The organism is Roseateles sp. GW821-FHT09B06 (assembly GCF_059418245.1).
In genome coordinates, this window is record NZ_JBWKPM010000003.1 from 56,615 (window position 1) to 110,872 (window position 54,258).

The following is a 54,258-nucleotide window of genomic DNA, read 5'->3' on the forward strand; positions in this document are numbered from 1 at the left end:
TCAAGCACATGACCTATGTCGAGGCGGTGCGCTCGATCGGCGCCAACGACTGGACCATCATCGTGCGCCACATCCTGCCGGGCACGATCTCGTCGATCGTCGTCTATTTCACGATGCGCCTGGGCACCTCGATCATCACGGCGGCCAGCCTGTCCTTCCTCGGCATGGGCGCGCAGCCGCCGACGCCCGAATGGGGCGCGATGCTCAACGAGGCGCGCGCCGACATGGTCAACGCGCCGCACGTCGCGCTGTTCCCCAGCCTGGCGATCTTCCTGACCGTGCTGGCCTTCAACCTGCTGGGCGACGGCCTGCGGGATGCGCTCGACCCGAAGATAGATCGCAAGTGATATGAGCCAAGCGCCGCGCATCGGCACGCTGCCCAGCGGCCCGCTCGACCTGATCGGCGACGTGGCCGGCGTCACGGTCGGCCACTGCACCCTGGCCGAGGGGCCGCTGCAGACCGGCGTGACGGTCGTCCGGCCCCATGCCGGCGACCCGTATCTCGACCGGGTGCCCGCGGCGGCCGTGGTGCTGAACGGCTTTGGCAAGAGCATCGGCCTGGTGCAGGTCGAGGAACTGGGCGTGCTGGAGACGCCGATCGCACTGACCAACACCTTCGCCGTGGGCGCCGTCGCGCAGGCGCAGATCCGCGCCTGCGTGGCCGCCAATCCGCAGAGCGGCCGCCGGCTGGCGACCGTGAATCCGCTGGTGTTCGAGTGCAACGACGGTTACCTGAACGATATCCAGGCCATGGCCGTCGGCGAGGCCCATTACCGCGCGGCGCTGGACGCCGCGGCGCCCGAATTCGCGCAGGGCGCGGTGGGCGCCGGCCGCGGCATGTCCAGCTTCGGCCTGAAGGGCGGCATCGGCTCGGCCTCGCGCCGGGCGGGCGAACGTGATGACGATTACATGGTCGGCGCCCTGGTGCTGTCCAACTACGGCCGGCCCGAGCAGTTCACGCTGGCCGGCCGGCCGCTGGGCGCGGCGCTGGCCGCCAAGCTGGCCGAGGCGATGGCGGAGCCCGAGAAGGGCTCGATCATCATGCTGCTGGCCACCGATGCACCGCTGGACGCTCGCCAGCTGCGCCGCCTGGCGCTGCGAGCCGGCGCCGGCCTGGCCCGCACCGGCTCGGTGTTCGGCCATGGCAGCGGCGATATCGCGCTGGCCTTCTCGACCGCCTACACCCTGCCGCAGGATCCCGCGCGGCCCATGCCCGCCGTCGCGCTGCTGCACGACGCGAAACTTGACCCGCTGTTCCAGGCCGCGGCCGATGCCACCGAGCAGGCCATCGTCAACGCGCTGTGGCACGCGACCAGCGTCAGCGGCCGCGACGGCCATGCGCGCCAGGCCCTGACCGAATTGCTGAGCAACGAGCTGTCCCGATGAAAATCCTGATCTCCACCGACATCGAGGGCGTCGCCGGCGTCTACCACCCCGAGCAGACGCGCGCCGGCAACGGCGAATACGAGCGCGCCCGCCGCCTGATGACCGAGGAGGCCAATGCGGCGATCGCCGGCGCCTTCGAGGCCGGTGCCACCGAGGTGCTGGTCAACGACTCGCATGGCGGCTTCCGCAATCTGCTGCCGGACCTGCTGGATGCGCGCGCGCTGGTGGTGCAGGGCAAGCCGCGCTACCTGAGCATGGTGGCCGGCGTCGACGAGCCGGGCGTGGCCGCCGTCTGCATGATCGGCTACCACTCGCGCGCCCAGGGCCGCGGCATCCTGGCGCACACGATCAACAGCTTCGCCTTCGCCCGCGTGTTTCTCAACGGCCAGGAGCTAGGCGAGATGGGCATCTACGGCGCGCTGGCCGGCGAATACGGCGTGCCGGTGGCGCTGGCCAGCGGCGACGATGTGTTCATCGACGAGCACCGCCCGCTGTTCCCGCAGACCCGCTTCGTGCCGACCAAGCGCGCCACCGGCCACACCGCCGGCATCAGCCTGGCGCCTCAGTCCGCCTGCGCGGCGATCCGCGCCGGCGTTGCCGAGGCCTTGCGCGCACCGCTGCCGCCGGCCTTCGTGCTGAGCGGCAGGATCGCCGTGCGCATCCAGACCCAGACCGCCGCGCTGGCCGACCTGTTCTGCCAATGGCCGATGCTGGAGCGTCCGGCCGGCGACGAGATCGCCTTCGAGGCGCCGACGGTCGAGGCCGCGGTGCGCATGATCAACAGCCTGTCGGCGATGTCCTCGATGCTGAGGTGAAACCACCCCCTGCGCGCCTTGCGCGCCCCCTGCGAGGGGGCGCGCCCGCAGGCCCGGCAAAGCCGGGCCCTCGGGCTCCGCTGGGTTCGGTCGGCGTCATGTAGCGAGCCTGCGGGCATGCCGGAACGGAGAACTGAGATGAAGGAGACCCGGCCGGTCGGCATCCTCGGCGGCATGGGGCCGGCCGCCGGCGCCGATTTCGTGCGCCTGTTCGTCGAGGCTTGCACCGAACAGATGCGGCGCAGCGGCCGGCCGGTCAATGACCAGGCCTTCCCCGAGCATTGGCTGGCCCAGCTGCCGGTGCCGGATCGCAGCGAGGCGCTGCGCGAGGGCCGCGACGAACCGCTGGGCGCGATGGCCGAGGCGATCATCCGGCTGCGCGGCTGCGGCGCCCGCGCGGTGGCGGTGGCCTGCAATACCGCCCATGCCGGGCATGCGCGGCTGCAGGCGCGCTTCCCGGACAGCGAGCTGCTGCATGTGGCCCAGGCCCTGGCGAACCGGGCCTACGCCGCGGCCTGAGCCGCCGCGGGCTCAGTCAGAGCTCGGCAACGCTCTTGACCCGCTCGGCGGGCCTGCCGACGACCTGCACCGGCGTCTCGACCGCGCGGCCGTGGAAGCGGTCCAGCAGGTCCCGCCACTGCGCGCGCACCGTCACCACATTGGCCAGCTTCACATGGCCGTAGCCGCGGATGCTCTCCGGCAGCCGCGCCAGCTTGACGGCCAGCTCCAGCCTTGCGTTCGCATTCTGGGCCGAGAGATGCGCCAGCAGCTCGTCCACCAGGGCCTCGTAATCCTTGACCAGCTGGCGCTCCATGCGGCGCTCCTCGGTCTTGCCGAAGACGTCCAGCGGCGTGCCGCGCAGGCCCTTGAACCGGGCCATCGCCTTCAGGGCCTTGAAGGTCCAGCCGCCCAGCTCGAGCTTCTTCGCCCGGCCGTCCGGGCCGGGCTTGGACAGCAGCGGCGGCGCCATGTGGAAGGACAGGCGTTCCCAGTCGTCGAACTGGGCGCGCATGCTGGCCTCGAAGCTGCCGTCGGTGTAGAGGCGCGCGACCTCCCATTCGTCCTTGATGGCCAGCAGCTTGGCGTAGTAGCGGGCCACGGCCTTCGTCAGGCGCTCGGCCTTGCCGGCCTCGCCCAGCAGGCCTTCGGCCGCGCGCACCTTCTCGACCAGGGCCAGGTAGCGCCGCGCATAGGCGGCGTCCTGGTAGGCCGTCAGATGCTTGATCCGGCGTGCGATCAGGCCGTCGGGCCCGTCCAGCCTGTCCTGGCCCAGCAGCAGCTGCACCGGCTGGGCGCGCTCGCCGCCCAGGCGCTTGATCGCATCCGGCGCGGCGATGGCCAGGCGGCCCAGCGCGAAGGCGGTCTTGTTGCCCTCGACCGCGACGCCGTTCAGCTCGATCGCGCGCATCAGCGCCGCCTCGCTCAGCGGGATCAGGCCGCGCTGCCAGCAGGCGCCCAGCATGATGATGTTGCTGGGCATGGTGTCGCCCATCAGCTGCTGCGCGATGGCCTGCGCGTCGACGGTGGACAGCAGGCCGTCTTCGGCCACCGCATGCCGCATCTTGGCCAGCAGCGACTCGCCCTGCAGGCTGGCATCGGGGTTGCGCACAAAGGCCGCGGTGGGCAGCTCATGGGTGTTGGCCAGGATCACGGTGCGTCCGGGCTTGACCGTGCCCAGCGCGTCGGGCGAGGCGCCGACCACCATGTCGCAGGCCAAGAGCACATCGGCCTGCTGGGTGTCGATGCGGACCTGGTTCAAGAGGTCCTGGGTCGGCGCCAGGCGCACGAAGGAGAGGACCGAGCCGCCCTTCTGCGCGAAGCCCATGAAGTCCAGCACCGAGGCCTGCTTGCCCTCCAGATGCGCGGCCATCGAGACCAGCGCGCCGACCGTGACGACGCCGGTGCCGCCGACGCCGGTGACCAGCAGGTCGAAGGGGCCGGTCCAGTGCCAGGCCGCGGGCGCGCCGATCGTGGCGATTTCCCGCGCCAGGTCATCGGCCGTGTAGCCGGCCCCGACCTTCTTCTTCAGCTGCGCGCCATGCACCGAGACGAAGCTGGGGCAGAAGCCGTTGACGCAGCTGAAGTCCTTGTTGCAGCTCGACTGCTCGATCGCGCGCTTGCGGCCGAAGTCGGTCTCGACCGGCACGACCGACAGGCAGTTCGAGGCCTGGCCGCAATCGCCGCAGCCCTCGCAGACCTGTTCGTTGATGAAGATGCGCTTGGGCGGATCGGGGAATTCCTTCTTCTTCCTGCGGCGGCGTTTTTCCGCCGCGCAGGTCTGGTCGTAGATCAGGACCGTGACGCCCTCGATCTCGCGCAGCTCGCGCTGCACCTTGTCCAGCTCGCTACGGTCGTGGAAGGTGGTGGCCGGCGGGAACTGGTTCTCGTGGCCCTTGTACTTGGCGATCTCGTCGGACACGACCACCAGGCGCTTGACGCCCTCGGCCTCGACCTGGCGCGCGATCTGCGGCACGCTGGTCTGGCCGTCCACCGGCTGGCCGCCGGTCATCGCGACCGCGTCGTTGTAGAGGATCTTGTAGGTGATGTTCGTTTTTGCGGCGATCGCCTGGCGGATCGCCAGATAGCCGCTGTGGTAGTAGGTGCCGTCGCCGAGGTTCTGGAACACATGCTTCTCGGTCGTGAAGCGCGAGGCTGCCGCCCAGTCGACGCCCTCGGCGCCCATCTGGATCAGGCCGGAGGTGCCGCGCTCCATCCAGCTGGCCATGAAGTGGCAGCCGATGCCGGCAAGAGCCCTGGAGCCATCGGGCAGGCGGGTAGAAGTGTTGTGCGGGCAGCCGGAGCAGAAGTAGGGCTGGCGGCGCACGCCATCGGCGGCATTGCTGAGCAGGCAGGGCGTCAGGAAATCGACCACCAGATGGCGGCGGTCCAGCGCGGGGTTCAGGCGCGCCAGCCATTCGGCGACGGTCGACATGATGCGCGAGGGCCGCAGCTCGCCCAAGGACGAGAGCACCGCGGCGCCCTGTTCATCGGTCTTGCCGATCACATGCGGGCGCTGCGCATCGGGCAGGTGGTAGAGCAGCTCCTTGATCTGGCGCTCGACCACCGGGGCCTTTTCCTCGATCACCAGCATGTCGGTCAGGCCCTGGGCGAACTCGGCCATGCGCGTGGTCTCGAGCGGATAGACCAGGCCGACCTTGTAGACCCGCACGCCGGCCGCGGCCAGGGCGTTCGGGTCCAGATCGAGACGGCGCAGCACCTCCATGAAGTCGTAATGCGCCTTGCCGACCGTGACGATGCCTAAAGTGGCGCTGGGGCTGGCGACGATGTGCTTGTCGATCGAGTTCAGCTTGCTGAAGGCGCGCACCGCGGCCAGCTTGTGCTCCAGGCGCGACTCCAGCTCCAGCGACGGCAGGTCGACGCTGCGGATGTGCAGATCGGTGGCGGGCCGGTGGTCGACGGGCAGCTCGAAGTCCAGCGGCACGCTGTCCAGATCGACCGTCATGCCGGACTCGACCACCTCGGAGATGGCCTTGAAGCCGACCCAGGCGCCGGAGAAGCGGCTCAGCGCCCAGCCATAGAGGCCGAACTCCAGGTACTCGGCCACATTGGCCGGGTGCACCAGCGGCATGCTCCAGGCCTGCAGCGCCAGATCGCTCTGGTGCGGGGTGCTGGACGAAACGCAGCCATGGTCGTCGCCGCAAACCACCAGCACGCCGCCCTGGCTCGAGCTGCCGTAGACATTGCCATGCTTCAGCGCGTCGCCGGAGCGGTCGACGCCGGGGCCCTTGCCGTACCACATCGCGAACACGCCATCGACGGTGCGCTTCGGGTCCAGCGCGACTCTCTGCACGCCCAGGCAGGCGGTGGCGGCCAGGTCCTCGTTGATCGCGGGCAGGAAATTGATCTGGGCGGCGTCGAGGAACTTCTGGGCCTTCCAGAGCTGCTGGTCCACCATGCCCAGCGGGCTGCCGCGGTAGCCGGAGACGAAGCCCGCGGTCTTCAGCCCGGCGCGCTCGTCCAGCGCCTTCTGTGCCAGCAGCAGGCGCACCAGTGCCTGGGTGCCGGTCATGAAGACCTGGCCGGTGGGGGCGGCGAGATTGTCTGAGAGTTTGTAGTCGCGCAGGGCAGGGCTGGACATCGGGGTCTCCGCGGGGATTCTGGCGCAAGATTTTTTGCCATAAAGTCCGGTTGTTGTTTGCTCGATCGCTATTGATTTCGGCTAAATTGAGAATATAAAACTCTCCGAAGGCAATAAAAGAGATGGAAAATTTCGACAAGGCCACGCGCCAGATCCTCGCGGCCCTGCAGGCCGACAGCCGCCAGAGCACCCAGGCCCTGGCCGAGCAGGTGGGGCTGTCGACCACGCCGGTCTGGCGGCGCATCAAGGAGCTGGAGGAAAGCGGCGTGATCCGTCGCCATGTGGCCCTGGTCGACCGCGAGAAGCTGGGTCTGTCGATCTGCGTGCTGGCCAATGTCAGCCTGGTGCGGCACAGCGAGGGCGCGGTCGAGGCCTTCGAGGCGATGGTCACCACCAGCCCCGAGATCATCGAATGCCAGGCCATCACCGGCGAGGCCGACTATGTGGTCAAGGTGGTCGCGCCCGACATGAAGGCCTACGACCAGTTCCTGCAGCAGAAGATCTTCAAGGTGCCAGGTGTTGCCAGCGTGCGCAGCAATGTGGTGCTGCGCGAGGTGAAGTACGAGACCGCGCTGCCGGTGAGCTGAGCGGCGGCCGTCGCCGCCTGGCGGACAAGGCCCCCGGCGTTCGCCGCTTCCGCACCGGAGGATGCGCCGGGGCCGGGTGTTGCCATCGGGCCGGATGTTTGTGCATGCAACCCCGCTTGCGAGGGGCAACGCACAGGTATATAACGAGGGCATTCCGGCATGGCGCCTTCGCCACGATGCCCGCTCGGCACGCCGAGCCCACGCGTCGCGCAGCGGTAGCAACACCTGGCCCTCAGAGATTCCAGTTCGTCACAGCTCCCTTGGAGGTGGTCATGGAACTTCAGGTGCAAAGTCATCGATGGGAAAGCCGCATGCCCGACTGGCCGGCGGCGGTGGTCGCGGGTCTGGTCGCCGGGGCGCTGGCGATGGTGATCGACCTGCTGTGGACCACCCTGATGCTGGGCAGCAGCCCCTGGCACACCTCGCACCAGGTGGCCGCCATGCTGATGGGCCCCGGCCTGCTGCAGGGGCCGACCCATGCCTTCAATCTCGGCGTGGTGCTCACCGCCCTGGTGATTCACTACGGCCTGGGCGTGCTGTTCGGTTGCCTGGTGGCCTTCATCGTCACCGGCTTCCACTACGAGGGCGACCTGCCGATGCTGGAGATCATCGGCGGCCTGTTCGGCATCGCGCTGTACTTCGTCAATTTCTACGGCTTCGCGCGCGTCTTCCCCTGGGTGGCGGAGATGCGCAGCGGTGCCTATCTGGTCGAACACCTGGTGTTCGGCATGGCGGCGGCCCTGGTCTACTGGAAGCTGGCCCGCCCCGGCTCGGTGGCCACGGCTTGACGGGCCTTAGCGGCGGCGCCCCAGGGCGCCGCTTCTGATTCGGGATCGGACAAGAACAGGAGGAGACCGGCATGCTCATTGCCATCGCCCTGGTCGTCATCGTTCTGGCGTCGCTGCTGTTCCATTACATCAACCCCTGGCATCCGCCGCCGCTGGCCTCCAACTGGCAGCAGATGGACGACACGCTGACGATCACCTTCGTGATTACCGGCATCTTCTTCGTCCTCCTCAATCTTTTCCTGGTCTATGTGATCTGGCGCTTCCGGCGCCGCGGCGCCCGCGCGACCGAGCAGGCGGCCTACCAGCCGGTCAACCACAAGGTGGAACGCTGGCTGACCCTGGTCACGACGGTCGGCATCGTCGCGCTGCTGGCGCCGGGGCTGCAGGTCTATGCCGACTATGTGCGGCCGCCGCATGACGCGCTGGAGGTGGAGGTGCTGGGCTCGCAATGGCAATGGCGCTACCGCTTCCCGGGCACCGACGGCAAGCTGGGCGGCACCGATCCGCGCTTCGTGACGGCCGCCAACCCCTTCGGCCTGGACCCCGCGGATGCGGCGGGCCAGGACGATGCGCTGGTCGAGGCGAACGAGCTGCATCTGCCGCTGAACCGGCCGATCAAGATCCTGCTGCGCGCGCACGACGTGCTGCATGACTTCTATGTGCCGCCCTTCCGTGCCCGCATGAATATGGTGCCGGGGCTGGTGACGACCTTCTGGTTCAAGCCCACCCAGGCCGGGCGCTTCGAGGCCATGTGCGCCCAGCTCTGCGGCGTCGGACACGCGAATATGCGCGGGCTGGTAGTGGTCGAGGAGGAACGGGATTTCCGCGCCTGGCTCCAGCAGAAGCCCAGCTTCGCGTCGGCCGGCAAGCCGGCGCCGGAGGCGGTGGCCGGCTCCGGAGCGGCCGATCCGGCCGCGCAGGGCCTGGCGGTGGCCAAGGCCAAGGCCTGCGTGGCCTGCCATTCGGCCGACGGCAGCGCCAGCGTCGGGCCCAGCTGGAAGGGGCTCTATGGCAAGACCGAGGCCTTTGCCGATGGCTCGAAGGAGAAGATGGACGACAGCGCGCTGGCGCGCGAGATCCGTGATCCCACGGCCAAGGTGGTGCAGGGCTTCGCGCCCATCATGCCCAAGTCGGAGCTGAGCGAGGCCGAGCTGGCGGCGTTGGTGGCCTATATCCGCTCGCTGAAATCATGAACCACGCCCCACGCGTTTCGCGCGCGCCCTCCAGGGGGCAGGTCCGCAGACCCGGCCGAGCCGGATCCTCGGGCGTCGCTTGACCCGACCCTCGCATCGAAGGACTTGCCCATGCATGACGACGATCACGACGAACAGCACCACGAACCGCAGAGCTTCCTGACCAAGTATGTCTGGAGCCAGGACCACAAGGTGATCGCGCTGCAGTACGGCGGCACGGCCATCGTCGTCGGCCTGGTCGGCCTCTTGCTGTCCAACCTGATGCGGCTGCAGATCGGCTTTCCCGGCGCCTTCGAGTTCATCAATGCCGAGCGCTACTACCAGTTCGTCACGATGCACGGGATGATCATGGTGATCTATCTGCTGACCGCGCTCTTCCTGGGCGGCTTCGGCAACTACCTGATCCCGCTGATGGTGGGCGCGCGGGACATGGTGTTCCCCTACCTGAACATGCTCAGCTACTGGGTCTACCTGGTCTCGGTGCTGGTGCTGCTGGCCAGCTTCTTTGTGCCCGGCGGCGCCACCGGTGCGGGCTGGACGCTCTACCCGCCGCAGGCCATCCTGCCCGGCACGCCGGGGCACGACTGGGGCATCATCCTGATGCTGGTGTCGCTCTTGATCTTCATCGTCGCGGCGACCATGGGCGGCCTCAACTATGTGTCGACCGTGCTGCAGGCGCGTTGCCGCGGCATGACCTTGCTGCGCATGCCACTAACGGTGTGGGGCATCTTCACCGCCACCATCCTCGCGCTGCTGGCCTTCCCGGCGCTGTTCGTCAGCGGCGTGATGATGCTCTTGGACAAGACCATCGGCACCAGCTTCTTCATGCCGGCCCTGGTCTCGCTGGGGCAGGTGACGGCGCACAAGGGCGGATCGCCGCTGCTGTTCCAGCATCTGTTCTGGTTCTTCGGCCACCCCGAGGTCTATATCGTCGCGCTGCCGGCCTTCGGCATCGTCTCCGACCTGATCAGCGTGCATGCGCGCAAATGCATCTTCGGCTATCGCCAGATGGTCTGGGCCATCCTGGCGATCGCGGTGCTGAGCTTCGTCGTCTGGGCCCACCATATGTTCGTCAGCGGGATGAATCCCTACTTCGGCTTCTTCTTCGCCACCAGCACCCTGGTGATCGCGGTGCCCACCGCCATCAAGGTCTACAACTGGCTGCTGACCCTGTGGCGCGGCGACATACACCTGTCGGTGCCGATGCTGTTCGCGCTGGCCTTCATCTCGACCTTCATCGTCGGCGGGCTGACCGGGCTGTTCCTCGGCAATGTGTCGGTCGACATTCCGCTGTCGGGCAGCTACTTCGTCGTCGCGCATTTCCATATGGTGATGGGCGTGGCGCCGCTCTTGGTGGTGTTCGGCGCGATCTACCACTGGTACCCGAAGATCAGCGGGCGCATGCTGGACGACCGCCTGGGCCATTTCCACTTCTGGGTCACCTTCCTCGGCACCTACGCGATCTATTTCCCGATGCATTACCTGGGTCTGCTGGGCATGCCGCGGCGCTATTACAACTACGAGCCCTACAGCTCCTTCCCGGCCTCGGCCCACCAGCTCAACGCCTTCATCACCGTGGTGGCCATCATCGTCGGCGTGGTGCAGCTGGTGTTCGTCTGGAACCTGATCTACAGCGCCTTCCGCGGCCGCAAGGCCGAGCCCAACCCCTGGCGCGCCGCCTCGCTGGAATGGCAGACACCCGACACCCCGCCGCGCCATGGCAACTGGGGCGCGGCGCTGCCGGTGGTGCAGCGTTGGGCCTATGCCTACAGCGTGCCCGGCGCCCGCGAGGACTTCATCGCGCAGAATGCACCGGCGGAGCAGGGCGGGGTGGAGGATGCGGCCCATACCGGCGCGATCCACGGCAGCAAGGGAGCCGCGGCATGAGCGCCGTCCTGTCGTCCCTCGGGGCCGATGACGGCGTCGACCGCCCGCAGGCCGCCAGCATCGCCCTGTGGTTCTTCATCGGCGTGGCCTGCATGCTGTTCGGCCTGTTCTTCGCCGCCTATGTGATGCGGCTTGAGAGCGCCGAGGGCTATCCGCTGGCGCTGCCCTGGCAGTTCGGGCTCGGCACCGCGCTGCTGCTGGCCGGCAGCCTGGTGCTGGAACTGGCGTTGCGCGCGCCGCAAGCCGCAGGGCGGCTGCTGGCGGGCGGCGCCTGCGCGCTGGCCTTCGTGCTGGTGCAGCTGTGGGGCTGGTCCGCGCTGCTGGACGCCAAGGTGGTGCCGGCCGGCAACCCGGCCGCCAGCTTCCTCTACCTGCTGACCGCGATGCATGGCCTGCATGTGCTGGGCGGTCTGGGCGGCTGGTGGCTGGCCTGGCGCCATCACCGCGAGGGCGGCGCGCGCTGGCGCATCGCGCTGTGCGCGCGCTACTGGCATTTCCTCTTGCTGCTCTGGCTGGGCCTGTACGCCACGCTGGGGCTGCTGACGCCGGATCTGGTGCGGGCCATCTGCGGCACGCGATAGTGGAGGAAAGCGCGATGAGCGATCACAGCATTCCGAACGATCTGCGCGGCCTGGTCGCCGACTGGTCGGCCGACCGCCAGGCCCTGGGCGTGTCCTGGGGCAAGGCCATGATGTGGATCTTCCTGCTCAGCGACACCTTTGTGTTCGGCAGCTTCCTGACCGGCTATATGACGGTGCGCATGTCCACCACCGTGCCCTGGCCCAATCCCAGCGAGGTGTTCGCGCTGCATGTCGGCGGCGCCAACGTGCCGCTGCTGCTGATCGCCATCATGACCTTCGTGCTGATCAGCAGCAGCGGCACGATGGCGATGGCGGTGATGCGCGGCTATGCGCGCGACCGCAAGAACACCGCGCTGCTGATGTTCGCCACCGCTGCGCTTGGCGCCACCTTCGTCGGCATGCAGGCCTTCGAATGGAGCAAGCTGATCGCGGAAGGGGTCAGGCCCTGGGCGAACCCGATGGGCGCGGCCCAGTTCGGCGCCTGCTTCTTCATGATCACGGGCTTCCACGGCCTGCATGTGTCGATCGGCGTGATCTACCTGATCGTCGTCGCGCTGAAGGTGCGGCGCGGCGACTACGAGAAACGCGGCGACTACCAGATCGTCGAGATCGCCGGCCTGTACTGGCACTTCGTGGACCTGGTCTGGGTCTTCATCTTCGCCTTCTTCTACCTATGGTGACCGCCCCCTACGCGCTTCGCGCGCCCCCTCGAGGGGGCGGCGCCGGCCGCCCGGCAAAGCCGGATCGGCGCCGCCCGCTCGGGAAAACGTCGGTTTGACGCGACCAACCAGGCCCTAATGCTGGAGACGGCCATGAGTACCAAACAACACCCGATAGGCCTCTATCTGAAGATCTGGCTGCTGCTCTTCGTGCTCAGCGCCATGTCCTATATGGTGGACTACCTGCATGTGCAGGGCCTGCTGCGCTGGGGCCTGATCATCACCTTCATGCTGCTGAAGGCGGGGCTGATCGTCGCGGTCTTCATGCACATGGCCTGGGAGCGCCTGGCCCTGATCTACGCGATCCTGGTGCCGCCGCTGTGCCTGCTGGTGCTGGTGGGCCTGATGGCGGCCGAGGCGCATTACACCTGGTTCACCCGCCTGCTGTTCTTCCGCTGATGTCCACACCCTCGCAACAGCTCGCCCTGCTGGGCCGGGCGGCCGCACCGGCCCGGCGCGCGCTGTGGCGCGAGTATCTGGTGCTGACCAAGCCGCGGGTCGTCGCGCTGATGCTGTTCACCGTGCTGGTGGGCATGCTGCTGGCGCCGCATGCCGCGCCGCTGCCCTGGTGGCTGTGGCTCGGCGCGCCGCTGGGCATCGGGCTGGTGGCGGGGGCGGCCGCGGCGCTGAACCACCTGGTGGACCGGCGCATCGACGCCTTGATGGCGCGCACCCGCGCCCGCCCCTTGCCGCGCGGCCGGCTCGGCGCGCTGCAGGTGCTGCTGTTCGCGCTGCTGCTGGGCCTGGCCGGCATGGCCCTGCTGCTGCTGACCACCAATGCCCTGTGCGCCGTGCTGACCCTGGCCTCGCTGCTGGGCTATGCGCTGGTCTACAGCCTGTATCTGAAGCATGCGACGCCGCAGAACATCGTGATCGGCGGCGCGGCCGGCGCGGCGCCGCCGCTCTTGGGCTGGGTGGCGGTGACCGGCTCGGCCGACCCCGGCGCGCTGACCCTGTTCCTGATCATCTTCATCTGGACCCCGCCGCATTTCTGGGCCCTGGCCATCCACCGCCGCGAGGACTATGCGCGTGCCGCGGTGCCGATGCTGCCGGTGATCTTCGGCGTGGCCCATACCGCGCGCCGGGTGTTTGCCTACACGCTGGCCCTGCTGGGCTTCAGCCTGCTGCCGGTGCTGATCGGCATGAGCGGCCGGCTCTACCTGGCCGGCGCCCTGCTGCTGGGCGCGCGCTTCGCGCAGCTGGCCTGGCGGCTGCGCGCCGACGAACGCCTGGCCATGCCGACCTTCCGCTATTCCATCGTCTATCTGTTCGGCCTGTTCGGCCTGCTGCTGGCGGATCGCTTCATGCGCTGAAGCGATCCGGGCCGCTGCCGCGTCGCCGCGGCGTTCAACGGCTGTCGCTCTCCAGCTGCTGGCGCAGGGCGCGCAGCGACGCGGTGGAGCGCCCGAAGCGGATGTCCGGCAGCTTGTCGGCCTTGGCATTCAGGATGCGCGCGAAGGTGGACTTCACGGTCGCGGCGTCGTCGTCGAAATCCCCATGGTGTTGGGCCCGGCTCAGCGGCTCGGCACCGCCGGCCTGGTCAGGTGCCAGCACCAAGCGGGCCTTCTTCGAAGCGAACAGCTTGGCCAGCTGCGCATCGGCCTGGATGCAGCGCTGCAGCCCCAGGATGGGCGTGCCGTCCTGCACCCCCGGCACGCGCTGGCGCACCTCGAAGGCGTTGGACACCAGATAGAGCAGGGACTTGTTGTAGAGCCGCGCGCAGTGGTCGTCCTGCTCGGTCTGGTCGTCCAGCGCATAGACCGCGAAGTCCTGGATCACCGAGGCGCTGATGGCCGGCAGGTAGCTGCTCTTGAACAGCTCCACCGTGCAGGCCGGCGCCCACAGCGTGCAGCTGCTGATCTTCAGGCCGGCCTGACCCAGCAGGCCCACCAGCGGCGCCAGCAGGATGGCGCCGGCGCTGTGCGCTACCAGATGGATCTCCAGCGCCGGCTCTTCCTTGGCCAGCGCCGTCAGGTGCTTGAGCACCAGGCGTGCCGCGCCGCCCGGCCGGCTGGCGGCCAGCGCGTTCTCCTTCATCTCGTCCCAGGCGGCCTTGCCGGTCAGGCCGCGCGCCACCGGCTCCAGCAGGTCGTCCAGGCGGTCGAGCAGGAAGTCCTTGGCGGCATCGAAGGCGCCCTCGGGACGACGCCGGCGCACGGCGTCCTGCAGGATGTTGGTCACGGTGCTCCAGTAGTCGCTCTTCCAGATGAAGGCGAGCGGATAGACCCCGCCGGACAGCAGGGCCGGCTGGTACTCGGCCAGGCGCTGCAGCGCCGCGCCCTCGCTGACCAGACCGCCATGCGCGTACAGCAGCACGCGCTTCTTGGGCCAGGGGGCGATGGTCTGGCGCAGGTCCTGCCTGAAAACCGCGGCAAGCTCGGCCTCGGTCATGCCGTACTCGCCGCCGGGGCGCAGCAGGCCCTCGTTGCCGACGCTCACCACATGCGGGCGCAGGCCGGCATGGCTGAGCTTGGTGGCGCCCGACGGATCGCCGAGCTTGACCGCGGCGCCGCCGCCCGCCGGCGCCAGCCGGATCGGCGCGCCCAGCCGCGCCACCCACACATCGGTGGCATGGCGCAGCCAGTCGTCGTAGGCGATGCGGGCGAAGCCCTTGCGACCCCAGTCCGGTCCCCAGGAGTTCTGGATCCAGAAACCCTCGGCGTCATAGGCCACGATGGCGAAGGCATGACCACCCGCGGGCGTCTCGCGCGGGCCGATCAGGCCGTCGGCGCCCACCTCGTCCCAGCCGGCATGCACCATCGAGGTGGCGTAGAGGATGCCCACCTCGCTGAGCGCCGCATGCATGGCCACCAGGTCCTTGTGGTTGACGCGGAAATAGGCGCCCAGCGGGCGCAGCAGCGCGTCGTCGACGCGTGCCTGGTTCAGGCCGCCGGTCGTGCCGCGCTTGAGCTTGTAGGGCCATTGGGTCTCGGCGCAGACGCCATGCTTGTGCCAGCCCTTCATCGCGCCACGGGCGCTGGAGCCGGAATAGTTCTCGCCGGGCCATTCGTCATAGCGCCGCGCCATGTCGTAGAGCATGCGCGGGCTCACCTGCGTGGTGTCGGGCAGCACGCGACGGCGGCGCAGCAGGTAGTTGGCCACGGTGGCCAGGCCGAAGCCGGTGCAGGCGCCTTCCTGGCCCTGGTCCAGGATCGGCACCTGGTGGTCCCAGTAGCTCTCCAGCGGGATATGGCTGGGCACCTCGACCAGGGTCGAGACATACATGCGGTCGCGGAAGTCCAGGGTGTCGCGGCGCGCGTCCAGCGTGCGCTTGGGCGTGCTGCTGCTGTTCCTCTTGGTCGCCATGGCTTGCTCCTCTCGTTGTGCGGCAGGCGCGAGGCTGCCATGGGCGGCGGATGCTGCACATCCCGAACAATGCGGAGCCGCCTTGGTGGAAGATCGGTGGAAGATCAGTAAAAGAGGCCGTCCAGGTCCAGCGTCGAGCGCCGCCCCAGCGCCTCGCGATGCATCAGCAGCCAGGCCTGCGCCCGCTCGCGCCCCAGCGCCTTGAGCCGTTCAAGAAAGCGCAGATTGGCGGCCATCTTGCTGTCGGCGCGCAGCTCGCCCAGCACATCGGCCGCCTCGATCAGATGGAAACGGGCGCGCCGCAGGCGTCGCTCCAGGCCGCCCAGTCCCAGGCCCAGCCAATGGCGTGGCAGGTGCTGGCGCAGATGGGCGAACATGCGCATCTCGCGCATGAAGCTGGCGCTGAAGGCGATTTCGAGACTGCGGGCGCGAATCTCGGCCGCGCTCTGCGGGCGGCTGCGGTGCGCCAGCGGCGTCAGCAGCACCAGCATGATGTCGGCGCTGCGGGCCTCGAAGAACAGCGGGAACACCGCCGGATTGGCCGCGTAGCCGCCGTCCCAGTAGGGCTCGCCGTCGATCTCCACCGCGCGGTGCAGCTGCGGCAGACAGGTCGAGGCCAGCGCGGCCTCCAGGCTCAGCTCGGCATTGCGGAACAGGCGCAGCTTGCCGCTCATCGCATGGGTGGCGGCGATGAAGAGCTTGACCGGGCTGTGCGCGCGCAGCCGTTCGAAGTCCAGCCGCGCGGCCAGCAGCTCGCGCAGCGGGTTGAGGTCGAAGGGGTTGATCTGCTCGGGGGCCAGGTAATGGCCCCAGTGCAGCATCAGCTGCATGAAGGGGCTCAGCCCGGCGTCGCTGCCGTCCTGCGCGGCGCTGGTGAAATGCGCCGGCACGCTGTCGGCCAGCGCATGCCAGAAGCCCTGCAGCGCGGCGCGCGCGCCCTCCGGCCCGCCGTCGGCCAAGCCCTGGGCCAGCAGCAGCGCATTCAGCGCGCCGGCGCTGGTGCCGCTGACGCCGTCGAAAGCGATGTAGCCGTCTTCCAGCAGCGCATCCAGCACGCCCCAGGTGAAGGCGCCATGGGCACCTCCGCCCTGCAGGGCCAGGCTGAGGGTGACGGTGCGGTGGGGGCGGTCGAACAGCGGCGGCATCGACGACCCCGGTGGCGCTACTCGTCCGCCTTGGGCGGCTCTTCCGACGAGGGCGTCACCGCGTCGATGGTTTTCTCGACGACCTTGCCGCCGACCTTGACCGTGGTGCTGACCACCGCGCCGGTCACCGAGATCGCGGCGCCGGCCGCGGCGCCCGCCACGCTGACCACGGCGCAGCCTTGCAGCGGCCCCAGCAGGGCCAGCAGCGGGATGAGGAACAGCAGGGGTCGCTTCATGGAGGGACGCGTGGGAGTGAGAACCGCATTGTGCCCAAAGCCGGGCCTGTGCCATGCTCGCCCCATGTTTGTCGTCTACGGACTGCAGGGCAAGCTGCTCAACGTGCCGCTGGACCGGCCGGGCGCGGTGCGGGCCGTTGCGCGGCTGCGCGCCCCGGCGGCGGTCGAGCGCGAGGACCAGCCGGGGCCGGCGGCCGTGCTGGCCGGACGCGACGAGGCCGACGGTGGCGTCGGCGGTTCGGGCGGCGGCCGGGCTGCCGGCGAGGGCCGGCAGGCGGCCGAGGCCTATACGGCATATACCCAGACCGCGGCGCCGCCGCGCCAGCCGCTGACCCTGGTGCAGCAGCTGATGAGCCGCGATCCGGTCAGCGTACCGCTGGCCAGCACCGTGGGCGAGGCCTGGGCCCTGCTGGCGCGGGCCGACGTCGGCCAGGCGCCGGTGCTCAACGCGGCCGGCACCCTGGTGGGCCTGGTCAGCCGCGCCGATCTGCTGCGCGGGCAGCAGCTGCCGCAGGACCTGGCCCAGCCGGTGGCCACCGTGATGTGGAGCCCGGTGCCCAGCGCCCAGCCCGACACCGGCGTGCGCGAGGCCGCCCAGCTGCTGCTGGAGCTGCGCCTGCCGGGCCTGCCGGTGCTCGATGAACAGGGGCGGCTGCAAGGGTTTCTGTCACGCGGCGACCTGCTGCGCGCACTGTGCCACGAGCCGCCACTGGATCTCTGGAGCTGACGGTCGGCGGCGGGAAATAAATGCGGCCCGGGCGTGAAATAGCTGGCTGCCGGAATGCGTGGCGGCGCGGCGGCACGGCTAGCATTTCGCCTCAGCAGCGGTGCGTGCAGCCCGGCTGCACAAATCAGGGAAGCAGCAAGCCATGACCAGCACCGCCATCGACGCCCCCGCGTTGCAGCAGCTCGCCCACGAGCTGCCGGACGCCTGCGAACGCCTGGCCTATGTGAAGCAGATGACCGCCCAGGCCGCCAACAAGGTGCTGGGCCTGGTCGAGGGGGCGCGGGACGATGCCGAGCAGGTGCGCCGCCAGGGCGCCGACCTGTCCGAATCGCTGGCGCGCATGGCCACCTCGCCCGAGCTGAGCCTGGAGCGCGCGCGTTCGATGATGAAGCTGTGCGCCGCCTATGCGGCGACCGCGGCCAGCTTTGCCGCCCGCGAGAAGGGTCTGCACGGCGAGATCATGATGGCGCAGGACTTCCAGGACCTGTCCGGCCAGGTGATCAACAAGGTCCTCAAGATGCTGGAGCGGGCCGAGGCGCCGCTGAATAAGCTGGTGGGCGAGGTCGTGGCACCGGCCGCCGCCGAGCAGTTGCAGGGCGTGCAGACGCCGGACAAGGCGCTGAAGCAGGACGACGTCGACGATCTGCTGGCTTCCCTGGGCTTTTGAGCGTCGCTCCTCCGCCCGCCCGGCCGATGCCAGAATCGGCCACCATCATGTCCATTTCCCACCGCGGCGCACGGCGCCTGCTGCTGACGGCCGGCCTGGCGATCGCCTTGCTGGGCCTGCTGCTGATCCTGAGGCTGGACCTGGCGCGCCAGCGCGAGGCCTTCGAGGTCGATGCCCGCATCGCCCATCGCCTGCTGAGCCAGCAGTTGGTCCAGCATGACGCGATCCTGGCGAGCCTGGCGCTGCTGCAGCCCGCCGGTCCCGAACAGCGCCTGCCGACGCTCTATCCGCAGGTCCTGCAGCTGCTGCGCAGCGACGCGGCCTGGCCGCGGCCCGCGTGGCGCGCCGCCGATGCCGCGTCCGAGCAGGCCCGGCAGGCGGTTCTGGTCGAGCTGGACCCGGCCGGCGGACGCTATCTGCTGCTGCGCCACGGCCGCCCGGCCAGCTATGCGGTATGGATCGACATCGAGCGGATGATGCCCTGGAGCGAATGGCCGATGGCGCGCGACGGCCCGGTGCGCCTGCTGCTGCGCCACGATGGACGGGAGCTGCTGCTGCAGCCCGGGCGCGCGGGGCGGCCCCTGTTCGAGCTGCGCAAGACGCTGGCCTCGCCGAGCCAGCGCTTCGAACTGCTCGCGCAGCGGCCGCTCGGCTGGGGCGAGCTGCCCTGGGCGCAACTGGGGCTCTGGCTGAGCGCCTGGCTGGCGGCGCTGGCGATGCTGCACGCCTGGCTCGGCCAGCGCGACGCGCGCCGGCGCGCCGAACAGCGGCTGCGCCTGGACCAGGTCGGCCGGCTCAATGCGCTGGGCGAACTGGCCGCCGGCATGGCGCATGAGCTGAACCAGCCGCTGACCGCGATGCTGGCCAGCAGCCAGGCCGCGCGCCGCATGCTGGCCGAGCAGCAGTCCGGGGCCGCGCTGGGCGCGCTGGACCAGGCGGTGCAGCAGGCCAAGCGCGCCAGCGAGGTGCTGGCCCGGCTGCGACGCGCGGTGCAGCGGCCCGAGCTCGCGACCGAGCCGCGGCCCACCGATCTCGCCGCGGCGGCGCGCCAGGTGCTCGAGCTGCTGCGGCCCGAGGCCGAGCGGCTCGGCGTGCAGCCGCAGCTCGAAGGGCCGTCGCCGACCGTGCTGGCCGATCCGGTGGCGCTCGAGCAGATCCTGCACAACCTGGTGCTGAACGCGCTGCAGGCGCTCGAGCAGGTGCCGCGCGCCGAGCGCCAGCTGCGGCTGTTCCTGGAGGACGCCGCGCCGGTGCGCCTGCTGGTGCAGGACAGTGGGCCGGGCCTGTCCGACGAGGCGTTGCGCCACGCCTTCGAACCATTCTTCAGCACCCGCAAGGACGGCCTGGGCCTGGGGCTGAGCCTGGTCGAGAGCCTCGCGCTGGCGATGGGCGGCAGCCTGTCCTGCGCGAACCGCCACCCGCGCGGCGCCGAGTTCAGCCTGCTGCTGCCGGCTGCGAGATGATGATGACGATGACGATGATGCAGACCAGCGCGCTGATCCATCTGGTCGACGACGACGAGGCGGTGCGCGCCAGCCTGGCGCTGCTGATCGGCACGATCGGGCTGCGCGTGCAGACCTGGGCCGAGCCGCAGTGCTTCCTGCAGGAGTTCGACCGCGACGCGATCGGCGCGATCCTGCTCGACATCCGCATGCCCGGCATCGGCGGGCTGAGCCTGCTCGAGCGCCTGGTGGACGAGGGCGTCGACCAGCCGATCATCATGCTCAGCGGCCATGGCACGGTGGCGCTGTGCCGGCGCGCGTTCAAGGCGGGGGCGGCCGAGTTCCTCGAGAAGCCGGTCGACGACGAGCTGCTGCTCGAGACCCTGCAGGCGTCGGTGCGCCGCCATGTGCAGGTGCGCCAGCGCGGCGCGGTCGAGCGCGAGGCCCGCGAGCGCTACGAACGGCTGTCGGCGCGCGAGCGCGAGGTGCTGGGCCTGATCGTCGCGGGCCTCAGCAACAAGGAGATGGGGCGGGCGCTGGGGCTGAGCCCGCGCACCGTCGAGGCGCACCGCGCCCATCTGTTCGAGAAGCTGCAGGCCGCGTCGCTGGCCCAGTTGATCCGGCAGTACGCCGGCCTGATCGAGCCGCCGCCATCCGCGTAGAACTACGCGGTGGAGCGCGTAGCGCAACGCCTGTTCGCCGCACCGCGCCGCACCTACAGTGGAAGCACGACGGCCCGAGGGGCCGCTTCGACATCGTAGGAGCATTGCATGACGACAACGAACAAGCGCTATTTCCTGATCGGCCTGCTGGCTGCGGCCACCGTCGCCCAGGCCCAGGCGGTGCGCAGCGAGAGGAATATTTCGCTGGCGCTGGCCAACGAGATCGCCGGCCAGACCGTCGCGGCCTGCTTGGCGCAGGGCCACAACGTCAGCGCTGCGGTGGTCGACCGCGCCGGCGTGCTGCGCGCGCTTCAGCGCGCCGACCTGGCAGGCCCACATACCCTGGGCGCCGGCCAGGCCAAGGCCTTCACCGCGGTCTCGGCCAAGAACAATACCTTGGCGATGCAGGAGGCGGCGCAGAAGAACCCGGCCGCCGCGAACCTGGTCCATATCCCGGGCTTCCTGCTGCTGGGCGGCGGCGTGCCGATCCGCAGCGGCGGCGAGGTGATCGGCGCGGTCGGCGTCGGCGGCGCGCCGGGCGGCCATCTCGACGAGCAATGCGCGCTGGCCGCGCTCGACAAGGTCAAGGACCAGCTGAAGTAGCGAGGGGCCGGCAGCCCTCGCCGGGCCGCGGTCTGTCAGGTCTTCGCCAGCTCCAGCAGGCGCCGCGCGCGCAGCACCACCGGCAGGTCCACCATGCGGCCGTCCAGCTGCACCGCTGCGCCCTGCGCCGCCGCGTCGGCCGCCACGACGCGGCGCGCCCAGTCCAGTTCCTCTTCGCCCGGCCGGAAGGCCGCATGCACGCCGGACACCTGGCGCGGATGGATGCACAGCTTGGCACCGAAACCGTAGCGGCGCGCGCGCCGCACATCGGCCTGCAGCCGCGCGGTATCGCCGGTCTGCACCGTGACGCCGTCGATCGCGCTGGCCAGCCCGGCGATGCGGGTGTGCATCGCCAGCGCGAAACGCAGTGGCGCCAGTTCGCTCTCGTCGCTGTTGTCGCTGTCGTCGCTGTTGTCGCTGTCGTCGGGATTGCAGGCGATGCCGGTGTCGGCCATGAAGTCGATATGACCCAGCACCAGGCGCAGCACGCCCGGCGCCGCGGCGATCTCGGCCAGCGCGGCCCAGCCGCGCGCCGATTCGATCAGCGGCAGCAGCGGCAGCCCGAAAGCCGCCAGCTCGGCCAGCGGCGCGGCCGACTCGGCCTTGGGGCACATCAGCGCCGCCAGGCCCGGCAGCCGCGGCAGCAGGGCCAGGTCTTGCGCCCATTCGCCGGAGTCGCGCGCGTTCAGGCGCAGCAGCAGCGGCACCGGCTGCACGCGCAGCGCCGGCCATTGCGCGGCGATCGCCGCGCGCGCCGTGGCCTTCTCCGCCGGCGGCACCGCGTCCTCCAGATCCAGGATCACCGCATCGGCGCCGCTGTCCAGCGCCTTGATGAAACGCTCCGGCCGGTTGCCCGGCACGAACAGCAGGCTGCGTGCCTGTGCCAGCGGGCGGGTCACCGTGCTCATGCCTGCAGCCCCAGCTCGCGCAGGATCGCGTCGTTGTGCTGACCCACCGCGGGGATCGGGTCCATGCGCGGTTCGTAGGCGCTGCTGGCGCCCGGCGGCTTCAGCGCGGCAATCGGCCCGGCCGGCGAGCCGACCTCGGTCCAGCGCCGACGCGCGGCCAGCTGCGGGTGCAGCCAGACATCGGCCATCTCGTTGACATCGGCATTGGCGATCTGGGCGCGGTCCAGGCGCTCGCGCAGCTGCGCGCTGGAAAGGCCCGCGAAGCGCTCCAGGATCAGCGCGCGCAGCGCCTCGCGGTGCTGATTGCGCAGTGCATTGCTGGCGAAGCGGGCGTCGGCGGCGAGCTCCGGCTGTTCGAGCACCAGGGCGCAGAAGGACAGCCACTCGCGCTCGTTCTGCAGGCCCAGCATCACGGTGCGGCCGTCGCCGGCCTGGAAGGGGCCGTAGGGGTAGATGGTGGCATGGGCGGCGCCCAGGCGCGGCGGCGGGCTGGCGTCCTGGTAGGCGTAGTAGAGCGGGTAGCCCATCCATTCGCTCAGGGCCTCCAGCATCGAGATGTCGATATGCGAGCCCGCGCCGGTCCGGCCGCGCAGCAGCAGCGCATTCAGGATGGCCGTGTAGGCATACATCGCGGCGGCGATGTCGGCGATCGAGGCGCCGGCCTTGACCGGCTCGTCCGGCGTGCCGGTCACCGACAGGAAGCCGGCCTCGGCCTGGATCAAGAGGTCGTAGGCCTTGCGGTCGCGGTAGGGGCCGTCGTTGCCGTAGCCCGAGATGTCGCAGACGATCAGGCGCGGGTACCTGGCGCGCAGCGTGGCGGCATCGAGGCCGAGGCGCGCGGCGGCGCCGGGCGCGAGGTTCTGCACGAACACATCGGCCCGGGCCAGCAGGCGCTGCATCACCTCGGCGGCCGCGGGGCTCTTCAGGTCCAGCGCCAGGCTTTCCTTCGAGCGGTTGACCCAGACGAAGTGCGAGCATTGGCCGGCCACGCGGTCGTCGTAGTGGCGGGCGAAGTCGCCCTCGCCGGCGCGCTCGACCTTGATGACGCGCGCGCCCTGGTCGGCCAGCTGGCGGGTGCAGAAGGGCGCTGCGATCGCATGTTCGAGCGAGACGACGGTGATGCCGTCGAGCGGGCGGGGGCTAGTCATGGTCAGGTTCCGTTCAATCCGATCGGCTCGTCGCGGACCCTGAAGATCCAACGGCGCCCGAGGATCCGGCTTCGCCGGTCCTGCGGGCGCGCCCCCTCGAGGGGGCGCGCGCAGCGCGTAGGGGGTGGTCAATCGATCTTCGCGCCGGAGGTCTTGACGATCCTGGCCCAGCGCGCGATGTCCTCCTGGAGCAGGGCCGCGAACTGGGTGGGCGTTGCGCTTGCCAGCTCCATGCCCTGCGCGCTCAGCGCCGCACGCGTCTCGCTGGTGACCAGCACCTTGCCCATCGCGTCCTGCAGCTTGCGCTCGATGTCCGCGCTGACGCCGCGCGGCGCGAACAGGCCCACCCACAGCGTGCCGGCATAGCCCGGCACCTTCTCGCCAATCGCCGGCACGTCGGGCAGGGCCGGCGAGCGCTGCGGCGAGCTGACGCCCAGCGCCAGCAGGCGGCCGCTCTTCAGATAGCCCAGCACCGAGGGCAGGCTGGCGAAGGCGATCGGCACCTGGCCGCCGATCACGTCGGTCAGCGCCGGCGCGACGCCCTTGTAGGGAATGTGCTGGATCTCCAGCCCGGCCGTGCTGTTCAGCATCTCGCCCAGCAGATGGTTCAGGGTGCCGTTGCCGGCCGAGGCGTACTGGTAGCTGCCGGGCTTGGCCGCCTTCACCGCCTTCAGGAACTCGTCCAGGCTTTTGGCCGGGAAGGCCGGGTTGACGACCAGCACATTGGGCACCGTGCCGACCAGCGCGATCGGCGCGAAATCCTTCACCGGGTCGAAGCCCGGTGCCTTGTAGACCGCCGGGTTGATGGCCTGGCTGCTGCTGATCGTCATCAAGAGCGTGTAGCCGTCCTTGGCCGCCTTGGCCGCGGCCTGGGTGCCGATATTGCCGCCGGCACCGACCTTGTTCTCCACCACCACGGTGCCGCCCAGCACTTCGCCCAGGCGCTGGCCGACGATGCGCGCGACGATATCGTTGGTGCCGCCGGCGTTCTGCGGCACGATCAGGGTGACCGGCTTGACCGGGTAGTCGGAAGCCTGGGCCGGAACCTGGGCGGCCAAGCCGAGGGCCGCGAGGGTGGTGCTCAGGACGAGGCGTAGCTTGCGCTGCATGGGATTTGTCTCCGTTGATGTGGGGCGATCTTGGCCGCGGCGCCGGCCTGCAACAATGGCCTTTTTTTGGGAGCGAGCCTTCCGCATCCCGGAAGGCTGGAGAGACTGCCGTGCATCTGAGCCTGAGTGATCTGCGCCTGTTCGTCGCCGTGGCCGAGTTGGCCAACCTGACCCGCGCGGCCGAGCACGTGCACCTGTCGCTGACCGCCACCAGTACGCGCATCCGGGCGATCGAGCAGCAGGCCGGGCTGCCGCTGCTGGAGCGTCGCGCGCGCGGCGTGGCGCTGACGCCGGCCGGCGAAGCCTTCGCCCATCACGCCAGGCTGATGCTCTTGCAGGCCGAGACCCTGCGCGCCGAGCTGCGGGAGTACGGCGGCGGGCTGCAGGGCCATGTGCGGGTGTTCGCCAACACCACCGCGGTGACCGAGTTCATGCCCGAGATCCTGGCCGGCTTCCTGGCCGCGCATCCGCGCGTCACGGTGGGCCTGCGCGAGCATGCCAACCACGAGATCGCGCGCGGCGTGCGCGAGGGCCGCGCCGACCTCGGCATCGCGGCCGGCGCGGTCGACCGGCAGGGGCTCTCGGCCTTCCATTTCGCCACCGACCGGCTGGTGCTGGTGAGCTCGAAGCGTCACCGTCTGGCGCGGCGCGCCCAGGTGGCGCTGGCCGAGGTGCTGGGCAAGGGCGAGGCCCTGGTCGGCATGCACGAGGGCAGCACGATCGAGCGCTTTCTGTCGCGCGTGGTCGAGGATATGGGGCGGCCCGCACTGAAGCTGCGCGTTCAGGTCGGCAGCTTCGACGCGATGTGCCGCATGGCGGAGGCCGGCGTGGGCCTGGGCATCGCGCCGGAGTCGGCGGCGCGCCGCCATCAGGCCGCCGGCATGGGCATCGCGCTGGTGAAACTGGCCGACGACTGGGCGCTGCGCGAGCGCTACCTGCTGACGCGCGAGGGCCAGCGCCTGCCGAGCTATGCGCATGAGCTGATCGCGCGCATCTGCGCGCATCACGGCACGGTCTGGCCCGGCGCCGGAACTACCAGCTGAAGGGGTTGATCCGGTAGTAGCGCGCCAGCTCCTGGTAGAGCGCCGGGTGCGCTTCGGCCAGCTGCAGCGGCTGCTCGAAGAACACCTCGCTGGCCACGGCGAAGAACTCGGCCGGGTCGGTGGCGCCGTAGTCGCTCAGCAGCCCCGGCTCGCCGCGCGCGGCACGCGCCCGCAGCGCGTCGTACTCGGCCCGCAGCACGCGCGACCAGCGCGCGTAGGCGGCGCGGTCGCGCAGCGCGGGGGCGCCGCTGGCATAGCCCTTGGCCTGGTCCAGCTGATGGGCGAACTCGTGGATCACGACATTGCGGCCGTCGGCCGGATCGGCCGCGCCGTCCCGCACGTCCGGCCAGGACAGGATCACCTGGCCCTGGGTCCAGGACTCGCCGGACAGCAGGCGGCGCTGTTCCATCTGCACGCCGGCCGCGCCCTGTTCGGGCCGTTCGACATAGAAGGCGCTCGGATACAGCAGCACCTGGCGCAGCTGCGGGTAGTAGCCGCGCGCGGCGCCCAGCAGCGGCAGGCAGGCCTGGGCGGCGATGGTGACGCGCATCTCGTCGGTGACCGCCAGACCGCCGCAGCCGATGATCGGCTTCTCGGCCAAGAAGACCTGCATCAGGCGCTTCAGGCGCAGCTGCAGATCGGGCGGCAGCCGGGCCACCAGGGGCACGCGCCGGCGCAGGATGCGGCGCCAGGCCTGGGGGAAGGGCCGGCGCTGCAGCCGTGCGCGTCGCCAACGCAGCAGCAGCGGCTGGCCGGCCAGGGCGACGATCAGCACCAGGGCCAGCAGGCAGATGATCAGCAGGGCCATCGCGCGGGGGTGGGAACCGTGAGGGGATAGATGGCCGGCAGATGGGGGCGGCGGCAGGATTTCAAGTCTGCGGCTACGCTCGGGGCCCATGCGGAACGACACGAACGACGGGAACGATATGACAGACAAGCGCGGGCTGCGGGCCTGGCAGGTCATCGCCGGCGGCATCGCCGGCCTGGTGCTGACCATCGGGCTGGCGCGCTTCGCCTACACGCCGCTGCTGCCGCTGATGCAGGCCCAGGCCGGGCTGTCGGACCTGGCGGCGGGCTGGCTGGCGGCGACCAACTACCTCGGCTATATGAGCGGGGCCCTGCTGGCCGCCACGCTGGAGGATGCGCGCTGGCGCCACCGCCTCTATGGCTGGGGCCTGCTGCTGGCGCTGGCCAGCACGGCGCTGATGGCCGCGAGCAGCAACCTCTGGGTCTGGGCCCTGTCGCGCTATGTCGGCGGGCTGTGTGGCGCCGCCGGCATGCTGCTGGGCTCGGGGCTGGTGCTGGGCTGGCTGATGCGTGCCGGCCGGCGCCCGGAGCTGGGCCTGCATTTCATGGGACTGGGCCTGGGCATCGTGGTGTCGGCGCTGGGCGCGATGGCGATGACGCGGCTGGCGCTGGACTGGGCCGGGCAATGGCTGGGCTTCGTGCTGCTGGGCCTGCTGTTCCTGTGGCCGAGCTGGGCCTGGCGGCCGCCGGTGCCGCCGCCGGCCGCGGGCCCGCAGGCCGGCGCGGCGGCGCCCGGGCGGCGCTGGCTGGCGCTGATGGCAGCGATGTACTTCTGCGCCGGCTGGGGCTTCGTGATCAGCGCCACCTTCACGGTGGCCATCGTCGAGCGCCAGCCGCTGCTGGCGGGGCAGGGCCCCTGGGCCTGGCTGCTGGTGGGGCTGGCGGCCACGCCCGCGGTGTTCCTGTGGGACAGGATCGCGCGGCGCCTGGGCGAACTCAATGCGCTGGCGCTGGCCTTTGCGCTGCAACTGCTGTCGGTGCTGCTGGCGGCGCTGTCGGGCTCCCTGGCGGCGGCGCTGGCCGGGGCGCTGCTCTATGGCGCCACCTTCATCGGCATCGTCAGCCTGACCCTGGCCCTGGTGGGGCGGCGCTCGCCGGGCAACCCCGGCAAGGCGATGGCGCGGCTGACGCTCAGCTACGGCGTGGCCCAGATCAGCGCGCCGGCGCTGGCCGGCAGCATGGCCCAGGCCAGCGGCAGCTACCAGGCCGCGCTGGGGCTGACCGCGGCCGTGCTGGCCCTGGGCATGGCCCTGCTGATGCTGCTGCGGCGCGAGGGCGGGGCGCGGCCGATGCCGGGGGCGCTCAGTGCAGGGCCAGATTGAGCTGGTCCACCAGCTCGGCCCAGTCGGCGTCCGCGCGCAGCTGCTGGCGCAGCAACTCCGCCTGCGCCGGCGTCCAGAAGGGCGCCTCGCTGAGCGGCAGGGAAGCCGGCAGGGGGCGGTGCGCGTCGATGAAGGCGCGGATGTCCGGTTCGGTCGCCGGCAGGCCCAGCTGGGCGAACAGTTCCGAGAACCGATGGTTCGAGGGTTCCATGGCGACTCTCCGTGGCTGTGGTGAGGGCGGGGCCGGTATCCGAGGCCTCCGGCGCCCCACTCTATACCCGCTCGGGGGCGGCGCTGCCAGGGAACCCTTGATGGCTTCCCTGGCATCGCCATAGCCCTTCCGGATCCTGCCCTGGGCCTGCCCTTGAGCTGCTGCGCGGGGAAGGGAATGGGCCGAAGCCCTGCCGGGCAGGCCGCCGTCACGCCGGTGTCGCCCGCCTGTCATCGCCCTGGCATCGGGGCGGGCTCCAATCGGCCCATGCGCCGCTCCCCAGCACCCGTCCGATGCCGCCCGGCTTCCATCCGCTGATCGCGGCCCAGTTCTGTTCGGCGCTCGCCGACAACGCGCTGCTGATCGTCACGATCGCGCTGCTGCAGCGCGAGGGCCTGCCGCTGTGGTGGGCGCCGCTGCTGAAATTCGGCTTCACCCTGTCCTATGTGCTGCTGGCGCCGCTGGTGGGGCCCCTGGCCGACGCGATGCCGAAGGCGCGGCTGATGGCCTGGATGAACGGACTGAAGATCCTGGGACTGGCCGGCATGCTGGCGGGCTGGCACCCGGTGCTGGCCTACAGCCTGGTGGGCCTGGGCGCGGCGGCCTATGCGCCGGCCAAGTACGGTCTGGTCACCGAGCTGGTGCCGCCGCGCCAGCTGGTGGCGGCCAACGGCTGGCTGGAGGTCAGCATCGTCGGCGCGGCGCTGCTGGGCGCGGTGCTGGGCGGGCTGCTGGTGGCGCCCTGGCTCGGGCTGTCCTTCTTTGGATTGCAGGGGCTGGACGCTTCCCTGCTGCTGCTCGGCGCCGTCTATGCGCTGGCGGCCCTGCTGCAGCTGGCCGTGCCGGACAGCGGCGCGCGCTATCCGGCCGCGCGCCGGCATCCGGCCCAGCTGTGGCGCGATTTCTGGCGCGCCAACCGGCGCCTGTGGCGCGATGCCGAGGGCGGCCTGTCGCTGGCGGTCACCACCCTGTTCTGGGGCGTCGGCGCGACCCTGCAGTTCGCGGTGCTGCGCTGGGCCGAGGCGCGGCTGGCGCTGCCGCTGGAGCGCGCCGCCTATCTGCAGGCGGCGGTGGCCGTCGGCGTGGTGCTGGGCGCGGCGGCCGCCGGACGCTGGGTGCCGCTGGCGCGGGCGCGCCGGGTGCTGCCGCTGGGCGTGCTGCTGGGGGCGCTGATCGTGCTGCTGGCCTGGGTGCAAGACCTGACCCTGGCCCTGCCGCTGCTGGCGCTGACCGGCGCGGTGGGCGGGCTGCTGGTGGTGCCGATGAACGCGCTGCTGCAGCACCGCGGCTGCCAGTTGCTGAGCGCCGGGCGCTCGATCGCGGTGCAGGGCTTCAACGAGAACCTCAGCGTGCTGGCGATGCTGGGCCTCTACGCCGGCGCGCTGGCGCTGGATGCGCCGCTGCTGCCGCTGATGAGCGGCTTCGGCGTCGCGATCGCGCTGGCGATGACGGCGCTGATCCGGCGTTCCAGGCAAGCGGCGATCCATGGGCAGGTGGCCGGCCAGGCCTCCGACTGAGCGCGGGCAGATCCGGCTTCGCCGGGCTCCTTGATGGGGCGTGCGCAGCGCGTAGGGGAGGGATTCTTAGGCCAGCTGCGCGGTGACCTGGGGGCGGGTCGAATAGCCCGGCGCATCGACCAGGCCGGTGTAGATGTTCTCCAGGCCGGCCACGATGCCGGCCCAGCCGAGCTCTTCGGCGCGCGCGCGCGCGGCCGCGCCCATCGCGCGCAGGCCCGCCAGATCGCCGCCCAGCAGCCGCGCCAGGCGCAGGAATTCGGGCGTGTTGCCGAAGGGGGCCCGCCAGCCGTTGACGCCGTTGTCCAGCAGCTGGGCCGCTGCCGCGTAGTCGTAGGCCAGCACCGGCAGGCCGCTGGCCAGGGCCTCGGGCGTGACGTTGCCGAAGGTCTCGGTCAGGCTGGGGAAGACGAACAGGTCGCCGCTGGCGTAATGGGCGGCCAGGTCCTCGCCATGGCGCATGCCGGCGAAGATGGCGTCCGGCAGGCGCGCCCGCAGCTCGGCGCGTGCCGGTCCGTCCCCCACCAGCACCAGGCGCGCGCGCGGCTGGATCTGGCGCAACGCCTCGAAGGCATCAACCAGGGTGGCGAGGTTCTTCTCCGGCGCCAGCCGGCCGACATGCAGGACCACCGGGTCCTGCTCGCCGGCACCCCAGGAGGCGCGCAGGTCGGCGCTGCGCCGGGCGGGATCGAAGAGCTGGGTGTCGACGCCGCGCGCGAGCACGCGCACGCCCTGGAAACCCAGGCCTTGCAGCTCGTCGCGCAGGGCCATGTCCGGCACCATGGTGCACTGCGTCCGGTTATGGAACTTGCGCAGATAGACCATGATGGGCTTGTTGAGCCAGCCGATGCCGTAATGCTTGCTGTAGGCGTGGAAATTGGTGCGGAAGTCCGAACAGATCGGCAGTTTCAGGTAGCTGGCGGCCTGCAGCGCGGTCCAGCCCAGCGGGCCCTCGGTGGCGATGTGCACGATGTCGGGCCGGCGCAGGGTCCAGAGCTGCACCAGGCTGCGCTTGGAGGCCATGCCCATGCGCAGATGCGGGTAGCGCGGGATCGGCAGGCCGCGCATCAGCACCTCGTGGAAGCGCTCGTCCGCGCCGTCGCTGGCCTGCTCGCCCTTTTGCTGGCGCGGGCGCAGCAGCTGCACCGCATGGTTGCGGGCGCGTAGGCCCTCGACGACGCAGGCCACGGTGCGCGCGACGCCGTTGACCTCGGGGGGGTAGGTCTCGGTGACCAAGGCGATGCGCAGCGAACGGTGCAGCGGTGGCGCCTCGTCGACCTCAATCTCGGTGGGCAGCGGCTTCATGGGGCGCATGTTGGCGGCGCATTGCGGCAATTCGATGACGGTCCATCGTCACCAACGCTTCATATGCAGGCTTCACCATCCGGTCATCATCCAACCACCGTCGGGAGCCGATGTGACCAAGGACTTTATGCAAGCGCTGGCCGTGCAGCGTTGGGACGACCACCGCTACTACCACCACAGCCGCATCAACCAGAGCCTGCACCTGCTCAGCGCGCTGAGCTTCGTCGCGGCCTACGGCCTCTTGCTGGTCGATCCGCCGCTGGCCGCGCTGCTGGCCTGGCTGGTCTCGATGACCAGCCGCCAGGCTGGCCATTTCTTCTTCGAGCCCAAGGGCTACGACCATGTGAACCAGGCCACGCATGAGCACAAGGAAGACATCAAGGTCGGCTACAACCTGCGCCGCAAGGTGGTGCTGATGGCGCTGTGGGCCGGCTCGCCGCTGCTGCTGCTGGCCCAGCCCACGCTGTTCGGTGCCTTCGCCGCGCCGGCCGTCGACCTGTTCGAGTTCGCGCGCCAGGTCGGCTGGATGTGGCTCTTCCTCGGCGTGGCCGGACTGCTGTTCCGCACCGTGCACCTGTTCTTTCTGCAGAGCGTGGGCACGGGCCTGGTGTGGATGACCAAGATCCTGACCGACCCCTTCCACGACATCATGCTCTATCACCGCGCCCCGCTGTACCTGCTGCGCGGCGAGCTGATCGACCCGATGGGGCATGTGCAGCACGAGGCCTGACACGGGCGGACTGCTTTCTAAGACAGAGGAAGCGGGAGCAGTTGGTGTCGCGTCTCGGCACGAAGCGGTCGGTCGCTAACAGTGGGCGGGATCAGGCCGCCTGGGTGCTCTGTTCCGCTCCTGTCCCCCGGACCAGGCTGCGCCTGCTCCTCCTCCTTGACCTCACTTCACAGAACACCCAGCCGTCCTGATCTGGTGGCGCTGGTTTTCTGCGTGACAGGCAGTGCACCGACCCGCCAAGGGTGTCGGGTGAGGGGCGCAGTGAGGTCAAGGAGGAGGGCCGGGCCGCAGGCCCGGTCCGGGGGACACGAACGAAGCTCCTCGCCCGATGCCCTTGGCGTGCCCAACAGCCGCTTCGAGATTCGGCATCGAGCATCGGTGCTTCCCAAGGCCTTCCATAACCGGCAGGCCCGTCGCGACATGGGGTCGCGGCGGGCCCTGGCTATTCAGCCGAAGCGCTCGGCCAGCATCTCCCTCAGCAACTGCCGCTTGATGCCCTTGTTGCTGAGCCCCGGGGCCTGCCACCACCAGCCGTCGGCCAGCATCGCGCGGCCGGCGGCGACGAAACGTGCGAGCACCTCGTCGAACAGCGCCTCGTCGTAGTCCAGGCTGAAGATCAAGCGGCCGGTGCCGACCCAGGACAGCCACAGGCCCTGCCGCCGCAGATAGAACTGCAGCATCCAGTTGTAGCGCGAGGGCTCGGTGTAGCTCACGGTCCAGATGGTCGACAGATTGGCCACCCGCACCGGCACCCCGGCCTCGGCCAAGGCCGCGTTGAGCCGCGCGGCGCGCGCATCCTGGCGGGCGTCCAGATCGTCGTAGAGCGCCAGGGTCGCGGGCCGCTCCAGCCGGTCCAGGAAGCTGGCCATCGCGCCCATCACATGGGGATGGCTGTTGAAGGTGCCGCGCGCGAAGCACAGGTCGGCCGGGCGCTCCTCGCGAAAGCGCTTCATCAGCGCGGCCTTGCCGCACAGCACGCCCACCGGCAGGCCGCCGCCCAGGGTCTTGCCATAGGTGACCAGATCGGCCTGCACGCCGAAATAGTCCTGCACGCCGCCCGGCGCCAGGCGGAAGCCGACGAACACCTCGTCGAAGATCAGGGCGATGCCGCGTTCGTCGCAGACCTTGCGCAGCGCCTTGAGCCAGGTCGCATAGGCCGCGCGTTCGACGCCGCCGGCACGGCGCGAGCTGTCCACCAGCGAGGAATCGCCCGGCGCGCCGCTGTTGGGGTGCAGGGCCTGCAGCGGATTCACCAACACGCAGGCGATGTCCTTGCGCGTGCGCAGCACATGCAGGCTTTTCGCGTCCATGTCCTTTAGCGTGTAGGTGTCGCGCGGCGGCTGCGGGTTGCCGGGGCCGGGCTGCACGTCCTCCCACCAGCCGTGGTAGGCGCCGCAGAAGCGCACCAGATGGCTGCGGCCCGTGTGGTAGCGGGCCAGGCGCACCGCCTGCATCACGGCCTCGGTGCCCGACATGTGGAAGCTCACCTCGTCCAGGCCGGAGATCTTCTTCAGCCGCGCCACGTTCTCGGCCACCAGCGGGTGGTAGGCGCCCAGCAGCGGGCCGAGCGCGGCGACGCGCGCGCTGCCCTCGGCCATGCATTCCTTGTAGAACTCGTGGCCGAACAGGTTGACGCCGTAGCTGCCCGAGAGGTCCAGCCAGCGCTGGCCGTCCAGGTCGACGATCCAGGGGCCCTCGGTGGCGGCCACGAAGCTGCCGAGCTTCAGATGCTGGCGCAGATAGGGGCTGAACTGGTAGGGCACGCGGTAGGCGCCGGTGAACTGCAGGTCGGAAATGCCCGCGCGCGCGGCTTCGGTGGCGGCGATCGAGCGCGGATGCGCCTCGGCCAGCGCCCGGGCCAGCGCGTGGAAACCGGCGCTGCGCCGCTGGGCGAGCTCGGGCGGCGCGCCGTCGGCCGCGAAGAAGCGCGCCTCGTCGTAGGCATAGCCCGGCACCTGGGCGGCGATGCGCTTGGCGATGCGCGCATGGCCGGCCAGCGAGCGGTGCTTGGCGCGCGACAGCTCCAGGCGGCGCTTGGCCTTGGGGATCAGGCCGGCCAGGGCCAGCGCGGCCAGGGCGTACAAAGAGAGGGTCTCGTCCATATGGCGGTCACACAAGATAAGCAGACTCGTATCTGTAACCACTTCAGTTGACGATCTGATGAAGCTTGTGGCTCTGTGGCGTGACCGCCTGCTGCAGCAGGAGGACCTGAACTTCCTGCTGACCAACCGCATCCCGCGCCTGGCCCTGACCCGGCTGGTCGGCTGGTACAGCCGCATCGAGAGCCCGCTGCTGGCGCGCTGCTCGATCGCGGTCTGGCGCCTGTTCACCCGGTTGGACCTGGGCGAGGCGCGGAAACAACGCTTCAGCAGCCTGCAGGACTGCTTCACCCGCGAGCTGAAGGCCGGCGCCCGGCCGCTGGCCGAGGAGCCGGGCGCGCTGCTGAGCCCCTGCGACGCGATCGTCGGCGCCTGCGGCGCGGTGGAGCGGGGTCAGGTCTTCCAGGCCAAGGGCTTTCCATACTCGGTGGGCGAGCTGTTCGGCGACGCGGCGCGCGCCGCGCCCTTCCTGGGCGGGCAGTTCGTCACCCTGCGCCTGACCTCGGCCATGTATCACCGCTTCCATGCGCCGGCCGATCTGCGGATCGAGCATGTGACCCATATCGCCGGCGACACCTGGAACGTCAACCCGATCGCGCTGAAAAGGGTGGAGCGCCTGTTCTGCCGCAACGAGCGCGCCGCCATCCATGCGCGGCTGGAGGACGGCCGGCCCGTCGCGCTGGTGGCGGTGGCCGCCATCCTGGTGGCCAGCCTGCGCCTGCATTGCCTGGACCTGCTGCTGCATGTCGACTACCCGGGGCCGCATGAGCTGCCGGTGGATCCAGACCGGGCCCGCGCCGCCAAGGGCGAGGAACTGGGCTGGTTCCAGCAGGGTTCGACCATCATCGTCTTCCTGCCGCCGGGCTTCGAACTGGTGCTGCGCAGCGGCCAACAGATCCGGATGGGGGAGGTCCTGGCACGCGGCTAGCGGCTTACACTCGCTTGCACCATGCCGATGGAGCCGCCCGCCGTTCTCGACCTTGAAGCCTCGGGTTTCGGGCGTGGCAGCTACCCGATCGAGGTGGGCTTCGTCGCGCCGCGCGGCGGCCCCTTCTGCAGCCTGATCAGGCCGCTACCGGGCTGGGAGCATTGGGACCCGGCGGCCGAGGCCCTGCACGGCATCAGCCGCGAGGCGCTGCAACGCTGCGGCAAGCCGCCCGCCTGGGTGGCGGTCGAGCTGAACGGCCGGCTGGCCGGCCAGACCGTCTATTGCGATGGCTGGGCCCACGACTACAGCTGGCTGGCGCGCCTGTTCGATGCCGCCGAGCTGCTGCCCGCCTTCCGCCTGGAGGACCTGCGCGTGCTGCTGTCCGAGGCCGAGGCGCGCGACTGGCAGCGCGTCACCCAGCAGGTGCGCCGCGAGCAGCAACTGGCGCGTCACCGCGCCAGCGCCGATGCCCGCGTGCTGCAGCTGGCGCTGCTGCGGGTCAAGGGCGAGCCGGCGCTGGCTTGAGCGTGTCCGCCTAGTTCCACCGGCCCTTGCTGCCGCCGATGCTGAGGCGACCGGCGCCCAGCAGGACCAGGGCCAGGGCGGTGAAGAGGTAGAAGGCCTGCAGTTCCAGCGCCCAGCCGCCGTTCTTGCTCAGCTCGCCCAGTTGGCCCATGTGCACCAGGGCGACGGCCACCACCATATTGATGGCGACCACCAGGGCCGCCGGCCGGGTCCAGAGGCCGACGATCAGCAGCAAGGGGGCCAGCACCTCGCCGACATAGACCAGATAGCCCAGCGCCTCGGGCAGGCCCTGCTTGGCCATCAGGCCGGTGATGAAGGCGGGGCCGCCGACCAGCTTGGCGATGCCGTGCAGCAGGGTGAGCAGGCCCAGGGTCAGGCGCAGGATGAGCTTGGCAATGTCGTCGTACATGGATAGGTGTTGTGGTTGGGGAGCTCGCCCGCGGTTTGCGGGCCGGCCGGCAGTGTCCCGGCGCGGGCCGCCGGCGTCAATGCGTTCGCGCCCCAGCCTGGCGCAAGCCGGCCGGCCGCCGGGTCAGCCGCAGAAGCCGCCCCGGTACACCCCGCGGCCGGCGCGCTTGGCTTCGTAGAGCTTGGCGTCGGCCTGGGCCACCATGACCGCCAGATCGGTCGCCCCGCCGCGCGCCACGCAGTAGCCCACGCTGACGCCGACCGTGATCTCATGGGTGTCGATCATGAAGGGCTGGGCGATCGCCTGCACCAGCTTGGCCGCCACCGTCTCGGCGTTCTCAATCGAGTGCAGGGCCGGCAGCAGCACCGCGAACTCGTCGCCCCCCAGGCGCGCCACCAGGTCATGCGAGCGCAGCGCGTGGCGCAGCCGGCCGGCCACCGCGCGCAGCAGCGCGTCGCCGGCCGGATGGCCGTACTGGTCGTTCACCGGCTTGAAGCGGTCCAGGTCCAGGTAGAGCAGGCACAGCAAGTTGTCGTGCTGGCGCGCCAGCGCGAACTGCTCGTCGGCGCGCAGTTCGAAGCCGCTGCGGTTCAGCAGCTGGGTCAACGGGTCGGTCAGCGAGGCGTCGCGCAGCCGCGCCTCCTCGGCCTTGGCGCTGGTGATGTCGTGGGCGATCAAGACCGTGCCGTCGACCTCGCCGTCCTCGCGCCGCAGCGGTGCGTACTGCGTGTCGAGCACCAGCGGCTCGGAGCGGACGCCGAAGTCATGCTCGCGGTGCACCACCCGGCCGTCGAGCGCGGCCTGCACCAGCGGCAGGCTGTGCGCGTATTCCGCCTCGCCCAGCAGCTCGCGCAGCGGGCGCCCGATCCAGTCGGCGCGCTGCACGCCGAACTGCTGCTCGAAGGCGCGGTTGAAGAACAGGAAGCGCTGCTCGCGGTCCAGCACCGAAATCATCGTGGGGGCCACCTCGGCGACAGCCTTCAGCATCGCCTCGCTGCGCTCGCGCTCGCGCAGCGCCTGCACATGGGCCGAGATGTCGCGCAGCAGGACCGAGACGGTTTCGATCTCGCCGTGCCGGTTGCGGTGCACCAGCACCGAGCTGGCCACCGGGAAGGAGCGGCCGTCCAGGTCCTGCAGGGTGCTGCGGCCCTGCCAATGGCCCTGGGCCAGCGCCTCGGGCGGCAGGGTGGCCAGGAAATCCCGGTCCGGGGGTGCCGGCAGAAACGGCCGGTAGGTCAGGCCCGCCAGGCCGGCGTCCGGCGCCAGGCCCAGGCGGCGCCGGCCGGCCGGGTTCAGATAGCTCATATGACCCTCGGGGTCGAACTGGCAGATGTAGTCGGGCGTCTGGTCGAAGATGGCGTGCAGGGTGCGCTGGGCGTCCTGCTGGGCCATGCGCTCGGTCACGTCGTCCACCGTGCCGGCCGCGCCCACCACCCGGCCGCGCAGCCGCAGCGGCGCGGTGCGCACCGCGAAGAGCCGGCATTGGCCGTCGGGCCGGCGCACGCGCCGCATCACGTTGATCGCGTCGCCGGCGGCGATATGCTCGCGCCACTGCTCGCGCGTCGAGGCGCGGCTGTCCTCGGGCAGCAGGCTCAGCCAGCCCCAGGCCAGCTGGTCCTCGCCCAGGCCGTGCATCTGCAGATAGGTGTCGTTGGCGTAGTTCAGCTGCCCCTGGGCGTCGCAGCGGAACAGGCCCAGCGGCGAGGCGTCGCTGGTGGCGGCCAGCGCGGCGTCGCGCTCGCGCGCCAGGCGCTGCATGCGGCTCAGCACCAGCGTGATCAGCAGCGCCACGGCCGTGATGCCGCTGCTCAGCATCAGCACCAGGTCGCGCTGCTCGGCATGGTGGCCCAGCGTGGCCTCGACGCCCTGGGCCACGATCAGCTTGATCTGGTAGTTGCCCAGCGTCTCGAAGCCGGCCAGGCGCGACCGGCCGTCGGTGGTCGCGCCGGTGCTGAGGAAGTTGCCGCTGCGCTGGGTCTTCAGCACATGGCTGCGGCTCATGCCGGTGAACATATTGCGGCCGGTGAAGCCGGCCACATCGGGCAGGCGCAGCAGGCCCACGCCGTCGCCGCGCAGCAGGGTCACCGTGCCCTCGGCGCCGCGCGCATAGGGCTGCAGCAGCTCGGCCAGCTTGCGCGTGTCGATCACGGCCAGCAGCAGGCTCAGCTCGCCGCTGGGTGCGCTCATGCGCATGGCCAGCGGCAGATGGGTCGGGGCGCCGGGGCGCAGGATGATCGGGCGGCCGAGCACCAGGCCCTCGGCCTCGGGCGTGCTCAGCAGGCCGACGAAATCGGCCGCCGGCAGCGCGGCAAAGGGCTGGTCGGTCTGCGAGGGCAGGCGGTAGAAGCGGCCGTCGCGCGTGCCCAGCAGCACGTCGACCAGGCCGCGCGAGGTGTCGCGCAGGGTCTCGGCCAGCTGCACCAGCGAGGCGTCGTTGAGCGGCTCGCGCTGGCCGCGGGTCAGCAGCCACAGGTCGACGGTGCGCAGGCTGGTCTCGGCGTCGCCCAGCACGGCGTCGAGCTGGGTCGCGGCGGCGCGCGCCGAGGTGGTGAGCTCGCGCTGGTAGTCGGCCGTCAGGCGTTGCGGGTAGGCGATCGAGAACCAGGCCACCACGCCCCACATCATCAGCAGCACCAGGCCCAGTGCCACATAGGGTCCGGCGCGCATCAGGCGTTCGACCCAGGCCCGGCGCGCGGGCGTTCCAAGCAGCAGGCGGAAGGCGCCGCGCGGCATGTCGCTGAAGAAGGCCCGACCCATGGTCGGTCATTGTGCCCGGCCCCGGTGGGGCTGCCCAGCCCGCGGGTGGGCGGCCTGGCAAGTCGATGTTTCGGCGCCGGGGGTCAGGCGTTGCCCCGTCCCCGGGGTGCTGGCATCGGAGTGTCTTTGAACTTGACGCCGTCGGCGTCGATGCGGGTCTGGCCGACATCGGTGCCGGCGTAGCAGTCGCCGGCGGGGGCGGACAGCCGGGCAGGCTAGGTGGACGGGTCGGGCGGCGGGCCGGCTTGCGGTGTTTGCAACACCCCCATCGAAGGGTGCTCGCGCTGCAGGGCCTGCAGGCAGGCGATGCACAGGCAGCGCTCGTAGCGTTCGCGCAGCAGGGCCATCAGCTCGGGCGAGAGTTGCAGGCCGAAGCAGGCGCAGCCCGCGGCGTCGTTGACCCCGCAGTGGAAGGCGCCGCCGCAGCGCGGGCAGGTCTCGTCCATCTCAGCCGAACAGCGTCTGGTGCTGCTCGCGCAGCAGGTTCTTCTGCACCTTGCCCATGGTGTTGCGCGGCAGCGCGTCGACGATGAACACCTTCTTGGGCACCTTGAAGTTGGCGATCTGTTTTTTCAGCGCGCCGGCAATGGCCTCGCCGTCCAGCCTGGCGCCGGGCTTGGGCACGATCACCGCCACCACGCCCTCGCCGAAGTCGGGATGCGGCAGCCCGATCACGGCCGACTCGGCCACGCCGGGCATGTCGTTGATATAGCCCTCGATCTCGGCCGGGTAGACGTTGTAGCCGCCCGAGATGATCAGGTCCTTGCTGCGGCCTACGATCGTGAAATAGCCGCGCTCGTCGCACTTGCCCACGTCGCCGGTCTTGAACCAGCCGTCCGCGGTGAACTCTTCCCGGGTCTTCTCGGGCATGCGCCAGTAGCCGGCGAACACATTGGGCCCCTTGACCTCGATGCTGCCGATCTCGCCGGTCGGGCAGGGGCCCCCAGCGTCGTCGTGCACCCGCATGCCGACGCCCGGCAGCGCGAAGCCGACCGTGCCGCCGCGGCGTTCGCCGTCCGCGGCGCGGTAGGGGTTGGAACTCAGCATGATGGTCTCGCTCATGCCGTAGCGTTCCAGGATGGTGTGGCCGCTGCGGGTCTGCCAGTCCTTGAAGGTCTCGATCAGGAGCGGTGCCGAGCCGCTGACGAACAGGCGCATAGGAGCGCAGGCCGCCGGCGTCAGCGCGGCCTCGCCGAGCATGCGCACATAGAGCGTGGGCACGCCCATGAAGATCGTGGCCTCGGCGAAACGCGCGATCACGGCCTTGGGATCGAACCTGCCGAACCAGATCATCTTGCTGCCGTTCAGCAGCGCGCCGTGCGAGGCGACGAAGAGCCCGTGCACATGGAAGATCGGCAGCGCGTGGATCAGCACGTCGCCTGCCTGCCAACCCCAGTAGTCCTTCAATGTGCGGGCGTTGCTGAGCATATTGCCGTGGCTCAGCATCGCGCCCTTGCTGCGCCCGGTGGTGCCGCTGGTGTAGAGGATGGCGGCCAGCTCGTCGGCCTGCTTGACGGCCGGCTCGTGCCGGTCGCTCATCGCGGCCGCGCGGTCCAGCAAGGTGCCGCTGCGGTCCTCGTTGAGCGTGAAGACGTTCTGCGTGCCGGCCTGGAAGGCGATCTTGCTGACCCAGCCGAAGTTCTTGCCGCTGCACACGACGACGGCCGGCTCGGCATTGCCGATGAAATACTCGATCTCGGCGGCCTGGTAGGCGGTGTTCAGCGGCAGATAGACATAGCCGGCCCGCAGCACCGCCAGGTAGAGCATCAGCGCCTCGACGCTCTTCTCGGTCTGCACCGCGACGCGGCTGCCGGCCGGCAGCTCAAGCGAAGCCAGCAGATTGGCCAGCATCGCGGTGGCGCGATCGATGTCGCGCCAGCTGTAGGCCAGGCCGGCCTGATCGCCGTCGGCGCACTCGATCGCGGTGCCGTCCAGATCGGCGGGGAAGGCGGCGCGCAGCGCCGCGAACAGGTTTGCGTTCATGTGAGGAATTTTCCTTCTGCGCTCGCGAGGCGGTCTACGCATTAGCACGGCCTCATCGAGCGGAGCCCGGGGATCCGGCTCTGCCGGGCCCTCGGGCTCGCCCCCTTGAGGGGGCGCGCGAAGCGCGTAGGGGGTGGTCAATCAAGCTTCGCCCCGGAACTCTTGACCACCTCGGCCCAGCGCTTGATCTCGCCGTTGACGAAGCCGCCGAAGGCGTCGCCGTAGAGGCTGGGCACCTCGGTGCCCAGGCCGGTCCAGGCGCTCTTGATGGCCTCGTCGGCGAAGGCCTTCTTCAGCTCGTTCTGCATCGCGGTGACGATGTCCTTGGGCGTGCCCTTGGGCGCCCACAGGCCATACCAGGTGGCGACCTGGTAGGTCGGCACGCCGCCCTCGGCGCTGGTGGGCAGGTCGGGGAAACCGGGCGCGCGCTTCGGCGCCGCCACCGCGATCGCCTTGATGCGGCCGCCCTTGATGTGGCTGGCGCTGGAGCCCAAGCCGTCGAACATCATGTCCACCTGGCCGGCGATCAGGTCCTGCAGCGCCGGGCCGGCGCCGCGGTAGGGGATGTGGGTGATGAAGGTCTTGGTCTGCAGCTTGAACAACTCGCCGGCGAGGTGGTGCGAGGTGCCGTTGCCGGCCGAGCCGTAGTTGAGCTTGGCGGGGTTCTTGCGGATGTATTCCAGCAGGCCCTTCAGGTCGGTGGCCTGCACCTTGCTCGGGTTGACGACGATCACCTGGGGCACGCTGGAGATCAGCGCCACCGGCACGAAGTCGTCCTCCAGCTTGTAGTCCAGCTTGGGGTACATGCTGGGCGCGATCGCGTGGTGCACCGCGCCCATGAAGAAGGTGTAGCCGTCCGGCGCGGCCTTGGACGCCAGGGTGGCGCCCACGGTGCCGCCGGCGCCGCCCTTGTTGTCGATGATGAACTGCTTGCCGGTCTGCTTGCTCAGCTGGGCGGTCAGCGGGCGCGCGAAGGCGTCGGTGCCGCCGCCGGCCGGGAAGGGCACGACCCAGATGACGGGTTTGCTGGGCCAGCTCTGGGCCTGGGCGCCGGTCGCGCTCATCAGCAGCGCGGCGCTGGCGGCCAGCAGGGTGCGGCGTGTCATGCGATTCATCGATGGGTCTCCTGTGGCCGCTGCGCGGCTTGTTATGAACTTGTGCAGAGAGGGCCGCTCAAAGCAGGGCGGCCACGCCGCGTGAATAGGCGATCTCGCCCTGGATGAAGGCCTCGTGATGGCCCTCGATTTTGCCCAGGTCGTAGAGGTAGTTGACCATCATGCCGCAGCTTTGCTTCAGGCCCTTGGTGCCGCGGTTGCCCAGCGGGTTGAGCCGTTCCAGCCGCGCGCCGTTGTCGAGATGGAAGCGTGCCACCGGGTCGCCCTGTGGCGTGGCGGTCTGGCCGATCAGGTAGGTGGCGGCCAGGCGCAGCAGGGCCTGCTGCTGGCCCTCGTCCAGCTTGGCGAGGGTGTCGGCCTGGCTCAGTTTGGGCCATTCGCCGCCACAGGCCTCCTGCAGCAGCGCGCGTGCCGTGCGGGCGCGCTCCAGCTGGGCCTTCTTCAGGCCGGGCAGTTCGGCCAGTTCGGTCCGGGCCAGCCAGGCGGCGAAGCCGGGTATCGGCGAAAGGGTGCAGAAGGTCTTGAGCTTGGGGATCTCGCGCTGCAGATGCTCGGCCACGCGCTTGATCAGGAAGTTGCCCAGCGACACGCCCTTGAGCCCGGGCTCGCAGTTGCTGATCGAGTAGAAGACGGCCACCTTGTATTTGTCGGCCGGCATGGTTTCGGCCTTCTTGTCGATCAGCGGCGCGATGGCGCCGGGCATCTCGGGCAGCAGGGCCACCTCGACGAAGATCAGCGGTTCCTCGGGCAGCTGCGGATGGAAGAAGGCGAACAGGCGGCGGTCGGGCTGCAGGCGGCGGCGCAGATCGTCCCAGCCGTCGATCTCGTGCACCGCCTCGTGGCGGATGATCTGCTCCAAGAGCTGGGCCGGCGAGTTCCAGTCGACCTGGCGCATCTGCAGGAAACCGGGGTTGAACCAGGAGCTGAACAGGTGCAGCAGATCGGCCTCGACGCCGCGCCATTCGGGATGCTTGGCCAGGCCGGTCAGCAGCGCGCGGCGCAGCCGCACCAGGGTGCCGGTGGCGCCGGGCGCGCGGTTCAGGCGGCGGAACAGCTCCTGGCGCGGCGGCTCGCTGATGCGGATCAGCGCCAGCAGCTGCTCGGCCTCGGGCTCGTCGGCATAGGCCTGGGCGGCGGCCAGCACGGCCTTGGGGTCGGGGTTGAAGTCATGCGCCAGGCGGTGGAACACCGCTTCCAGCGAGGACGGTTCCAGCGCGGCCAGGCGCGCCACCAGTTCGCGGGCCAGGCCCAGGCTGTTGGCCTCGCCGCGCTCCGAGAGCAGGCGGCGCGCGGCGATCAGGAATTGGCGCTGCTGATGCTGCAGCCTGAGTTCAGTCAACATGGCTTGCTTCTCCGGGTGACAGGGCTTTCAGGGCGGCCAGGGCTTCCAGCTGCGCCAGCAGATGGGCCTGCATCTCGCGCTCGGCGGCCGGAGCATCGCCGGCCGCCAGCGCGGCCATCAGGCGGCGATGCTCGGCCAGCGAGGCCGCGAGGCGGCCCGGCGACTTCAGCTGGCGCCCGCGCATCAGGCGCAGGAACTTGCGCAGATCGGTGGTGACGCGCTCCAGCCAGCGGTTCGCGGCGAGCGCCTGCACCAGGCTGTGGAACTGGTGGTTGACCCGGTAGTAGGCGTCCAGGTCGCCGGCCGCGGCGGCCAGCTCGAGCTGTTCGTGCAGCTGGCGCAACGCCAACACATCGGCCGGGGTCGCCTTGCTGGCGGCCTCATAGGCGCAGCGGCCCTCCAGCATCGCCATCACCGGGAACAGGTCGGCGGCATCCTCGTCGCGCATCTCGATCACGCGGCAGCCCTGGCGCGGCAGCAGTTCCAGCAGCCCTTCCGCCACCAACACCTTCAGCGCCTCGCGCAGCGGCGTGCGGCTGATCGCCCATTGCTCGGCCAGGTGCTTCTCGTCGACCAGGGCGCCGGGCGCCAGCTCGCGCGCAAAGATCATCGCGCGCAGCCGGGCGGCCACGCCGTCGTGCATCGAACTGCCGCGCAGAGGGGGGCTGTTGTGGAAGCTGCTGTCCATGATTCGATGATTTCGTAATTGCATAATTACAGCCTCCTGTGCCGTCCGCATCGGGGTTGACCCGGGGGTAGGGCCGGCATGGTGTTCTCGCCAGGGCCACCAGTCCCGAGAGGCTGGCTCGACCGCCCGAAACGCGCCGGCGCCTGACAACTCGTCACAGCATCGGCCGCCGTCCTGGAGGAAAGTTGTCGATGCCCCGACCCCAGAAGGCTCTGCGATGGAAAGCAACTCCGCCTCGCCACCGATGCGCCAAGATGCGCTGACGTTGCTGCGTCAAGACATGCAGGAGATCGAGCTGCTGTTTGAAAACCTGCGCCAGGCGGGCGAGGCCGGTGCGCCAGCGGCCGAGCGCCGGGCCTCGATGCAGCGGCTCGGCGCGCGCCTGCGTCTGCGCAAGCAGCTGCAGGCCGAACTGCTCTATCCGGCCCTGAACGACAAGGGCGCGGCGCTGGCCAGCGTTCAGCCGCGCAATGAGCAAATTGCGCGCCGGGTCGCGGGTCTGGCGCGGCAGGCCATCGATGAGGATCAGATCCTGGAGGAACTGGAGGCGCTCGCCCGCGAGGTGGCCGAGTTGGCGGCCTTCGAGGAAGAGCAGATCCAGCCGCGCGCCATCGGTGTCGATCTGGACGATCTGGGTTCGCGGATGGCTCGGCGCCGTGGCGAGTTGCTGAAGGACTTGCCTGCGGGCTGAGACGCGCGGCTGTCGGCCGATCTCAGCTCAGTCCCGGTAGTTTCAGCCAACGCCCCAGCCGTTCGCGCAGCGCCACGAAGTCCAGCGGCTTGGTGAGGTGCTCGTCCATGCCGGCCTCCATGCTGGCCACGACATCGGCCTCCAGCGCATGGGCCGTCAGCGCCAGGATCGGGAAGGCGGGCAAGCGGCCCTCGCGCTGCAGCTCGCGCAGGCGGCGCGCGCATTCCAGCCCGTCCATGCCGGGCATCTGGATGTCCATCAGCACCAGATCGGGCGCGGCCTCCAGGCACAGCGACAAGGCCTCCAGCCCGTTCTTGGCCAGGCGGCTGTGCACGCCCATCAGCGACAGAAATTCCAGCGCAACGACCTGGTTGATATGGTTGTCCTCGACCAGCAGCACCGTGGGCCTTTCGGCCACCCGAACCTGGGGCTTGGTCGCGCCGCCCGTCATCGTGCTGTTTGCCGCTTCCCGCAGATCACCGGGCTGGACGAGCAAGGTGCCGGCATCGGAGCGGGGTGGGAAGGTCAGCGTGGTATTCATTCTTGGGCCTTTGTTGTCCTGTCCCGGGGGCGCGCATGCAGGGCGCTGGCATCGCGGCCCGGCATTGCATGCGCCATGTCGCGGCCACCCCAAGGGTTTTCCCTTGAATCTTCCCCGGGGTCAACCGGCCATGGGAGCAATTGTTGCCTGTGTGCCGCAGCAGCGCAACGGCGCGTCATTCCCCTTTCGATGGGCCTTGACAGCCGGCGGATCAGGGCGGCTTCGCCCTGCTGACAGGATTGGGCCGGGCGCTACCTAGAATGTCCGGTCCCCATCCAGAACCCATCACTCCCGAGGCTGCTCCGCAATGTCCGAAGGTCAGATCCGCATCCGCGGCGCGCGTCAACACAACCTGAAAAACCTGGACCTGGATCTACGCACCGGCGAACTGACCGTGGTCACCGGGCCGAGCGGCTCCGGCAAGTCCAGCCTGGTGTTCGACACCCTCTATGCTGAGGGGCAGCGCCGCTATGTGGAGACCTTCTCGGCCTATGCGCGCCAGTTCCTGGACCGCATGGATCGCCCGGCGGTGGACAAGGTGGACGGGGTGCCGCCGGCCATCGCGATCGACCAGACCAACCCGGTGCGCACCAGCCGCTCGACCGTCGGCACGATGACCGAGCTGAACGATCACCTGAAGCTGCTGTTCGCGCGCGCCGCCGAGTTGTTCGACAAGCAGACCGCCCAGGCCGTGCGCCACGACACCGCGCAGACGATTTACGCCGAACTTCTGCAAAGAACTGCAACAACTGATCCCAGGCTGATACTCACTTTCCCGGTCGAGTTGCCTGGAAACACCACGGCCGAGCAGGTGCAGCAATGGCTGTCGGCCAGCGGCTTCACGCGCATCCAGGCCGAGCGGGAGCTTGCGACACCCATCGGGCCGTCCCAAGCCACGAGCGCCCCCTCGGGGGGGAGCGCAGCCGCTTCAGCGGCAAGCATGGGGGCACGCAAGGTTCTGGACGTGGTGGCCGACCGCTTCCGCATCCAGGGCGCCGACAAGCAGCGCGCGATGGAGGCGATCGAGCTGGCCTTGAGGCGCGGCGGCGGACGCCTCAATGTCTACGCGCTGCCGGCGGAATCCAGCCCCTCGCCTGCGAGTACGCAGGCGGTCCCCCAAGGGGACGCGGCCGTTCTAGGGAGCGGCCCAGCGAACGGCCTAGGCCCCGAGCCGGAGCTGTGGCGCTACTCCACCGGCCTGCACTGCCCCGACAGCGATCTGCGCTACGCAGATCCCCAGCCCGCGCTGTTCTCCTTCAACTCGGCGATGGGCGCCTGCGAGACCTGCCGCGGCTTCGGCCGGGTGATCGGCGTGGACCTGGGCCTGGTCATCCCCGACGAGAAGAAGACCCTGCGCGGCGGCGCGATCAAGCCGATGCAGACCCCGGCCTGGAAGGAATGCCAGGATGACCTGATGAAGTACGCCGGCGAGGCCGGCATCCCGCGCGACACCGCCTGGAACCAGCTGACCTCCGCCCAGCGCGACTGGGTCATCAACGGGTCGCCGGCCTGGAACGGCAACTGGAACAAGCAGTGGTACGGCATCAAGCGCTTCTTCGACTATCTGGAGAGCAAGGCCTACAAGATGCACATCCGCGTGCTCTTGTCCAAGTACCGCAGCTACACCACCTGCGGCAGCTGCAACGGCGCGCGCCTGAAGACCGAGTCGCTGCTGTGGCGCGTCGGCTCGAAGGCCCTGGCCGATGCCGTGCTGCCGCCGGCCGAGCGCGTGATGCCGATGGGCGTGGCCTGGGAACGCGCGCGGCTGGAGGCGCTGCCGGGCCTGTCCCTGCACGACATGATGCAGCTGCCGCTGCACCGGCTGCGCCGCTTCGTCGACGAGCTGCAGCTGCCCAGCACGATGCTGGACGAGGCGCTGAAGCTGCTGCTGGACGAGATCCGCAACCGCGTGCGCTACCTCTGCGATGTGGGCATCGGCTACCTGACCCTGGACCGCCAGAGCCGCACGCTCAGCGGCGGCGAGGTGCAGCGCATCAACCTGACGACGGCCCTGGGCACCTCGCTGGTCAATACCCTGTTCGTGCTGGACGAACCCAGCATCGGCCTGCATCCGCGCGACATGAATCGCATCGTGCAGGCCATGCACAGGCTGCGCGACGCCGGCAACACGCTGGTCGTCGTCGAGCATGACCCGGCCGTGATGCTGGCCGCCGACCGCCTGATCGACATGGGCCCGGGCCCCGGCGAGAAGGGCGGCGCCATCGTCTTCGACGGCACGCCGGAACAGATCCGCAGCGCCGACACCTTGACCGGCGCCTACCTGGGGGCGCGCAAGCATGTGGGCATGGGCATCAAGCGCATGGTCGATGCCGGCACGCCAAAGCTGATCCTGGAAGGCGCGCGCGAGCACAATCTGAAGAACGTCAGCGTGGAGTTCCCGCTGCAGCGCATGGTGGTGGTGACGGGCGTCTCGGGCTCGGGCAAGAGCACGCTGATGCAGGACGTGCTCTACCCGGCATTGGCGCGCCATTTCGGCCAGGCCACCGAAAGCCCGGGCGCGCATGACCGCCTCTTGGGCGCCGACCATCTGGCCGATGCCGTCTTCGTCGACCAGTCGCCGATCGGCAAGACCGCGCGCTCCAATCCGGCCTCCTATGTCGGCGCCTTCGACGAGATCCGCAAGCTGTTCGCCGACGCGCCGCTGGCGTGCGAGCGCAGCTACACGGCCGGCATGTTCAGCTTCAATGCCGGCGACGGCCGCTGCCCCACCTGCGGCGGCTCGGGCTTCGAGCATGTGGAGATGCAGTTCCTCTCCGATGTCTATCTGCGCTGCCCCGACTGCGACGGGCGCCGCTACCGCGCCGAGATGCTGGACGTGAAGCTGTCGCGCGACGACCGGGAGCTGTCGGTCGCCGATGTGCTGGAGCTGACCGTCAGCGAGGCGGTCGCAGCCTTCCGCGACGACCGCGAGGTCGTGGCCAAGCTGCAGCCCATCGTCGACGTGGGCCTGGAATACATCAAGCTCGGCCAGCCGGTGCCGACCTTGTCGGGCGGCGAGGCGCAGCGCCTGAAGCTGGCCGGCTTCCTGGCCGAGGCGGCCAGCAGCGCTTTTAGCAAGACGCGCCAGGCGGTGGCCAGGAAGGGCACGCTGTTCCTGTTCGACGAGCCCACCACGGGCCTGCATTTCGACGACATCGCCAAGCTGATGCGCGCGCTGCGCAAGCTGCTGTCGGCGGGGCATTCGCTGATCCTGATCGAGCACAACCTCGACGTGATACGCGCGGCCGACTGGCTGATCGATCTGGGCCCCGAGGGCGGCGAGGACGGCGGCGAGATCGTTGCGATGGGCACGCCCGAGGAGCTGAAGGACCATCCGCGCTCGCACACGGCCCTGGCCCTGCGCGAGTACGCGCTGCACATGGACCGCCCGGCCCTGGCCGTCGAAGAAGGCCGGCCGCTGCAGAGCATCGTGCGCGCGCGCCGTGCCGCGCAGGACGAATCGATCCGCATCGTCAATGCGCGCGAGCACAACCTGAAGTCGCTGGACGTCAGCATCCCGCGCGGCAAGTTCAATGTGATCACCGGCGTCTCGGGCTCGGGCAAGAGCACCCTGGCCTTCGACATCCTGTTCAACGAGGGCCAGCGCCGCTATCTGGAGTCGCTGAACGCCTATGCCCGCTCCATCGTGCAGCCGGCCGGCCGGCCCGAGGTGGACGCGGTCTGGGGCATCCCGCCGACGGTGGCGATCGAGCAGCGCCTGTCGCGCGGCGGCCGCAAGAGCACGGTGGCCACCACCACCGAGGTCTGGCATTTCCTGCGCCTGCTCTACGTGAAGCTGGGCGTGCAGCATTGCGTGAACGACGGCACGCCGGTGCGGCCGCAGAGCGTCGAGTCGATCGCGGCCCAGTTGCTGCGCGACTACCGGGGGCAGCATGTGGGCCTGCTCTCGCCGCTGGTGGTGAACCGCAAGGGCCTCTACACCGACCTGGCCAAATGGGCCAAGGCGCGCGGCTTTAGCCATCTGCGCGTCGACGGCGAGTTCTTACCCACCGCGCCCTGGCCGCGCCTGGACCGCTTCAAGGAGCACACGCTGGAGCTGCCGGTCGGCGACCTCATCATCGCGCCGGACAAGGAGATGGAGCTGCGCGAGCTGCTCGCCAAGGCCCTGGACCATGGCAAGGGCGTGCTGCATCTGCTCGGCCCCCTGGACGGGCTGCCGGACGCGATCAAGGCCGGCCGCAGCACCGCGGCCATCGGCCAGGTCAAGGTGTTCTCCACCAAGCGCGCCTGCCCCAGCTGCGGCACCAGCTATCCCGAGCTGGACCCGCGCATGTTCAGCTACAACAGCAAGCATGGCTGGTGCACCAGCTGCGTGGGCACGGGTCTGGCCCTGACCCGCGAGCAGCGCAAGGCCCTGGACGACTCGCAGCAGGACAAGGACAAGCGCGGCCGCGAGCAGAGCTTCCCGTCGGAGGAGGCCGAAGTCGAGGGTCTGGTCGACCAGCCCTGCCCGGACTGCCAGGGCGCGCGCCTGAACCCGGCGGCGCGCTCGGTCAGCTTCGAGGACCAGGCCATCAGCACGGTCGCGGCCTGGAGCGTCGGCGAGGCGCGGGCCTGGATCGAGGGCCTGCAACTGACCGGTCGTGACGCCGATATCGCGCGCGACGTGGTCAGCGAGATCCGCGGCCGGCTGGAGTTCCTGCAGGAGGTGGGCCTCGGCTACCTGACCCTGGACCGCGCCGCGCCGACCTTGTCGGGCGGCGAGGCCCAGCGCATCCGTCTGGCGGCCCAGCTGGGCAGCAATCTGCAGGGCGTCTGCTATGTGCTGGACGAGCCGACCATCGGCCTGCATCCGCGCGACAACCAGATCCTCCTGAAGGCCCTGGGCACGCTGGGCGACAAGGGCAACACGCTGGTCGTCGTCGAGCATGACGAGGACACGATACGCCGCGCCGACCACATCATCGACATCGGCCCGGGCGCCGGCAAGCGCGGCGGCCGGGTGGTCGCGCAGGGCACGGCGGCCGAGCTGGCAAAGCATGCCGATTCGCTGACCGGCCGCTTCCTGGCCAAGCCGCTGCTGCACCCGCTGCAGCCGCGCCGGGCGATCGAGCCCGACGCGCCCAAGCTGACCGTGCTGGCCGCCGATCTGCACAATCTGCGCGACGTGACGGTGGACGTGCCGCTGCACCGGCTGGTGGCGATCACCGGCGTCTCCGGCTCGGGCAAGAGCACCCTGGCGCGCGATGTGCTGCTGGCGAACATGGCCCAGGCCGTGCCGCTGCGGCGCGACCCGAGCCGATGGGTGGGCAGCGCGGGCATCGAGGGCCACAAGCAGGTGGATCGCGTGCTGGAGGTGGATCAGACGCCGATCGGCAAGACCCCGCGTTCCTGCCCGGCCACCTATATCGGCTTCTGGGACGCGATCCGCAAGCTCTTTGCCGAGACCCTGGAGTCGAAGGCGCGCGGCTATGCGCCGGGACGCTTCTCCTTCAACACCGGCGAGGGCCGCTGCCCGGGCTGCGAAGGCCAGGGCATGAAGACCATCGAGATGAGCTTCCTGCCGGACGTGAAGGTGCTGTGCGACCAATGCCATGGCCAGCGCTTCAACCCCGAGACCCTGGGCGTCAGCTGGCGGGGAAAAAGCATCGGCGACGTGCTGGCGATGGAGGTGGACGAGGCGGTGGAATTCTTCGCCTCGATGCCGAACATCGCGCACCCGCTGCAGCTCTTGAAGGATGTGGGCCTGGGCTACCTGACCCTGGGCCAGCCCAGCCCCACCTTGTCGGGCGGCGAGGCGCAGCGCATCAAGCTGGTGTCCGAACTCGTCAAGGTGCGCGACGACGTCACGCGCCGCGGCCAGAAGGCGCCGCATACCCTTTATGTGCTGGACGAGCCCACGGTGGGCCTGCACATGGCCGATGTCGAGAAGCTGATCCGCGTGCTGCACCGCCTGGTGGCGGGCGGGCATTCGGTGGTCGTGATCGAGCATGACCTGGATGTGATCGCCGAGGCCGACTGGGTGATCGACATGGGCCCGGAGGGCGGCGGCGCCGGCGGGTCGGTGGTGGTGGCCGGCACACCGGAGGATGTGGTCGCCTCGGGCAGCCATACCGGTCGGGCGCTGCGGCCGGTGCTGGATCGGGGTCTCGGACAACTGGCTGCCGAAGGGCGAGCCGCATGACGGCGCTGAGACGCTTCCGTGCCGCCTGATCCCGAACTGCTCGCGCACGCCGCCGAGCTGCTCGATCAGGCCGACCTGCTGGTGATCGCGGCCGGCGCGGGCATGGGCGTGGATTCCGGCCTGCCGGACTTCCGCGGCCGCGAGGGCTTTTGGCGCGCCTATCCGGCGCTGGCCCGGGCCGGCATCGACTTCCATGCCGCGGCCAACCCGGAGCGCTTTGCGCGGGCGCCGCGCCAGGCCTGGGGCTTCTACGGCCACCGCCTCGCCCTGTACCGCAAGACCCGGCCCCATCAGGGCTTCGCGATCCTGCGGCGCTGGGCCGCGCGCACCGACCATGGTGCGGTCGTCTACACCAGCAATGTCGACGGCCAGTTCCGGGCCGCCGGCTTCGCCGACGAGACCATCTGGGAATGCCATGGCTCGCTGCTGCACCTGCAATGCAGCGAGCCCTGCCGCGACGCGGTGTGGTCGGCCGATGGATTTGCGCCCGAGATCGATGCCGAGCGCTGCGAGCTCTTGAGCGGGCTGCCGCGATGCCCGCACTGCGGTGCGCTGGCGCGCCCCAATGTCTTGATGTTCGGCGACGGTGCCTGGGTCGATACGCGCGAACGCGCGCAGGCGAATCGCGTGGCTCCGGTATTGGCCGCGGCGCGAAGGCCGCTGGTGATCGAGCTGGGCGCCGGCACGGCCGTGCCCTCGGTGCGCAGCTTCGGCCAGCATGTGCTGCAGCGCCTGCGTGGCCGGCTGCTGCGCATCAATCCGCGCGAATCGGGCGTGCCCAGCGATCGCGATGTCGGCCTGGCCGCCGGCGCCCTTGAGGCGCTCCGGGCGATCGACGCGCTGGTCTAGGGCCTGTTAACGCTAGGGCAATGACCCTTTGCCGTAGTGTTAACAGGCCCTGGCCGGGCCCGGCGGGCGCTTCCCGCCGGAAGGGCCGAGGGCAGCGGTCAATGCGGCTTGCGCGGTTTCTCGAACTGCTTGGGCCGGTAGACGTTGCCGTCCCATTGCCCCTCGGGCGCGTTGCTGCCGCCGCCACGCTTGGCGCGCTCGATCGCGTCCAGCGCGGCCGCATGGGCGGCGCGGCGGCGTTCACGGGCATTGAAGCGCCGCAGGCCGCGGGTGATCAGCCAGTGCCAGGCGCGCGAGCAGGCCGATTCCAGCCGCAACTGCTGGCGCCGGCCCAGGCACATGTGCAGGGCCAGCGCAAGGCAGATCAGCAGACCGAGGCTGGCGAAGATCTTGACGAGCATGGTGATCGTCCGCAGGGGCAGCGGCCGTGCGGAGCAGCCTGGATGCTAACTGACTATCACGCTCGGCGTTGGCGCTCGTAGAGGGCCTGGACGATTTCGGGCACGCTGCGGCTCAGCCCGTCGCGTTCGGCGGCGTCGGCCAGCGCGGCGCGCTCCGCCTCGCCCAGCTGCGTCTCGTCGCCGCCCAGCAGCACCAGGGGGCGCAGCACCTCGGCCAGCGCCGGCTCCTCGAACAGCGGGGCCCAGGCCGCGCTGTCCTGGTCCACCGCCAGCATGAAGCCGATGCACCAGTCCTCGGCGTCGACGAGCTCCTCGCCGTCATCCTGCTCGGCCATGCTGAAGATCGGTTCCCAGCCCTCGGGGCGGTCGCGCAGCTGGCAGGCGATGCCGTGCAGATGGCGCAGCACCAGCAGGCTCAGCTTCTTGCGCTGCTTGCCGCTGGCGAAGGGCGCCACGCCATCGGCGCCGTCACCGCCCCAGACCGTCGGCAGCCAGGCCGCGCCCGGCAAGTCGGGCAGGGGCGTCGGGCTCAGCAGCAGGGCGGTCAGGTAGCCGTCCAGCGCCTCGATGTTCAGCGCGGCATCGCTGGGCAGGGCGGCGAGGGCGTCGTCAAGCGCGTTCAGTTCATCGTCGGACAGCGGCAGGTTGTCGGAGGCGGGGTTGTAGCGGGGGTATTCCATGGGTGTCGTCCTCTGGCGCGCTGGCTCAGCCGTGGCGGCCGTGGCGGCTCTTGGGTTTCTTGTTGTCGAACTCGGTGATCTGCGTCTTCAGCAGGGCCAGCAGCACGCGGGCGTTGGCCTCGGTCATGCTGATGACGGTGCTGGGCTCGATGTCGTCGACCGGCGGCTTGGGCGTGACCAAGGCATCCACCTTGAACATCATCAGGCCGTTGCTGGAGTTGGCGGCGGCCTTGAATTTCTGGATTTCGATCTGGTGCGTCTTCATGGCGTGATTCTCGGTGATGCGGCCCCGGCCGGTGTGGCCAGCCGCTACATTCGCGCCAGCAGCCTTCCGGACGCCAGCACGGCGCCCCTGTCTTATGCCTACAAATGAATTCGACCGCAACACCCTCGCCGCCGCCGAGGCCGAACGCCTGGGCAAGCCGCTGGCCGGCTGGCGCCTGCGCCTTTACACCATCATCTTCGAGGCCGACACCCGGGCCGGCCGCAACTTCGACCTGGCCCTGATCGCCCTGGTGCTGTTCAGCATCGCGGTCGTGATGCTGGAGAGCGTGGCCGCCGTCGACGCGCGCTTCGGCCGGCTGTTCGATGGCCTGGAGATCCTGCTGACCGCGCTGTTCACGCTGGAATATGTGCTGCGCCTGGCCTGCGTGCGCCACCCCTGGCGCTATGCGCGCAGCTTTTACGGCATCGTGGATCTGCTGGCGGTGCTGCCCACCTATCTGGCGCTGTTCGTGCCCGAACTCTATGCCCTGGTGGACGTGCGGGTGCTGCGCCTCTTGCGCGTGTTCCGCGTGCTGAAGCTGAGCGCCCATGTGGCCGAGTACGCGCTGCTGGCGCAGGCGCTGCGCGCCAGCGCGCGCAAGATCCAGATCTTCCTGTCCGTGGTGCTGATGGTGGTGGTCATCATGGGCACGGTGATGTACGTGGTGGAGGGGCCCGGCAACGGCTTCACCAGCATCCCGACCAGCATCTACTGGGCCATCTCCACGATGACCACGGTGGGCTTCGGGGACATCACGCCCAAGACCGATCCGGGCCGCGCCATCGCCTCGGCGATGATGCTGCTGGGCTGGGGCGTGCTGGCCGTGCCGACCGGCATCGTCACGGCCGAAATGAGCTGGCAGCGCCTGTCCCGCCCGACCACCACGCGCAGCTGCCATGCCTGCCTCAGCGAGGGCCATCTGCCCGAGGCGCGCTTCTGCCGCGATTGCGGCGCGCGGCTGCCGCGCTATCAGCGCGACGAGGGCTGAGGCGTCCTGAAGCGCCGCGCCAGGCTCAGGGCACCGACGATCAGCGCGCCGGCCAGGATGCCGGTCAGCGCGTCGGCCAGCAGTTCCACCAGGGTCTGCGCGAGCCCGCCGGCCCCCAGGGCCGTCACCATGTGGTGGATCGCGGCATGTGCCCAGGGCAGGCCATGGGTCAGGATGCCGCCGCCCACCAGGAACATCGCCGCGGTACCGGCCACCGACAATGCCTTCATCAGCCAGGGGGCGGCAGCCAGGATAGTGGCCCCCAGGCGCCGCGCGCCGCTGCTCTCGCGCCGACTCAGATAGAGACCGGCGTCGTCCAGCTTGACGATGGCGGCCACCAGACCGTAGACGCCCACCGTCATCGCGATCGCGATGCCCACCAGCACCAGCAGGCGGGTCGTGAAATCGGCGCCGGCCACCGTGCCCAACGTGATCGCGATGATCTCGGCCGACAGGATGAAATCGGTGCGCACCGCCCCCTTGATCTTGTTGCGCTCGAACGCCACCAGGTCCACCGCCGGATCGGCCGCCGCCCGGCTCAGGGCCTGGTGCTCGGCCGCATCCTCGGCCGGGCTGTGCAGGAACCTGTGGGCCAGCTTCTCGAAACCCTCGAAGCACAGGAAGGCGCCGCCCAGCATCAGCAGCGGCGTCACCGCCCAGGGGGCCCAGGCGCTGATCGCCAATGCGGCCGGCACCAGGATGGCCTTGTTGACGAAGGAGCCCCTGGCCACGGCCCACACCACCGGCAGTTCGCGCTCGGCGGCAACACCTGTCACCTGCTGGGCATTCAGCGCCAGATCGTCGCCCAGCACACCGCTGGTCTTCTTGGCGGCCAGCTTGCTGAGCAGGGCCACGTCATCCAGCACCGTGGTGATGTCATCGAGCAGGGCGAGCAGGCTGGAGGCCATGGTG

General features: G+C 70.1%; 49 protein-coding genes and 1 pseudogene (1 of these 50 running past the window's edge). 27 read left to right on the top strand and 23 right to left on the bottom strand.

Annotated elements, in window-relative coordinates; all coding sequences use genetic code 11:
* From gsiD to AC07OQ_RS03580, 4 genes and pseudogenes are all read left to right on the top strand, one after another.
* Positions 1-347: the end of a glutathione ABC transporter permease GsiD gene (gene gsiD, locus AC07OQ_RS03565; protein ID WP_495051716.1), read on the top strand. It extends 556 nt beyond the left edge of the window; 347 of the gene's 903 nt are visible here — the last part of the coding sequence; the start codon falls outside the window, past its left edge; the stop codon is at positions 345-347.
* A 1-nt stretch (position 348) separates the two neighbouring features.
* Complete coding sequence (locus tag AC07OQ_RS03570; RefSeq protein ID WP_495051717.1) at positions 349-1,386, top strand: DmpA family aminopeptidase; 1,038 nt, start codon at positions 349-351, stop codon at positions 1,384-1,386.
* Positions 1,383-2,201, top strand: coding sequence for a M55 family metallopeptidase (locus AC07OQ_RS03575; RefSeq protein ID WP_495051718.1), 819 nt, complete (start codon positions 1,383-1,385; stop codon positions 2,199-2,201). The genes AC07OQ_RS03570 and AC07OQ_RS03575 overlap by 4 nt, the downstream gene beginning before the upstream one ends.
* Positions 2,202-2,339: 138 nt before the next feature.
* Positions 2,340-2,699: pseudogene (locus tag AC07OQ_RS03580) on the top strand (aspartate/glutamate racemase family protein); the annotation flags it as partial.
* Between the two features lie 37 nt (positions 2,700-2,736).
* On the opposite strand, the gene AC07OQ_RS03585 reads toward AC07OQ_RS03580, so the two are convergent.
* Positions 2,737-6,300: an indolepyruvate ferredoxin oxidoreductase family protein gene (locus AC07OQ_RS03585; protein ID WP_495051719.1), complete on the bottom strand. Its 3,564-nt coding sequence runs from the start codon at positions 6,298-6,300 to the stop codon at positions 2,737-2,739.
* Positions 6,301-6,422: 122 nt separating this feature from the next.
* Here AC07OQ_RS03585 and AC07OQ_RS03590 point away from each other — a divergent pair, with 122 nt between their 5' ends.
* The 8 genes from AC07OQ_RS03590 to cyoE all read left to right on the top strand — a co-directional run bounded on the left by AC07OQ_RS03590 (position 6,423) and on the right by cyoE (position 13,368).
* Entirely contained in the window at positions 6,423-6,887 is a 465-nt protein-coding gene (locus AC07OQ_RS03590; RefSeq protein WP_495051720.1) for an Lrp/AsnC family transcriptional regulator, read from the top strand.
* A 311-nt stretch (positions 6,888-7,198) separates the two neighbouring features.
* The gene (locus AC07OQ_RS03595; protein WP_495051721.1) at positions 7,199-7,675 is read left to right on the top strand and encodes a hypothetical protein; all 477 of its coding nucleotides are present in this window, start codon (positions 7,199-7,201) and stop codon (positions 7,673-7,675) included.
* A 71-nt stretch (positions 7,676-7,746) separates the two neighbouring features.
* On the top strand, positions 7,747-8,868 hold the full coding sequence (locus AC07OQ_RS03600; protein ID WP_495051722.1) for a cytochrome c oxidase subunit II: 1,122 nt from the start codon (positions 7,747-7,749) through the stop codon (positions 8,866-8,868).
* 111 nt (positions 8,869-8,979) lie between these two features.
* Positions 8,980-10,755 (top strand): cbb3-type cytochrome c oxidase subunit I, encoded by a 1,776-nt coding sequence (locus tag AC07OQ_RS03605; RefSeq protein ID WP_495051723.1) that lies wholly within the window; start codon positions 8,980-8,982, stop codon positions 10,753-10,755.
* The gene (locus AC07OQ_RS03610) at positions 10,752-11,336 is read left to right on the top strand and encodes a cytochrome c oxidase subunit 3 (protein WP_495051724.1); all 585 of its coding nucleotides are present in this window, start codon (positions 10,752-10,754) and stop codon (positions 11,334-11,336) included. Before AC07OQ_RS03605 ends, AC07OQ_RS03610 begins: the two co-directional genes overlap by 4 nt.
* Positions 11,337-11,350: 14 nt before the next feature.
* Positions 11,351-12,016 carry a heme-copper oxidase subunit III family protein gene (locus AC07OQ_RS03615; protein ID WP_495051725.1) on the top strand — a complete coding sequence of 222 codons (666 nt, stop codon included), beginning with the start codon at positions 11,351-11,353 and terminating at the stop codon, positions 12,014-12,016.
* Positions 12,017-12,148: 132 nt separating this feature from the next.
* A complete protein-coding gene (locus AC07OQ_RS03620; RefSeq protein ID WP_495051726.1) occupies positions 12,149-12,454 on the top strand; it encodes a cytochrome C oxidase subunit IV family protein in 306 nt (101 codons plus the stop codon).
* Positions 12,454-13,368 (top strand): heme o synthase, encoded by a 915-nt coding sequence (gene cyoE / locus AC07OQ_RS03625; RefSeq protein ID WP_495051727.1) that lies wholly within the window; start codon positions 12,454-12,456, stop codon positions 13,366-13,368. Before AC07OQ_RS03620 ends, cyoE begins: the two co-directional genes overlap by 1 nt.
* Positions 13,369-13,402: 34 nt before the next feature.
* On the opposite strand, the gene AC07OQ_RS03630 is transcribed toward cyoE, so the two are convergent.
* The 3 genes from AC07OQ_RS03630 to AC07OQ_RS03640 all read right to left on the bottom strand — a co-directional run bounded on the left by AC07OQ_RS03630 (position 13,403) and on the right by AC07OQ_RS03640 (position 16,742).
* Positions 13,403-15,361 carry a C1 family peptidase gene (locus AC07OQ_RS03630; RefSeq protein ID WP_495051728.1) on the bottom strand — a complete coding sequence of 653 codons (1,959 nt, stop codon included), beginning with the start codon at positions 15,359-15,361 and terminating at the stop codon, positions 13,403-13,405.
* Positions 15,362-15,465: 104 nt separating this feature from the next.
* On the bottom strand, positions 15,466-16,506 hold the full coding sequence (locus tag AC07OQ_RS03635; protein WP_495051729.1) for a patatin-like phospholipase family protein: 1,041 nt from the start codon (positions 16,504-16,506) through the stop codon (positions 15,466-15,468).
* Positions 16,507-16,523: 17 nt separating this feature from the next.
* Positions 16,524-16,742, bottom strand: coding sequence for a hypothetical protein (locus AC07OQ_RS03640; RefSeq protein WP_495051730.1), 219 nt, complete (start codon positions 16,740-16,742; stop codon positions 16,524-16,526).
* 64 nt (positions 16,743-16,806) lie between these two features.
* Here AC07OQ_RS03640 and AC07OQ_RS03645 point away from each other — a divergent pair, with 64 nt between their 5' ends.
* From AC07OQ_RS03645 to AC07OQ_RS03665, 5 genes are all read left to right on the top strand, one after another.
* Positions 16,807-17,469: a CBS domain-containing protein gene (locus AC07OQ_RS03645; RefSeq protein WP_495051731.1), complete on the top strand. Its 663-nt coding sequence runs from the start codon at positions 16,807-16,809 to the stop codon at positions 17,467-17,469.
* Between the two features lie 142 nt (positions 17,470-17,611).
* Positions 17,612-18,136, top strand: a complete 525-nt coding sequence (locus AC07OQ_RS03650; RefSeq protein ID WP_495051732.1) for a protein phosphatase CheZ — start codon at positions 17,612-17,614, stop codon at positions 18,134-18,136.
* Positions 18,137-18,183: 47 nt separating this feature from the next.
* Entirely contained in the window at positions 18,184-19,599 is a 1,416-nt protein-coding gene (locus AC07OQ_RS03655; RefSeq protein ID WP_495051733.1) for a sensor histidine kinase, read from the top strand.
* A complete protein-coding gene (locus AC07OQ_RS03660; RefSeq protein ID WP_495051928.1) occupies positions 19,599-20,240 on the top strand; it encodes a response regulator transcription factor in 642 nt (213 codons plus the stop codon). The genes AC07OQ_RS03655 and AC07OQ_RS03660 overlap by 1 nt, the downstream gene beginning before the upstream one ends.
* 108 nt (positions 20,241-20,348) lie before the next feature.
* Positions 20,349-20,843 (top strand): GlcG/HbpS family heme-binding protein, encoded by a 495-nt coding sequence (locus tag AC07OQ_RS03665; RefSeq protein WP_495051734.1) that lies wholly within the window; start codon positions 20,349-20,351, stop codon positions 20,841-20,843.
* Positions 20,844-20,878: 35 nt separating this feature from the next.
* On the opposite strand, the gene AC07OQ_RS03670 is transcribed toward AC07OQ_RS03665, so the two are convergent.
* The 3 genes from AC07OQ_RS03670 to AC07OQ_RS03680 form a co-directional block, all read right to left on the bottom strand.
* Entirely contained in the window at positions 20,879-21,751 is an 873-nt protein-coding gene (locus tag AC07OQ_RS03670; protein WP_495051735.1) for an HpcH/HpaI aldolase/citrate lyase family protein, read from the bottom strand.
* Positions 21,748-22,899 (bottom strand): CaiB/BaiF CoA transferase family protein, encoded by a 1,152-nt coding sequence (locus AC07OQ_RS03675; RefSeq protein WP_495051736.1) that lies wholly within the window; start codon positions 22,897-22,899, stop codon positions 21,748-21,750. Before AC07OQ_RS03675 ends, AC07OQ_RS03670 begins: the two co-directional genes overlap by 4 nt.
* Positions 22,900-23,027: 128 nt before the next feature.
* Complete coding sequence (locus AC07OQ_RS03680) at positions 23,028-24,008, bottom strand: Bug family tripartite tricarboxylate transporter substrate binding protein (protein WP_495051737.1); 981 nt, start codon at positions 24,006-24,008, stop codon at positions 23,028-23,030.
* A gap of 110 nt (positions 24,009-24,118) precedes the next feature.
* On the opposite strand from AC07OQ_RS03680, the gene AC07OQ_RS03685 reads away from it, so the two are divergent.
* Positions 24,119-25,051 carry a LysR substrate-binding domain-containing protein gene (locus AC07OQ_RS03685; protein ID WP_495051738.1) on the top strand — a complete coding sequence of 311 codons (933 nt, stop codon included), beginning with the start codon at positions 24,119-24,121 and terminating at the stop codon, positions 25,049-25,051.
* On the opposite strand, the gene AC07OQ_RS03690 is transcribed toward AC07OQ_RS03685, so the two are convergent.
* Positions 25,041-25,859 (bottom strand): M90 family metallopeptidase, encoded by an 819-nt coding sequence (locus AC07OQ_RS03690; protein WP_495051739.1) that lies wholly within the window; start codon positions 25,857-25,859, stop codon positions 25,041-25,043. The two genes, AC07OQ_RS03685 and AC07OQ_RS03690, sit on opposite strands and share 11 nt — an antisense overlap.
* 118 nt (positions 25,860-25,977) lie before the next feature.
* Between AC07OQ_RS03690 and AC07OQ_RS03695 the strand changes: the two genes are divergently transcribed.
* On the top strand, positions 25,978-27,180 hold the full coding sequence (locus AC07OQ_RS03695) for a YbfB/YjiJ family MFS transporter (RefSeq protein WP_495051740.1): 1,203 nt from the start codon (positions 25,978-25,980) through the stop codon (positions 27,178-27,180).
* Here the strand turns inward: AC07OQ_RS03695 and AC07OQ_RS03700 are convergent.
* A complete protein-coding gene (locus tag AC07OQ_RS03700) occupies positions 27,161-27,391 on the bottom strand; it encodes a DUF2789 domain-containing protein (RefSeq protein ID WP_495051741.1) in 231 nt (76 codons plus the stop codon). The genes AC07OQ_RS03695 and AC07OQ_RS03700 overlap by 20 nt on opposite strands.
* Positions 27,392-27,684: 293 nt before the next feature.
* Between AC07OQ_RS03700 and lplT the strand changes: the two genes are divergently transcribed.
* Positions 27,685-28,908 carry a lysophospholipid transporter LplT gene (gene lplT / locus AC07OQ_RS03705; RefSeq protein WP_495051742.1) on the top strand — a complete coding sequence of 408 codons (1,224 nt, stop codon included), beginning with the start codon at positions 27,685-27,687 and terminating at the stop codon, positions 28,906-28,908.
* 66 nt (positions 28,909-28,974) lie between these two features.
* Here lplT and AC07OQ_RS03710 read toward each other — a convergent pair whose 3' ends face one another.
* Positions 28,975-30,210: a glycosyltransferase family 4 protein gene (locus AC07OQ_RS03710; RefSeq protein ID WP_495051743.1), complete on the bottom strand. Its 1,236-nt coding sequence runs from the start codon at positions 30,208-30,210 to the stop codon at positions 28,975-28,977.
* Between the two features lie 127 nt (positions 30,211-30,337).
* Between AC07OQ_RS03710 and AC07OQ_RS03715 the strand changes: the two genes are divergently transcribed.
* Positions 30,338-30,940 (top strand): hypothetical protein, encoded by a 603-nt coding sequence (locus tag AC07OQ_RS03715; protein ID WP_495051929.1) that lies wholly within the window; start codon positions 30,338-30,340, stop codon positions 30,938-30,940.
* A gap of 446 nt (positions 30,941-31,386) precedes the next feature.
* Here AC07OQ_RS03715 and AC07OQ_RS03720 read toward each other — a convergent pair whose 3' ends face one another.
* Entirely contained in the window at positions 31,387-33,042 is a 1,656-nt protein-coding gene (locus AC07OQ_RS03720) for an aminotransferase class III-fold pyridoxal phosphate-dependent enzyme (RefSeq protein ID WP_495051744.1), read from the bottom strand.
* Positions 33,043-33,100: 58 nt separating this feature from the next.
* On the opposite strand from AC07OQ_RS03720, the gene asd reads away from it, so the two are divergent.
* Together asd and AC07OQ_RS03730 are read left to right on the top strand one after the other, a co-directional pair.
* The gene (gene asd, locus AC07OQ_RS03725; protein ID WP_495051745.1) at positions 33,101-33,967 is read left to right on the top strand and encodes an archaetidylserine decarboxylase; all 867 of its coding nucleotides are present in this window, start codon (positions 33,101-33,103) and stop codon (positions 33,965-33,967) included.
* Positions 33,968-33,988: 21 nt separating this feature from the next.
* Positions 33,989-34,492 carry a 3'-5' exonuclease gene (locus AC07OQ_RS03730; RefSeq protein WP_495051746.1) on the top strand — a complete coding sequence of 168 codons (504 nt, stop codon included), beginning with the start codon at positions 33,989-33,991 and terminating at the stop codon, positions 34,490-34,492.
* Positions 34,493-34,502: 10 nt separating this feature from the next.
* Here AC07OQ_RS03730 and AC07OQ_RS03735 read toward each other — a convergent pair whose 3' ends face one another.
* From AC07OQ_RS03735 to AC07OQ_RS03765, 7 genes are all read right to left on the bottom strand, one after another.
* Positions 34,503-34,901 carry a DoxX family protein gene (locus AC07OQ_RS03735; protein WP_495051747.1) on the bottom strand — a complete coding sequence of 133 codons (399 nt, stop codon included), beginning with the start codon at positions 34,899-34,901 and terminating at the stop codon, positions 34,503-34,505.
* Positions 34,902-35,024: 123 nt separating this feature from the next.
* Positions 35,025-37,658 carry a diguanylate cyclase domain-containing protein gene (locus AC07OQ_RS03740; RefSeq protein WP_495051748.1) on the bottom strand — a complete coding sequence of 878 codons (2,634 nt, stop codon included), beginning with the start codon at positions 37,656-37,658 and terminating at the stop codon, positions 35,025-35,027.
* Positions 37,659-37,873: 215 nt separating this feature from the next.
* Complete coding sequence (locus tag AC07OQ_RS03745) at positions 37,874-38,104, bottom strand: cysteine-rich CWC family protein (protein ID WP_495051749.1); 231 nt, start codon at positions 38,102-38,104, stop codon at positions 37,874-37,876.
* A gap of 1 nt (position 38,105) precedes the next feature.
* Positions 38,106-39,641 carry a malonate--CoA ligase gene (locus tag AC07OQ_RS03750; RefSeq protein ID WP_495051750.1) on the bottom strand — a complete coding sequence of 512 codons (1,536 nt, stop codon included), beginning with the start codon at positions 39,639-39,641 and terminating at the stop codon, positions 38,106-38,108.
* Between the two features lie 137 nt (positions 39,642-39,778).
* Positions 39,779-40,747 (bottom strand): Bug family tripartite tricarboxylate transporter substrate binding protein, encoded by a 969-nt coding sequence (locus tag AC07OQ_RS03755; protein ID WP_495051930.1) that lies wholly within the window; start codon positions 40,745-40,747, stop codon positions 39,779-39,781.
* A gap of 67 nt (positions 40,748-40,814) precedes the next feature.
* Positions 40,815-42,098: a malonyl-CoA decarboxylase gene (locus AC07OQ_RS03760; protein WP_495051751.1), complete on the bottom strand. Its 1,284-nt coding sequence runs from the start codon at positions 42,096-42,098 to the stop codon at positions 40,815-40,817.
* The gene (locus tag AC07OQ_RS03765) at positions 42,088-42,786 is read right to left on the bottom strand and encodes a GntR family transcriptional regulator (RefSeq protein WP_495051752.1); all 699 of its coding nucleotides are present in this window, start codon (positions 42,784-42,786) and stop codon (positions 42,088-42,090) included. Before AC07OQ_RS03765 ends, AC07OQ_RS03760 begins: the two co-directional genes overlap by 11 nt.
* 217 nt (positions 42,787-43,003) lie before the next feature.
* On the opposite strand from AC07OQ_RS03765, the gene AC07OQ_RS03770 reads away from it, so the two are divergent.
* Positions 43,004-43,477: a hypothetical protein gene (locus AC07OQ_RS03770; RefSeq protein ID WP_495051753.1), complete on the top strand. Its 474-nt coding sequence runs from the start codon at positions 43,004-43,006 to the stop codon at positions 43,475-43,477.
* Between the two features lie 22 nt (positions 43,478-43,499).
* On the opposite strand, the gene AC07OQ_RS03775 is transcribed toward AC07OQ_RS03770, so the two are convergent.
* Positions 43,500-44,018, bottom strand: a complete 519-nt coding sequence (locus AC07OQ_RS03775; RefSeq protein ID WP_495051754.1) for a response regulator — start codon at positions 44,016-44,018, stop codon at positions 43,500-43,502.
* 307 nt (positions 44,019-44,325) lie between these two features.
* On the opposite strand from AC07OQ_RS03775, the gene uvrA reads away from it, so the two are divergent.
* Positions 44,326-50,163: an excinuclease ABC subunit UvrA gene (uvrA, locus tag AC07OQ_RS03780; protein WP_495051755.1), complete on the top strand. Its 5,838-nt coding sequence runs from the start codon at positions 44,326-44,328 to the stop codon at positions 50,161-50,163.
* A gap of 18 nt (positions 50,164-50,181) precedes the next feature.
* Positions 50,182-51,012: an SIR2 family NAD-dependent protein deacylase gene (locus AC07OQ_RS03785; RefSeq protein ID WP_495051756.1), complete on the top strand. Its 831-nt coding sequence runs from the start codon at positions 50,182-50,184 to the stop codon at positions 51,010-51,012.
* 98 nt (positions 51,013-51,110) lie between these two features.
* Here AC07OQ_RS03785 and AC07OQ_RS03790 read toward each other — a convergent pair whose 3' ends face one another.
* From AC07OQ_RS03790 to AC07OQ_RS03800, 3 genes are read right to left on the bottom strand one after another with little or no spacing between them, the layout of a single operon-like run.
* On the bottom strand, positions 51,111-51,413 hold the full coding sequence (locus tag AC07OQ_RS03790) for a hypothetical protein (protein ID WP_495051757.1): 303 nt from the start codon (positions 51,411-51,413) through the stop codon (positions 51,111-51,113).
* A gap of 56 nt (positions 51,414-51,469) precedes the next feature.
* The gene (locus tag AC07OQ_RS03795; RefSeq protein WP_495051758.1) at positions 51,470-52,093 is read right to left on the bottom strand and encodes a UPF0149 family protein; all 624 of its coding nucleotides are present in this window, start codon (positions 52,091-52,093) and stop codon (positions 51,470-51,472) included.
* Positions 52,094-52,118: 25 nt separating this feature from the next.
* Entirely contained in the window at positions 52,119-52,358 is a 240-nt protein-coding gene (locus AC07OQ_RS03800; RefSeq protein ID WP_495051759.1) for a hypothetical protein, read from the bottom strand.
* Between the two features lie 94 nt (positions 52,359-52,452).
* On the opposite strand from AC07OQ_RS03800, the gene AC07OQ_RS03805 reads away from it, so the two are divergent.
* Positions 52,453-53,346, top strand: a complete 894-nt coding sequence (locus tag AC07OQ_RS03805) for an ion transporter (RefSeq protein WP_495051760.1) — start codon at positions 52,453-52,455, stop codon at positions 53,344-53,346.
* Here the strand turns inward: AC07OQ_RS03805 and AC07OQ_RS03810 are convergent.
* Positions 53,328-54,254 carry a DUF808 domain-containing protein gene (locus tag AC07OQ_RS03810; RefSeq protein ID WP_495051761.1) on the bottom strand — a complete coding sequence of 309 codons (927 nt, stop codon included), beginning with the start codon at positions 54,252-54,254 and terminating at the stop codon, positions 53,328-53,330. The two genes, AC07OQ_RS03805 and AC07OQ_RS03810, sit on opposite strands and share 19 nt — an antisense overlap.
* Between the last annotated feature and the right edge of the window lie 4 nt (positions 54,255-54,258).

What these genes read in the sequence shown, in the direction of transcription:
- AC07OQ_RS03570 (WP_495051717.1), top strand. Translation starts at nt 349, where the DNA reads ATGAGCCAAGCGCCGCGCATCGGCACGCTGCCCAGCGGCCCGCTCGAC.
- AC07OQ_RS03575 (WP_495051718.1), top strand. Translation starts at nt 1,383, where the DNA reads ATGAAAATCCTGATCTCCACCGACATCGAGGGCGTCGCCGGCGTCTAC.
- AC07OQ_RS03585 (WP_495051719.1), bottom strand. Translation starts at nt 6,300, where the DNA reads ATGTCCAGCCCTGCCCTGCGCGACTACAAACTCTCAGACAATCTCGCC.
- AC07OQ_RS03590 (WP_495051720.1), top strand. Translation starts at nt 6,423, where the DNA reads ATGGAAAATTTCGACAAGGCCACGCGCCAGATCCTCGCGGCCCTGCAG.
- AC07OQ_RS03595 (WP_495051721.1), top strand. Translation starts at nt 7,199, where the DNA reads ATGCCCGACTGGCCGGCGGCGGTGGTCGCGGGTCTGGTCGCCGGGGCG.
- AC07OQ_RS03600 (WP_495051722.1), top strand. Translation starts at nt 7,747, where the DNA reads ATGCTCATTGCCATCGCCCTGGTCGTCATCGTTCTGGCGTCGCTGCTG.
- AC07OQ_RS03605 (WP_495051723.1), top strand. Translation starts at nt 8,980, where the DNA reads ATGCATGACGACGATCACGACGAACAGCACCACGAACCGCAGAGCTTC.
- AC07OQ_RS03610 (WP_495051724.1), top strand. Translation starts at nt 10,752, where the DNA reads ATGAGCGCCGTCCTGTCGTCCCTCGGGGCCGATGACGGCGTCGACCGC.
- AC07OQ_RS03615 (WP_495051725.1), top strand. Translation starts at nt 11,351, where the DNA reads ATGAGCGATCACAGCATTCCGAACGATCTGCGCGGCCTGGTCGCCGAC.
- AC07OQ_RS03620 (WP_495051726.1), top strand. Translation starts at nt 12,149, where the DNA reads ATGAGTACCAAACAACACCCGATAGGCCTCTATCTGAAGATCTGGCTG.
- cyoE (WP_495051727.1), top strand. Translation starts at nt 12,454, where the DNA reads ATGTCCACACCCTCGCAACAGCTCGCCCTGCTGGGCCGGGCGGCCGCA.
- AC07OQ_RS03630 (WP_495051728.1), bottom strand. Translation starts at nt 15,361, where the DNA reads ATGGCGACCAAGAGGAACAGCAGCAGCACGCCCAAGCGCACGCTGGAC.
- AC07OQ_RS03635 (WP_495051729.1), bottom strand. Translation starts at nt 16,506, where the DNA reads ATGCCGCCGCTGTTCGACCGCCCCCACCGCACCGTCACCCTCAGCCTG.
- AC07OQ_RS03640 (WP_495051730.1), bottom strand. Translation starts at nt 16,742, where the DNA reads ATGAAGCGACCCCTGCTGTTCCTCATCCCGCTGCTGGCCCTGCTGGGG.
- AC07OQ_RS03645 (WP_495051731.1), top strand. Translation starts at nt 16,807, where the DNA reads ATGTTTGTCGTCTACGGACTGCAGGGCAAGCTGCTCAACGTGCCGCTG.
- AC07OQ_RS03650 (WP_495051732.1), top strand. Translation starts at nt 17,612, where the DNA reads ATGACCAGCACCGCCATCGACGCCCCCGCGTTGCAGCAGCTCGCCCAC.
- AC07OQ_RS03655 (WP_495051733.1), top strand. Translation starts at nt 18,184, where the DNA reads ATGTCCATTTCCCACCGCGGCGCACGGCGCCTGCTGCTGACGGCCGGC.
- AC07OQ_RS03660 (WP_495051928.1), top strand. Translation starts at nt 19,599, where the DNA reads ATGATGACGATGACGATGATGCAGACCAGCGCGCTGATCCATCTGGTC.
- AC07OQ_RS03665 (WP_495051734.1), top strand. Translation starts at nt 20,349, where the DNA reads ATGACGACAACGAACAAGCGCTATTTCCTGATCGGCCTGCTGGCTGCG.
- AC07OQ_RS03670 (WP_495051735.1), bottom strand. Translation starts at nt 21,751, where the DNA reads ATGAGCACGGTGACCCGCCCGCTGGCACAGGCACGCAGCCTGCTGTTC.
- AC07OQ_RS03675 (WP_495051736.1), bottom strand. Translation starts at nt 22,899, where the DNA reads ATGACTAGCCCCCGCCCGCTCGACGGCATCACCGTCGTCTCGCTCGAA.
- AC07OQ_RS03680 (WP_495051737.1), bottom strand. Translation starts at nt 24,008, where the DNA reads ATGCAGCGCAAGCTACGCCTCGTCCTGAGCACCACCCTCGCGGCCCTC.
- AC07OQ_RS03690 (WP_495051739.1), bottom strand. Translation starts at nt 25,859, where the DNA reads ATGGCCCTGCTGATCATCTGCCTGCTGGCCCTGGTGCTGATCGTCGCC.
- AC07OQ_RS03695 (WP_495051740.1), top strand. Translation starts at nt 25,978, where the DNA reads ATGACAGACAAGCGCGGGCTGCGGGCCTGGCAGGTCATCGCCGGCGGC.
- AC07OQ_RS03700 (WP_495051741.1), bottom strand. Translation starts at nt 27,391, where the DNA reads ATGGAACCCTCGAACCATCGGTTCTCGGAACTGTTCGCCCAGCTGGGC.
- lplT (WP_495051742.1), top strand. Translation starts at nt 27,685, where the DNA reads ATGCCGCCCGGCTTCCATCCGCTGATCGCGGCCCAGTTCTGTTCGGCG.
- AC07OQ_RS03710 (WP_495051743.1), bottom strand. Translation starts at nt 30,210, where the DNA reads ATGAAGCCGCTGCCCACCGAGATTGAGGTCGACGAGGCGCCACCGCTG.
- AC07OQ_RS03715 (WP_495051929.1), top strand. Translation starts at nt 30,338, where the DNA reads ATGCAAGCGCTGGCCGTGCAGCGTTGGGACGACCACCGCTACTACCAC.
- AC07OQ_RS03720 (WP_495051744.1), bottom strand. Translation starts at nt 33,042, where the DNA reads ATGGACGAGACCCTCTCTTTGTACGCCCTGGCCGCGCTGGCCCTGGCC.
- asd (WP_495051745.1), top strand. Translation starts at nt 33,101, where the DNA reads ATGAAGCTTGTGGCTCTGTGGCGTGACCGCCTGCTGCAGCAGGAGGAC.
- AC07OQ_RS03730 (WP_495051746.1), top strand. Translation starts at nt 33,989, where the DNA reads ATGCCGATGGAGCCGCCCGCCGTTCTCGACCTTGAAGCCTCGGGTTTC.
- AC07OQ_RS03735 (WP_495051747.1), bottom strand. Translation starts at nt 34,901, where the DNA reads ATGTACGACGACATTGCCAAGCTCATCCTGCGCCTGACCCTGGGCCTG.
- AC07OQ_RS03740 (WP_495051748.1), bottom strand. Translation starts at nt 37,658, where the DNA reads ATGGGTCGGGCCTTCTTCAGCGACATGCCGCGCGGCGCCTTCCGCCTG.
- AC07OQ_RS03745 (WP_495051749.1), bottom strand. Translation starts at nt 38,104, where the DNA reads ATGGACGAGACCTGCCCGCGCTGCGGCGGCGCCTTCCACTGCGGGGTC.
- AC07OQ_RS03750 (WP_495051750.1), bottom strand. Translation starts at nt 39,641, where the DNA reads ATGAACGCAAACCTGTTCGCGGCGCTGCGCGCCGCCTTCCCCGCCGAT.
- AC07OQ_RS03755 (WP_495051930.1), bottom strand. Translation starts at nt 40,747, where the DNA reads ATGACACGCCGCACCCTGCTGGCCGCCAGCGCCGCGCTGCTGATGAGC.
- AC07OQ_RS03760 (WP_495051751.1), bottom strand. Translation starts at nt 42,098, where the DNA reads ATGTTGACTGAACTCAGGCTGCAGCATCAGCAGCGCCAATTCCTGATC.
- AC07OQ_RS03765 (WP_495051752.1), bottom strand. Translation starts at nt 42,786, where the DNA reads ATGGACAGCAGCTTCCACAACAGCCCCCCTCTGCGCGGCAGTTCGATG.
- AC07OQ_RS03770 (WP_495051753.1), top strand. Translation starts at nt 43,004, where the DNA reads ATGGAAAGCAACTCCGCCTCGCCACCGATGCGCCAAGATGCGCTGACG.
- AC07OQ_RS03775 (WP_495051754.1), bottom strand. Translation starts at nt 44,018, where the DNA reads ATGAATACCACGCTGACCTTCCCACCCCGCTCCGATGCCGGCACCTTG.
- uvrA (WP_495051755.1), top strand. Translation starts at nt 44,326, where the DNA reads ATGTCCGAAGGTCAGATCCGCATCCGCGGCGCGCGTCAACACAACCTG.
- AC07OQ_RS03790 (WP_495051757.1), bottom strand. Translation starts at nt 51,413, where the DNA reads ATGCTCGTCAAGATCTTCGCCAGCCTCGGTCTGCTGATCTGCCTTGCG.
- AC07OQ_RS03795 (WP_495051758.1), bottom strand. Translation starts at nt 52,093, where the DNA reads ATGGAATACCCCCGCTACAACCCCGCCTCCGACAACCTGCCGCTGTCC.
- AC07OQ_RS03800 (WP_495051759.1), bottom strand. Translation starts at nt 52,358, where the DNA reads ATGAAGACGCACCAGATCGAAATCCAGAAATTCAAGGCCGCCGCCAAC.
- AC07OQ_RS03805 (WP_495051760.1), top strand. Translation starts at nt 52,453, where the DNA reads ATGCCTACAAATGAATTCGACCGCAACACCCTCGCCGCCGCCGAGGCC.
- AC07OQ_RS03810 (WP_495051761.1), bottom strand. Translation starts at nt 54,254, where the DNA reads ATGGCCTCCAGCCTGCTCGCCCTGCTCGATGACATCACCACGGTGCTG.